This is a genomic window from Chitinophaga filiformis, assembly GCF_023100805.1.
Taxonomy (GTDB): Bacteria; Bacteroidota; Bacteroidia; order Chitinophagales; family Chitinophagaceae; genus Chitinophaga; species Chitinophaga filiformis_B.
In genome coordinates, this window is record NZ_CP095855.1 from 7,884,953 (window position 1) to 7,942,623 (window position 57,671).

47 protein-coding genes (2 of these 47 running past the window's edge) are annotated in these 57,671 nt (G+C 46.6%); 6 read left to right on the top strand and 41 right to left on the bottom strand.

Annotated features, from left to right (window positions below; all coding sequences use genetic code 11):
- The 17 genes from MYF79_RS30825 to MYF79_RS30905 all read right to left on the bottom strand — a co-directional run.
- Positions 1-427, bottom strand: partial view of a protein-disulfide reductase DsbD family protein gene (locus MYF79_RS30825; protein ID WP_247811662.1) — the start only. The gene continues 1,553 nt to the left of window position 1, outside the view; 427 of the gene's 1,980 nt are visible here — the first part of the coding sequence; it begins with the start codon at positions 425-427; its stop codon lies beyond the left edge, outside the window.
- Between the two features lie 113 nt (positions 428-540).
- Positions 541-870, bottom strand: a complete 330-nt coding sequence (locus tag MYF79_RS30830; protein WP_410688426.1) for a protein-disulfide reductase DsbD domain-containing protein — start codon at positions 868-870, stop codon at positions 541-543.
- A 190-nt stretch (positions 871-1,060) separates the two neighbouring features.
- Entirely contained in the window at positions 1,061-1,753 is a 693-nt protein-coding gene (gene purQ, locus MYF79_RS30835) for a phosphoribosylformylglycinamidine synthase subunit PurQ (protein ID WP_149693542.1), read from the bottom strand.
- Between the two features lie 167 nt (positions 1,754-1,920).
- A complete protein-coding gene (locus MYF79_RS30840; protein WP_247811663.1) occupies positions 1,921-2,904 on the bottom strand; it encodes a hypothetical protein in 984 nt (327 codons plus the stop codon).
- A gap of 335 nt (positions 2,905-3,239) precedes the next feature.
- Complete coding sequence (locus MYF79_RS30845; protein WP_247811664.1) at positions 3,240-3,869, bottom strand: hypothetical protein; 630 nt, start codon at positions 3,867-3,869, stop codon at positions 3,240-3,242.
- Positions 3,870-3,955: 86 nt separating this feature from the next.
- On the bottom strand, positions 3,956-5,125 hold the full coding sequence (locus MYF79_RS30850; RefSeq protein ID WP_247811665.1) for a tetratricopeptide repeat protein: 1,170 nt from the start codon (positions 5,123-5,125) through the stop codon (positions 3,956-3,958).
- 89 nt (positions 5,126-5,214) lie between these two features.
- On the bottom strand, positions 5,215-5,850 hold the full coding sequence (locus MYF79_RS30855) for a DNA-3-methyladenine glycosylase (RefSeq protein WP_247811666.1): 636 nt from the start codon (positions 5,848-5,850) through the stop codon (positions 5,215-5,217).
- Positions 5,851-5,872: 22 nt separating this feature from the next.
- Entirely contained in the window at positions 5,873-6,439 is a 567-nt protein-coding gene (locus MYF79_RS30860) for a hypothetical protein (RefSeq protein WP_247811667.1), read from the bottom strand.
- A gap of 88 nt (positions 6,440-6,527) precedes the next feature.
- A complete protein-coding gene (locus tag MYF79_RS30865; protein WP_247811668.1) occupies positions 6,528-9,302 on the bottom strand; it encodes a M14 metallopeptidase family protein in 2,775 nt (924 codons plus the stop codon).
- A 5-nt stretch (positions 9,303-9,307) separates the two neighbouring features.
- Positions 9,308-10,777: an amidohydrolase gene (locus tag MYF79_RS30870; protein WP_247811669.1), complete on the bottom strand. Its 1,470-nt coding sequence runs from the start codon at positions 10,775-10,777 to the stop codon at positions 9,308-9,310.
- A complete protein-coding gene (locus tag MYF79_RS30875) occupies positions 10,774-13,503 on the bottom strand; it encodes a M14 metallopeptidase family protein (RefSeq protein ID WP_247811670.1) in 2,730 nt (909 codons plus the stop codon). Before MYF79_RS30875 ends, MYF79_RS30870 begins: the two co-directional genes overlap by 4 nt.
- Positions 13,504-13,547: 44 nt before the next feature.
- Positions 13,548-14,168, bottom strand: a complete 621-nt coding sequence (locus MYF79_RS30880) for a hypothetical protein (protein ID WP_247811671.1) — start codon at positions 14,166-14,168, stop codon at positions 13,548-13,550.
- A gap of 21 nt (positions 14,169-14,189) precedes the next feature.
- Positions 14,190-15,800: a SusD/RagB family nutrient-binding outer membrane lipoprotein gene (locus MYF79_RS30885; RefSeq protein WP_247811672.1), complete on the bottom strand. Its 1,611-nt coding sequence runs from the start codon at positions 15,798-15,800 to the stop codon at positions 14,190-14,192.
- Between the two features lie 33 nt (positions 15,801-15,833).
- The gene (locus tag MYF79_RS30890) at positions 15,834-19,400 is read right to left on the bottom strand and encodes a SusC/RagA family TonB-linked outer membrane protein (protein WP_247811673.1); all 3,567 of its coding nucleotides are present in this window, start codon (positions 19,398-19,400) and stop codon (positions 15,834-15,836) included.
- Between the two features lie 206 nt (positions 19,401-19,606).
- Entirely contained in the window at positions 19,607-20,572 is a 966-nt protein-coding gene (locus tag MYF79_RS30895; protein ID WP_247811674.1) for a FecR family protein, read from the bottom strand.
- A 93-nt stretch (positions 20,573-20,665) separates the two neighbouring features.
- Positions 20,666-21,172 carry an RNA polymerase sigma-70 factor gene (locus MYF79_RS30900; protein WP_247811675.1) on the bottom strand — a complete coding sequence of 169 codons (507 nt, stop codon included), beginning with the start codon at positions 21,170-21,172 and terminating at the stop codon, positions 20,666-20,668.
- Positions 21,173-21,444: 272 nt separating this feature from the next.
- Positions 21,445-22,953, bottom strand: a complete 1,509-nt coding sequence (locus MYF79_RS30905; RefSeq protein ID WP_247811676.1) for a hypothetical protein — start codon at positions 22,951-22,953, stop codon at positions 21,445-21,447.
- Positions 22,954-23,218: 265 nt separating this feature from the next.
- Between MYF79_RS30905 and MYF79_RS30910 the strand changes: the two genes are divergently transcribed.
- On the top strand, positions 23,219-24,151 hold the full coding sequence (locus MYF79_RS30910) for a TIGR01777 family oxidoreductase (protein ID WP_247811677.1): 933 nt from the start codon (positions 23,219-23,221) through the stop codon (positions 24,149-24,151).
- A 7-nt stretch (positions 24,152-24,158) separates the two neighbouring features.
- Here MYF79_RS30910 and MYF79_RS30915 read toward each other — a convergent pair whose 3' ends face one another.
- The 7 genes from MYF79_RS30915 to MYF79_RS30945 all read right to left on the bottom strand — a co-directional run bounded on the left by MYF79_RS30915 (position 24,159) and on the right by MYF79_RS30945 (position 33,083).
- A complete protein-coding gene (locus MYF79_RS30915) occupies positions 24,159-25,358 on the bottom strand; it encodes an anthranilate synthase component I family protein (protein WP_247811678.1) in 1,200 nt (399 codons plus the stop codon).
- 111 nt (positions 25,359-25,469) lie between these two features.
- Positions 25,470-25,931: a hypothetical protein gene (locus MYF79_RS30920; RefSeq protein ID WP_247811679.1), complete on the bottom strand. Its 462-nt coding sequence runs from the start codon at positions 25,929-25,931 to the stop codon at positions 25,470-25,472.
- A 100-nt stretch (positions 25,932-26,031) separates the two neighbouring features.
- The gene (locus tag MYF79_RS30925) at positions 26,032-27,330 is read right to left on the bottom strand and encodes an adenylosuccinate synthase (protein ID WP_199653343.1); all 1,299 of its coding nucleotides are present in this window, start codon (positions 27,328-27,330) and stop codon (positions 26,032-26,034) included.
- Positions 27,331-27,505: 175 nt separating this feature from the next.
- Positions 27,506-29,758 (bottom strand): RelA/SpoT family protein, encoded by a 2,253-nt coding sequence (locus MYF79_RS30930; protein ID WP_199653344.1) that lies wholly within the window; start codon positions 29,756-29,758, stop codon positions 27,506-27,508.
- Positions 29,759-29,811: 53 nt separating this feature from the next.
- Positions 29,812-30,537: a 2'-5' RNA ligase family protein gene (locus MYF79_RS30935; RefSeq protein WP_247811680.1), complete on the bottom strand. Its 726-nt coding sequence runs from the start codon at positions 30,535-30,537 to the stop codon at positions 29,812-29,814.
- Positions 30,538-30,575: 38 nt separating this feature from the next.
- On the bottom strand, positions 30,576-31,331 hold the full coding sequence (locus tag MYF79_RS30940; protein WP_247811681.1) for a response regulator transcription factor: 756 nt from the start codon (positions 31,329-31,331) through the stop codon (positions 30,576-30,578).
- A 291-nt stretch (positions 31,332-31,622) separates the two neighbouring features.
- A complete protein-coding gene (locus MYF79_RS30945) occupies positions 31,623-33,083 on the bottom strand; it encodes an alpha-L-fucosidase (RefSeq protein ID WP_247811682.1) in 1,461 nt (486 codons plus the stop codon).
- A gap of 267 nt (positions 33,084-33,350) precedes the next feature.
- On the opposite strand from MYF79_RS30945, the gene MYF79_RS30950 reads away from it, so the two are divergent.
- Positions 33,351-33,524 (top strand): DUF6728 family protein, encoded by a 174-nt coding sequence (locus MYF79_RS30950; RefSeq protein WP_199653348.1) that lies wholly within the window; start codon positions 33,351-33,353, stop codon positions 33,522-33,524.
- Between the two features lie 43 nt (positions 33,525-33,567).
- Here MYF79_RS30950 and lpxB read toward each other — a convergent pair whose 3' ends face one another.
- The 7 genes from lpxB to MYF79_RS30985 form a co-directional block, all read right to left on the bottom strand.
- Positions 33,568-34,671, bottom strand: a complete 1,104-nt coding sequence (lpxB, locus tag MYF79_RS30955; protein WP_247811683.1) for a lipid-A-disaccharide synthase — start codon at positions 34,669-34,671, stop codon at positions 33,568-33,570.
- A gap of 88 nt (positions 34,672-34,759) precedes the next feature.
- Positions 34,760-35,062: a hypothetical protein gene (locus MYF79_RS30960; protein WP_247811684.1), complete on the bottom strand. Its 303-nt coding sequence runs from the start codon at positions 35,060-35,062 to the stop codon at positions 34,760-34,762.
- A gap of 31 nt (positions 35,063-35,093) precedes the next feature.
- Positions 35,094-35,873, bottom strand: a complete 780-nt coding sequence (gene surE, locus MYF79_RS30965; protein WP_247811685.1) for a 5'/3'-nucleotidase SurE — start codon at positions 35,871-35,873, stop codon at positions 35,094-35,096.
- Between the two features lie 163 nt (positions 35,874-36,036).
- Positions 36,037-36,819, bottom strand: a complete 783-nt coding sequence (locus tag MYF79_RS30970; protein ID WP_247811686.1) for an ABC transporter permease — start codon at positions 36,817-36,819, stop codon at positions 36,037-36,039.
- 17 nt (positions 36,820-36,836) lie between these two features.
- On the bottom strand, positions 36,837-37,730 hold the full coding sequence (locus MYF79_RS30975; RefSeq protein ID WP_247811687.1) for an ABC transporter ATP-binding protein: 894 nt from the start codon (positions 37,728-37,730) through the stop codon (positions 36,837-36,839).
- Between the two features lie 8 nt (positions 37,731-37,738).
- On the bottom strand, positions 37,739-40,138 hold the full coding sequence (locus tag MYF79_RS30980; protein ID WP_247811688.1) for a 3-hydroxyacyl-CoA dehydrogenase/enoyl-CoA hydratase family protein: 2,400 nt from the start codon (positions 40,136-40,138) through the stop codon (positions 37,739-37,741).
- Between the two features lie 171 nt (positions 40,139-40,309).
- Positions 40,310-41,536 (bottom strand): PepSY-associated TM helix domain-containing protein, encoded by a 1,227-nt coding sequence (locus tag MYF79_RS30985; RefSeq protein WP_247811689.1) that lies wholly within the window; start codon positions 41,534-41,536, stop codon positions 40,310-40,312.
- 266 nt (positions 41,537-41,802) lie between these two features.
- Here MYF79_RS30985 and MYF79_RS30990 point away from each other — a divergent pair, with 266 nt between their 5' ends.
- Complete coding sequence (locus tag MYF79_RS30990; RefSeq protein WP_247811690.1) at positions 41,803-42,075, top strand: hypothetical protein; 273 nt, start codon at positions 41,803-41,805, stop codon at positions 42,073-42,075.
- Between the two features lie 400 nt (positions 42,076-42,475).
- Here MYF79_RS30990 and metG read toward each other — a convergent pair whose 3' ends face one another.
- Entirely contained in the window at positions 42,476-44,542 is a 2,067-nt protein-coding gene (gene metG / locus MYF79_RS30995) for a methionine--tRNA ligase (RefSeq protein ID WP_247811691.1), read from the bottom strand.
- A 138-nt stretch (positions 44,543-44,680) separates the two neighbouring features.
- Here metG and MYF79_RS31000 point away from each other — a divergent pair, with 138 nt between their 5' ends.
- Positions 44,681-45,592, top strand: a complete 912-nt coding sequence (locus MYF79_RS31000) for an LD-carboxypeptidase (protein WP_247811692.1) — start codon at positions 44,681-44,683, stop codon at positions 45,590-45,592.
- On the opposite strand, the gene MYF79_RS31005 is transcribed toward MYF79_RS31000, so the two are convergent.
- Genes MYF79_RS31005 through MYF79_RS31015 form a run of 3 tightly spaced genes read right to left on the bottom strand, consistent with a single transcriptional unit; the run spans position 45,572 to position 48,581 of the window.
- Positions 45,572-46,375 carry an alpha/beta hydrolase gene (locus MYF79_RS31005; RefSeq protein WP_247811693.1) on the bottom strand — a complete coding sequence of 268 codons (804 nt, stop codon included), beginning with the start codon at positions 46,373-46,375 and terminating at the stop codon, positions 45,572-45,574. The genes MYF79_RS31000 and MYF79_RS31005 overlap by 21 nt on opposite strands.
- A gap of 9 nt (positions 46,376-46,384) precedes the next feature.
- Complete coding sequence (locus MYF79_RS31010; RefSeq protein ID WP_247811694.1) at positions 46,385-47,197, bottom strand: HesA/MoeB/ThiF family protein; 813 nt, start codon at positions 47,195-47,197, stop codon at positions 46,385-46,387.
- A gap of 16 nt (positions 47,198-47,213) precedes the next feature.
- On the bottom strand, positions 47,214-48,581 hold the full coding sequence (locus tag MYF79_RS31015) for a sensor histidine kinase (protein ID WP_199653361.1): 1,368 nt from the start codon (positions 48,579-48,581) through the stop codon (positions 47,214-47,216).
- A 534-nt stretch (positions 48,582-49,115) separates the two neighbouring features.
- Between MYF79_RS31015 and MYF79_RS31020 the strand changes: the two genes are divergently transcribed.
- Positions 49,116-49,670: a YqgE/AlgH family protein gene (locus tag MYF79_RS31020; RefSeq protein ID WP_247811695.1), complete on the top strand. Its 555-nt coding sequence runs from the start codon at positions 49,116-49,118 to the stop codon at positions 49,668-49,670.
- Between the two features lie 695 nt (positions 49,671-50,365).
- On the opposite strand, the gene atpC is transcribed toward MYF79_RS31020, so the two are convergent.
- Entirely contained in the window at positions 50,366-50,617 is a 252-nt protein-coding gene (atpC, locus tag MYF79_RS31025) for an ATP synthase F1 subunit epsilon (RefSeq protein ID WP_110056069.1), read from the bottom strand.
- A 24-nt stretch (positions 50,618-50,641) separates the two neighbouring features.
- On the bottom strand, positions 50,642-52,144 hold the full coding sequence (gene atpD, locus MYF79_RS31030; RefSeq protein WP_247811696.1) for a F0F1 ATP synthase subunit beta: 1,503 nt from the start codon (positions 52,142-52,144) through the stop codon (positions 50,642-50,644).
- 628 nt (positions 52,145-52,772) lie between these two features.
- Between atpD and MYF79_RS31035 the strand changes: the two genes are divergently transcribed.
- Entirely contained in the window at positions 52,773-54,152 is a 1,380-nt protein-coding gene (locus MYF79_RS31035; protein ID WP_247811697.1) for a DUF6600 domain-containing protein, read from the top strand.
- Between the two features lie 4 nt (positions 54,153-54,156).
- On the opposite strand, the gene MYF79_RS31040 is transcribed toward MYF79_RS31035, so the two are convergent.
- The 4 genes from MYF79_RS31040 to MYF79_RS31055 all read right to left on the bottom strand — a co-directional run.
- Positions 54,157-54,663, bottom strand: coding sequence for a GNAT family N-acetyltransferase (locus tag MYF79_RS31040; RefSeq protein ID WP_247811698.1), 507 nt, complete (start codon positions 54,661-54,663; stop codon positions 54,157-54,159).
- An 819-nt stretch (positions 54,664-55,482) separates the two neighbouring features.
- Positions 55,483-56,085 carry a hypothetical protein gene (locus MYF79_RS31045; protein WP_247811699.1) on the bottom strand — a complete coding sequence of 201 codons (603 nt, stop codon included), beginning with the start codon at positions 56,083-56,085 and terminating at the stop codon, positions 55,483-55,485.
- Between the two features lie 35 nt (positions 56,086-56,120).
- A complete protein-coding gene (locus tag MYF79_RS31050; protein ID WP_247811700.1) occupies positions 56,121-57,596 on the bottom strand; it encodes a TolC family protein in 1,476 nt (491 codons plus the stop codon).
- Positions 57,589-57,671: the 3' portion of an ABC transporter permease gene (locus MYF79_RS31055; protein ID WP_247811701.1), read on the bottom strand. The gene runs 1,267 nt beyond the window's last position; 83 of the gene's 1,350 nt are visible here — the last part of the coding sequence; its start codon lies off the right edge, out of view — the gene reads right to left on this strand; it ends in the stop codon at positions 57,589-57,591. The genes MYF79_RS31050 and MYF79_RS31055 overlap by 8 nt, the downstream gene beginning before the upstream one ends.

The window sequence follows — 57,671 nt, forward strand, 5'->3', positions numbered from 1 at the left end:
CTTCTTCCGGTCCTACCACCTCGTCACCTTTCAGTGCCATATAGTTAACAGCACCTTCCAGCTTTGTAACAGGGCCGTTCAGCTTTACAGCTACCAGGAGAGACACCTGGTTTTCGAAGTATTTGATCTCTGTATTATCGAATAGCGGTTCGGGCGCTTTTTTCAGTTCTCCTTCTTCGCTGATGCCAGTAACAGTAGCGGCACTGTCAACCACCACGCGGGTGTTAGGTTCATCATCTTTCATGGTAGTGGAAAACAATTTCCAATCTTTCTCAACAGTACCTTTCAGATGTAATATATATTCATGTTCACCCTTTTTCTCCGCTGTGTACTCCCATTTTGCGACAGCTGCCGGAGCAGGATTTTCCTGTGCCCTGACAGCAAATACCGCGGTGATAAGGATAATGAACGTAAGCAAATGCTTCATATAAATAATAGGCTTTAAAGACTTGTTACCATTCCAAATAATAAACGAGTTCCGGGGGAACTCGTTTATATTGTTGTTTACCTGGCGGATGATCGCTCACCCGTAGTCATGACTTATTTTCCTCCTACGCTGATAGCGAATTCCACTTCTTTCGGCGGCAGGCACTGGTGATCATCACACACCATAAACTCTACGCTACCTTTTACTTTAGTAGCAGCCTTTCCTTTAACGGTTACCTTCTGCACGAAATTCACCTGGTTTTCGTAGTATTTCAGCTCGGAATCGAAGTTCTTATCAAATGCCTTATGCAGCTTGCCTACTTCACGGATCTTGCCTACTGGTACCACCAACGGATTTTTCGTCAGTTTGAAAGTAGTAGGTACCGGACCTTCACCTGCCTCCTGTGCGTACAGGTGCCATTTGCTCTCTATGGTAGCCGTCATGTGCAATTCATAGGTAGTAGCGTCGATCTTCTTGGCGGTAAAATCCCATTTCACCGGGTTTTCTATCTGCGCACTTGCCAGAACCGGCAACGCAAATAGCAAGACTGCTGTCAGTAATTTTTTCATACTAGATTTTTTAACTGGTTGGTTGGCTTGATTTTTAAATATTAGTGGTTATGCTACCACGGTATCAATTATTGTTAATAAGGCTCTGGAAAATAAGCTGGCCATCGGTATTGCCTAATACTGAACTGGTAGCCCTTTCAGGGTGCGGCATCATACCGAATACGTTACGCTCTTTATTACAGATACCGGCGATATTACGCAGCGCTCCATTAGGATTGGCATTATCTACCACATTACCGAATTCATCGCAGTAACGGAAAAGTACCTGGTTGTTGGCAAACAGGCCTTCCAGTGTTGCATCATCTGCATAATAGCGGCCTTCACCATGTGCTACCGGGATCTTCAATGCGCGTCCGGTCACATCTTTGGTCAGGGATGCGGATGTATTTTCACTTTTCAGGTATACATTCTTACATACAAACTGCTGATGGCTGTTCTGCAGCAGGGCGCCCGGTAACAGACCCGCTTCACACAGGATCTGGAAACCATTACATACCCCGATCACACGACCACCTTTATTGGCAAACTCTATCACGCTCTGCATCATGGGACTAAAACGGGCAATAGCACCGCAACGCAGGTAATCGCCGTAGGAAAAGCCGCCTGGCAGTACAATACAATCTTCTTTAGTGAACTTGCTCAGGTCAGAGTCTTTATGCCACAGCTCTATTACCTCCTGTCCAAGATCGTTACGCAGTGAATCGATCATGTCATGATCGCAATTAGAGCCTGGAAAGGTGACAACGCCAAATTTCATGTTTAATTTGTTGAATGTTACGGTCTAAAATATTATTCATGCTTTATCCGGCAGATAACAGCTGTTGGACCATTAATCGAAATTACCGGAAAAGGCACAAAATTACTACGCCGTCCGCACATTTCCATAGCCGTTCGTCCGGTTTTAACAATTAGCCCTGAAACAGGCTAATTTTTGCTGAAATACTGCATGATAATGACATATGCCAATGTCAGGATGTGGATAACGTTCGCTACCGTGTTGTTAACAATAGACCAATATGCGTTGGCTACAAACAGGGAAAGTGGTAAAATAGCGAGTACCCAGTATGCCGGGGAAAAATGTACATTGAAAAAAGGCACCATCATGGCTATAAACACGTATACGATCAATACATTCCAGATCTTACGGCCCTGTATCAGCATCTTTTTAAGGGTACGCTGCAGTAATAACCAGCCCAGTACAAAGAAGAACAGGCTGATGGCCATGGCTCCCCATACCTTGTAATGGCTGATAAAAGGTATTTCAAGCCCTATTCTTGGAATTTTGGCAAACAGGATCCACTGGTCGGTCAGGAAGAGGTAGGTGCCTAACAGGTATATCGGACAGATCAGGCCCAGCAGTGCTATGATCCATTCCGCGAGCCGGAAGGGACGCATGATCAGCAGGCTTAACCATAACAGCAGACAGAATATTGTAGCCGGGAAATAGAACAATCCACATACTCCCAGTGCAAAACCGATGTTAAATACCACATCCCTCGCGGAGGTACGGGTATATAACAGGGTGATACTGGAAAATACCCACAACATCACCAGGTTCACCAGCAGCGCAGGGGAAAATATGTTCCAGCCCTCGTAAAGGGAGGTAAAGAGCATATAGCTCATGGCGGGCAGGTAGGTAGGCTTGGCGAATAAACGCTGGTGGTTGACGATCTTTGTTACCAGCAGCGCCTGCAATAATAATAACAGTACCGCCAGCGAGGTGAACAGGAAAGGGCTCTTTCCAAATGCCATTTCCATCCATTTCACAAACAGACCATATAATAAACCTTCGTTGCCGTCTACCAGGAAGGAAGACGGATGGATCAGGTAATAGAATTTTACCAGGAGCGTATATATCAACAGCAACAGTACCGTTAGCGGGTTGCCTGAGCGGAAAAACTTTACCACAATATGATTTCTCTTTTCAACTTTTGAAAGCGTTCCAAAGGTATTTTAAAGCGGGAGAAAATCAAAATATTATGAAAACCATGAATAATTAATGTGTTTTTACAGTTGTGCCTGTCCAATTGGGGGTGTGAAATCCGTTTTTGTTCCCCCGGGGTTGAAACCCCGGCTACAAACACAGAGACCCCTGCCGGGGTCTAATGCAGCGGATGACCGGCATTGGTTGTGCCTGTCCGATTCGGGTTCCCGGCGGTTGCTCCCCGGCTACAAACACAAAGACCCCTGCCGGGGTCTAATGCAGCGAATGATCGGCATTGGTTGCCCTTTTGAACCGGCTTTTATATTCCCTCTTCCATCTGTCCTTCCGGCGTCACCACATCGATCTTGTCTATCAATAGGCGGTCTCCCTGGATCACAAAATCGATCCGTAGCGTATAGACGATGGTCACATCTATGGATGCCCCATTCTCGGTTTCGGTATAATTCGAGAATGTAGCCTGGCTGAAATTGGAGATATCCTCCTCATATTCCTGGCTCAGCAGGATAAGATCGGCATCAAACCCGTAAGGGGTGGCCGTTCGCACACTATCCTTACGGATCCTGGCTGCACAAAGCTGGAAATAAGCATTTTTATCCTCTATATAATCGTGGGTAAATATGCCCGCATTGGCTAAAATTTGGAGATAAGCCGCCGTGCTGTCAAAATTGACGGCATACCGGCCAGTGTCTTCCACTCCGGAATTGTCCACCAACTGGATGTCCACCAGGGAATCCACCCGGGTAGTGTACCAGTCGAAGAACCCGCGCACCTTTTCTTCCAGAACCTGCTGACTAAGCGCCGGACTCACCGTACCATTGAAGTATGCACTGGCTAAAGGGGTATCCTGATCTCTGTGAAAACCGAAAAGACCACATGCGCTGATGGTCATGGCAATCCCAAGCAGGAAGAGGTTTCGTTCTCTTTTCATTATCAGATATGGTATAAATAGCTATTATGTTCCTGCTATCCCTCCTGATGCAACTTAACAATAACCGTCGGATAACTACGGTACGGCTATTTTTCCGACTTCTTTATTGCATCCTGCAGGATCATCCGTGTGCGTACGAAAGCATTCGCCCCTGTAATGTTGATCCTGTTCTCTTTGAACCATTTCATAAAATCGGTCCATTCCTGTCTATGTTCACTCCTCCATTCTTCAAATACCTTTTCGTCACCCCAGCCCAGTATCCAGTAGTTATAAGCCCCCAGGTAACCTGCCTCTTTCACCTTCCGCTGGAAATCGAAAAGGACCACCGGGTAACTCGTATCACGTCCATCCTGCGCATATATGTCCAGGAATCTGGTCCTGATACGGTTCAGGGATTCCAGGTTGATCATCTTCTCTCCTATGATCGACTTTACCAAAGTCATTTCGTATGCTCCGTTCGCAAAGGAATTTCCCATTGATGCCATTACCTGTTCGGCCAGGGCACTGGCCAGGGAACTCACCTGCTTCTTTTTACTCTGGCTGGCATCCAGATAGATTGTATTGTTCTGTTTAGCGAAACTTACAGCCGCACTGGTATCGGTCCCAAATTTAATCTCTCCTTTGTAAGTATAATACAAAAGTTTGCTGATTTCTTCCGTACGTTTAGATCCACGTTCAATATTCATAAAGATCTCTCCATAGATCATTCCCCATACTTCCTGGTCAGAATCAAAAAAGATCTTCGCTGCCCTGTAATAGTTGGACGGATACATCGGCGCTGCCTGTATACCCTTTTCAAAAAATCCCAGGGCTGCATTATGATCGTTCCTCCTTATCTCCATCACGCCCCGCTCCAGATACAGATTACCTTCTTCCGGGAATTTTTTAATGCCTTCATCATAAATGTCGATGGCTTTTTCCGGTTTCCCCATTTCATCGAACGTATTTCCCATCATGGCATATACTCTGCCTGTTGCCTGTTTCTTCTTCACCAGTTCTTTTAACAGCTTCATAGCTCCCTCAAAGTTCTTTTGCTGGTATTGGGCTAACGCCATTTCATACACTATTTCGGGTTCAGCCGGGTCAAGCTTACGGGCTTCTTCAAGTAATGCAATGGACTCAGCCAGTTTACCATCGTCCATCAGCTGAATGGCTTCATTCTTTTTGGCGAGGGCCTTTTCCTTGTCGGTGGTCTGGGCATTTGCTACAGAAACAGTAAAGCAACTTATTACCATCAGGGGTAGTAGTATTCGCATAAATAGGTATTGAGATTGTCCCTTATAATGTAATAAAGATAAATATTTATTATTTGAAGAGACGCAGCGCTTAAAGGATTAAGAATACTTTAACGAGGGGTATTTTGTGATAGCTTTCCGCTAACATATTTATTGCCGCGGATAATAAAACGATAGGGCAACAATGCATCTGCTCCCGCATAGTCCACACCTATCCGGGGAGTAGCAATGATATCAGCCCTGGACGGTGTAAAACCATCTGAGGCAAGATAAAATTCATCCCCCAACAGGGATTCACCTGTGTGGTTTAAAGTGATCCCCAATGCTTTTGATACATTTCCCGGCCCCCTGGTTAAAGTGAAATCTGCCACTTGCTTTCCGGTACGGCGCAGCATAAGGGGTACACCTGCTATAGGTTCCGCCCCCCTGATCAGAATGGCATGCGGGATGTCCGCTTTATTGGTGACAATATTGAATAACTGATGGATACCATAGATCAGGTAAACATATGCTACACCGGCTTCACCGAACATGACCTCCGTCCGGGCAGTACGCCTGCCACCATAAGCATGGGAAGCCCTGTCTATGACACCGGCATAGGCCTCCGTTTCTACGATGCGCGCAGACGTAAGTTCACCGTTGAACTTTGTTACGATGATCTTCCCCAGTAATTCACGTGCAATCTTTAGAACGTCAGGACGGTTATAGAAACCGGATGATAATTTCTGATAAGCGATGGTATCCAAATTATTAGTATAACGGCCTCCGTTAAACAATCTTTAAACGGGGTTCCAGCAATGTATAGATCTTGTTCAACACAGGCACCAGGCTTTCAAAATCAAAATCTTCCCTGAAGGAATCAGTATCTGACGACCACAGGAAAAGATCGGCGCATATCTCTATGTATTCCTTTACAATGTCGCTGTCAAGAAGCGCCAGTAGTTCGTCTGCATGTTCCTGCAGTGCGTAGTCCTTCACTACTCCCAGCGCGCCATAGATCTCGTACAATAACGGATCATCATCGGCCTCCAATTCTTCCGCCTTCAGGGAGGAAAAATCAAAGCCCGTATATGCGGTATCAGTTTCATTGATCTCTTTCCCCCATGCCTGCAGATTAGGGGTATCGAATGTAACAATACCTTCTTCAATACCTTTCCTTAAAGAAGGAAGGTCAGCATATAAACAGATCCTGCCATCTTTATCTGTCAGCAATCTGACAGCGTCATTGCCTGACGCATCGGCGCCAGAAACGGTGTAATAAGTTTCGTCGTTATAAGTTACCTGCAATAAATACTTCTTGTATTTCTCGGAGGCTGCATCATAAAATTCTTCCATATTAACTTTGTTATTCTTCTAAGGTACTAAAATAAAAAAACCGCCCCACATAACATGAGGCGGTCTTTTTCATCGAGCCACTTATCCCCTACCTAATTCCGTATAATCCATTGAACAATAGCTTAAAAGTGCCGTGCGACTGTGCTCTGAAAGTAATTTCCGGACCAAAGGCATATAATTTCCCCTTGCCCACCGGCGCCTCAAATGCGGCCACCCCATCCTTAAGATAGGATTGCCCCCAGGCCCAGCCACTGCGTAAAGGCCTATCTGTAGCAAACCAGGCCACGGGGCGTACACCTTTTGCTTCGGCATCGCTGTCCAGCTTAAATACAGGGCTGTTATCGAAATTGACATCTCCTACCGAAGGCATTCCCCAGGCCGCCATGCGGGTGCTGTCAAAAGCCACCTGCAGGATGCTTCCGGGCACAAAATATTTAGTACCAGGCAGCGACTGCTCCTTACCGTCTTTCCCCTTTTCCACCAGGGCATTGTGTACAGGGAGGCCCAGGTGATAAGCCAGATTGGTACTTGTACCAATGGTGATAATGGTACCACCTGCCTCCAGGAATTCCTTCAGTTTTGGAACCGAGGTATCCTTTGTGATCCACCCTAATGTATGACGGTACTGCTCCGGGATCTCTTCCGGAGCAGGCGGCGTCTGTCTGAAACCATAACGGTTGCCTTCCTCTCCTGAAACGGGAGGAATAGCCCTGGTCACAAACACGATCACATCGTATTGTTTCTTCAGGTCACCCGCATCAATATCTTTCGGGTATACCAGTTTGAAAGGGAAATGATATTGTTCCATCATCCAGCGGATCCAGCCGGAAGGCATGGAACCGCCATAGGTATCCCACAGTGCAATGCGCAGGGGCCTTGTTTCTACCGCCCCTTTAGGACGTTTGCTCACAGGTTTTGTGACCACACCCAGTTGAGTGGCTGCTGTCTTTAATATGCCATTGGCCTGTGCCCCTGCCGGCACAAAGAAAGTGCCTGGCGCTACACCTGCTGCAGCCTCCGGCAGCCGGTACACCTTCACACCTGCATTCATCAGGTCATTCACCGCAATGAAGGCGTTATTCACATAAGGGCTCAGCAGGTAACCGCCGCTTGCTGCAGGTGTAAATGGCGCCATCACCGGCGACTGCAGTTCGCCATAAGGCAGTTGCTGGAAGGGACCGCTGAAATTGTCCAGGATGCGGTCAAACTTTACGCCCATCTGGAAAGCCAGCGTCCATCCTGCCGCATCATAAGGACGGACAGGAGGACCACCGGGATATTGGAAGTCATTAGGATGATCCTGTGGTTCGAACATGTCCAGCACATGCGGTCGGAAAGCCTGATTAGTACGTACAATATAGGAGTTGGCCGGATACTGCTTTCCTCCTACAGTAAATGGCGCGGTGGCCTTCTGTACGGAAATACCGGCCTTGATCAGTGCATTGATAAATTTCACCGCTGTGGCAAAATCCGGCTGGTCCGCCGGCACAATATAACCACGGGGATCCCTTTCTGCCGGATTCTTATACACCGCATCGTAGTACTGCATAGAGATATTACTCCCTCTTTTCGTCCATCCATAGGGGTCACTGCCATCATCCTTAGTAGTATCATTCTTATCTTTCTTATAGGCTGCAGTAATCGCTTCTGCCCGTTTGGGAGATAAGGTCCAGGAATCAGTATTCCCCTTGTCTATCGCATTCTTACCCATCTTGTAAATATTGTACAGGACCTCATCCCGCTGGCGGGCTGCATAGTCGAGCACTGCATAGTTCAGCGATACAGAATAATCAATGGACGTTCTGAAGCGCCAGTCTGCTGTTGGCTTTACAGGATTGGGTGTGGCGCCGTTCGGGATCAGGCGCTGTGGCACCACAGGTATCTTTTCGGGAGTAGGATTTCCAATGATCTCCGTGAGCAATCCTATCATATTGTGATACTGTGTTGTAGTACGCAAACCGCCGTTATACCAGGTTGAAAAACTGGATCCGTTCAGACGTGTATAGCCGGGTTTATCTTCTGCATTCAACCTGTTGTACATTGCTGCACCCAGTGCGTCGATACCGGTGATCATCAGCGGATCAAAAAAATAGTTGAATGGGTCGCGGTACGGAGGCCCTGCCAACACAGAACCTTCCGGGCCACGTTGGTGATGATTGTACATGATCTGCGGCATCCATTCCAGGAACAGTTGCTTCCCCATATTGACGCTTTCTTTCATGTTCATGATATAGAAATCACGATTGTTGTCGTGCCCTATATATTTCTGGTACAGCACCGGCAGTTGTTCTGTTGAACGTTTCAGGGTGTCTGCATTACGCATGTACCAGTTACTGGTAAGTTCCTGTCCGTCGGGATTAGCATGTGTCAGCAGTACGATCACATTATCCAGTATCCGCCTCGTCTCTGCATCATTACGGCTGATGAGCTGCCAGGCTGTTTCTATGAGCTGATGTGCGCCCACTACTTCTGTGGCGTGCAGCCCGCCATCTATCCATACTACCGCTTTCCCTTCGTCGGCCATATCATGCGCCTGCTGCGGCGTAATGCCTTCCGCCCTTGCCAGCCGCCGGGAGATCTGTTTGTAATGGTCCAGCTGTTTGAGGTTGGCAGGTGAAGAGATGATCAGCATGTACTGATGGCGCCCTTCTTCTGTCAGGCCGATATCCACCAGTTTTGCCCTGTCGGAGGTGGCAGCCAGCTTTTCGAAATAGGCAGCTGTTTGCGTATAGGTGGCCAGTTTATAATCATCTCCGATATTAAATCCGAAGTGTTCTTTAGGTGATGGCACAGTCTGGGCCTGTAACTGTGATGTGCAGCAGATGCCTGCCACCAACAGCCAGCCCGGTAAGGTAAGTCTCATAAGCATTATTTTTTGCGATAGTCCAATGCCGGGGCACGGTTACCCAGCATGGCCTCATATTTGAAAGAAGGTCCCTGCCGTTTTTTGAGTTCCGCTTTTGCAGTTGCTAAAGCAGCAGGATCGTTGAACAGGTCATAGGCGGTGAATGCAATTGTCTTTGCTGCCACCATCATTCCCTTGGCGCCGATACTGCTGCCTGCGGCAGCTACATTCTGCCAGCTATGGCCCGAAGAACCAGGTACAAAGGTAGCGGTAGAAATACCAGCTGTTGGCGTTACCCAGCTGACATCTGCTACATCGGAAGAACCGATGGCATCATGTTTATCTGATATAAAGGGCCGTATGGTAGCACTTGCCGTATCGAGGTCGGGCAACTTTGATCTATCGATCAGTGTTGACTGGATCCTCTTTGCAAATTCTCTTTCTTCGGATGTATAGGTAAAACCTCCCACCTGCCGCAGATTGCTATCCATAATCTTTGACAGCGTTTCATTAGGCAGCATATTATATACGCCTCCTATCACTTCATAATCCATCCTGGTACCTGTTCCCATCGCTGCGCCTTCGGCCGCTTTTACCAGTCTCTCCCATACATCTTTTACTACCTGCATGTCCGGATGGCGTACATAGTAATATACTTCTGCAAAAGCAGGTACTACATTGGGCGCATCGCCTCCTTTCGTGATCACGTAGTGAATACGTGTTTCCTGGGGAATATGCTCGCGCATCATGTTCACCATATAGTCCATCGCCTCTACTCCGTCCAGTGCAGAACGTCCTTTTTCAGGTGCGCCCGCCGCATGTGCCGCGACTCCATAAAAGCGGAACTTTGCATTCTTGTTGGACAACCAGGGAAAGATCGTGGCAGAGTTGTCATTGCCCGGATGCCAGTGTAATACCGCATCCACATCATTAAACATCCCTTCCCTTACCATATATACTTTACCGGAGCCGCCTTCTTCTGCAGGACATCCATATACGCGAATGGTACCTTTGCCGTTATGTTCTTTCAACCAGTTCTTCACACTGACAGCTGCTGCTACCGAAGCAGTCCCGAACAGGTTGTGTCCACAGCCATGCCCGGCGCCTCCTTCCTGTATTGCTTTCTGCCGGGGCTCTGCCACCTGCGACAACCCCGGTAATGCGTCATACTCGGCCAGAATGCCGATCACAGGTTGCCCGCTGCCATAAGTGGCAACAAAGGCTGTCGGGATACCCGCTATCCCCGCTTTCACGGTAAATCCTTCCTGCTGCAATGTTGATTGCAGCAAGGCGGAACTTTTTTCCTCCTGGTATCCAACTTCTGCATATCCCCATATCTTCTTTGCAATATCTGCATATGCAGGCGCCTGTTGGTCCAGGTACGCCTCAATGGCCTTCTTATCCTTATTCGGTGAAAGCGTCTTCTTATCCTTGCTCTGTGCAATGGTCAATGCCGGCAGGCAACAAAGGATTGGTATGATCAGTCTTCTCATTTGTACAATTGGTTGAATAGTAATTTAAAAGTGCTGTGTGACTGACCGCGGAATGTGATCTCCGGTCCGAAGGCATATAACCTGCCTGCCCCCACCGGCGCTACGAATGCGGCTACGCCGTCTTTCAGGTATTGCTGTCCCCAGGCCCAGCCACTATGCAATGGTGTTGCCGTAGAGAACCAGATCAGCTTCTTCATGCCTGCGCCTTCAGCACCGGCAGAGAATCTGAACACCGGGCTTCTATCGAAATATACATCATTCTTCGCAGGCATTCCCCAGTTCTCTTCCGCTGTCGTATCCAGATCGGCGGTCAGCAAACTGCCAGGGATATAATACTTTGTACCTGGTATTGGTTTCCATTCCCCCTTCGCATTCTTTTCCACCAGTGCATTTTCCACCGGTAAATGCAGGTGATATGCCAGGTTGGTACTTGTTCCGATAGTGACAATTTTACCACCGGCTTCCAGAAACTTCTTCAGCTGCGGAACAGAGGTATCTTTGGTAATGCGCCCCAGCCAGGGCTTAAATTCATCCGGTAGTTCTTCCGGTTTAGGTGGTTTGCTATAACTGTTCTCACTCCTTTTGGGTTTACCGGTATCAGGAATGGCTCCTGATACAAAGATGAGCATATCATATTTCTTTCGCAGATCGCCAGCATCCACTTCCTGTGAATAAAGCATCTTATAATCATAATGATATTGCTCCATTAGCCAGCTTATCCATCCGGCAGGAATAGAACCACCATAGGTATTCCAGATACCTATACGTAAAGGAGCAATTGCTTTCAGTGTTGCGGGGGTATAATCTGCAGCTGTAACACGAATGCCCAGTTCTGCCGTTGCCTTTTTGAGTAAGCCTTGTGCCCTCGTTCCTGCAGGTACATAAAATGTACCATTAGCGGTACGTGAGACCTTCACACCCGCTTTCAGCAGATCATTCGCAGCAATAAATGCATTATTGGATGCAGCATCTATCAGGTAGCCTTTTTTAACGGCAGGTAGCGTAGTGGCCAACGGCAATTCGATCTGACCATAGGGCAACTGTGTAAAAGGCCCGTCAAAGCCGTCCATGATGCGATCGAATTGTACGCCTATCTGGTAGGCCAGTGTCCATCCCGCTGCATCGTAAGGACGAATAGGCGGTCCTCCCGCATATTGGAAATCATTCGGATGATCCTGCGGTTCGAACATATCAATAACATGCGGACGAAAGGCCTGCGCTGTTTTCACAATATAGGAGCCGGCAGGGTATTGCTTACCAGCAACGGTAAAAGCCGCTGTTGCCTTATGAATGGCAATGCCTGAACGGCTCAAGGCATTGATGAATTTTACCGCCGTAGGAAAATCGGCCTGGTCTGCAGGAATGATATAACCACGCGCATCCCTGTAGTCAGGGTTCTTTAATACACCTGCGTAATATTTTGAAGCGATCGTATCTTCCCTGCCGAAAGCGAATTCACCGCCTGTTTCACCTTCAGTGGTGGAATCTCTCTTCCTTTCCACTTTATAAGCTACGCGGATGGAATCTATGTATCTTGGATAGAATGTCCAGTGGTCACTGCTGCCACGGTCTATCGCGTTTTTGCCCATCTTGTAAATGTTGAACAGCAGTTCACTCCTGTAACGGGCAGCATAATCCAGCACGGCGTAATTCAGCGAAACGGAATAGTCTATAGACTGGCGGAAATGCCATTCCTGTGGCGTTATTGGATTCGGTGTTGCACCATTGGGCACCAACCTGTCAGGTACCAGCGGCACTGTTTCCGGTGTTGGTCCCCCGATGATCTCTGTCAGTAATCCCACCATATTGTGGAAGTAAGGGGTAGTGCGTAGTCCGCCGTTCCACCAGGTGGAAAACGTTGAACCATTCCTTTGTGTATAACCAGGTTTGTTTTCAACATTCAGCCTGTTGTTCATCGCTGCTCCCACCGCATCAATACTGGTCACGATCAGTGGGTCATAAATATGATTAAAAGGATCACGGTAGGGAGGACCGGCCAGCACAGAGCCTGCCGGCCCGCGCTGATGGTGATTGTACATAATCTGCGGGATCCATTCTACAAACAGCTGACGACTGATGTTCTGACTCTCCTTCATATTCATCATATAGAAATCCCGGTTATTATCGTGCCCCACATACTTTTCATACAAACGGGGAATATTCAATGCACGCTTCTTCGGATCAGCCATGCGCATATACCAGTCAGATACCAGCTCCTGTCCGTCAGGATTTGCATGTGTCAGCAGAATGATATCATGCTGTAAGATGTTCATTGTTTCAGCGTCGGTGCGTGTCACCAGCTGATACATTGTTTCAATGAGCTGATGCGCGCCCACTGTTTCAGTGGCATGCAGTCCGCCGTCTATCCATACTACTGCCTTACCTTCTGCAGCCAGCTTACGCGCAGCTTCGTCTGTCAGCCCCGCTGCGTGTCCCAGCTGCTGTGATATTGCCTTATAGCGGTTCAATGCCTTCAGATTTTCGGGAGAAGATACGATCAGCATATACTGGTGTCTTCCCTCTTCAGTCATGCCAATATCGACCAGCTTTGCGCGATCTGATTCCGTCAGCTTTTTGAAATAGGCTTCTGTCTGGGTGTAGGTGGCCAGCTGATAATCGTCGCCCATATTAAAACCAAAATGTTCTTTTGGAGAGGGAACTGTTTGCCCCCAGGCCGTTGCTGCGCATAAGAGCAGCAACAGCATACTGTAGAATTTTCCTGCCATAAGTGGGTTTATTTTGCTATGCCGGCTTGCACCGACCATATATACTACTGTTTCTTAAATCTCACGCCTACTCTGCAGTCGCCGGGTTCACCGCGTGACTCATCACAAATATTATTGAAGAATGTTACAATCCTGCGGCCGTCGCCAAGGTTCAGTATAAACTTGAAGAGAAAATAATCATTTACCGCTACAGATCCAAGCGATACATTATTAATGGCAGCTAATTGAGTAGCAGTGAACGAATATGTCTTAGGAAAGGTTGACACCGTTTCATACAACTTATCGCGCGAGCCGATAATACTCGGCAACGGGAACTGTGCAATATTTGTGTACTGGTTACCCGGAGAAGAGATCACCAATGGATAAGCAGGCACACTCGATTCTGCTTTGTTATAACTCGCATACACTTCTATGGAGGTTACGGTCACCTTATCAAAACCCTCCCAGTCCAGGGTAAAAGCAAACTCCTGGTTGGCCACGTTGGGGTCGTTCAGGTTAAAGAATGCCACCTTACCCGCCTGCCTGGTTGGCAATGCGGTCTTTGTCGTATCGATGGTCACAATGGGTACCGCGGTGTATTGATATTGTTCCCATTCATAGTCAGCTTTTTTACAGGAAAGAAATCCTGCGAAAATGATCAGTATAGCTATTATCAGGTATCTCATGCGTTCTTTTTTTTGTGGTGATTATTTGTCCCAGAATACAGGCGTTGTTTGCTGTGCTACCTGCAGCGCACTGGTATTCTCGCCAAGGCTGGTGTTGGCAGATAATTCTGTCTGGGAATAATAAAGCCTTAAAGGGAATGCGTTCAATGGCGACAAGGGCGCACGTAATACAGGTAATGCAGTTCTCCTGTAATCATTATACGCTTCCATACCATTACCATAACAGGCTATGTATTTCTGCGTCATCACCATATTCATTTTACCAGCAGCATCTGCAGCGTCATAGGCTGTCAGCAGCTTATTCACAAAACCGCTGATAGCAGCGGGTGATAACGCCACTCCGCCATTTGCGGCGCCATAAGCACTTACGCTGTTCAGGTGTGCAGTAACACCATCAGCGAAGTTCTGCCTTGCGTCATCACCGGTGTTCAGCGCTAATGCAGCTTCTGCGCGGATCAGCTTTACCATGGCATTTGTGAGCAGCGGAATAACACCGGCGCCGGTGCCGTCGGAAGTAGCCACCACTTTCAGACTGGAAGTAGCGCCTGCATTCGTGAGATAGCTATATGTGTCCGGGATGTTATTGATAGGTGCATTGTCGTACAGCCCTCCGGCCGGGTACACGCCAAAAGTGGAACGCCTGTTCAGGTCAGCCGGTGCGGCGGTGCCATCACCGGGATTACGGCCATAATAACCATTGCTGTTGGTAGAATTATTCAGCCCTGCAGTCGCGTTCTGGCGATAGATAAAATACCTTAAGCGGGGATCGTCATTGTTGAACAACAGATCAATAAAAGACTGGCACATGTAAAAATTCTTGCTGGACTGGTATTCGGAACGATGCCAGGGATGCCGGTTATTCGGGTTCTGTGCAGATCCGAACCTGAAGGTATAGTCCGTTGCATTGGTATTGGTCGTTCCGCCTATCAGTGTAGCCGGATTACTGATCAATGCCTGTATCGCCGTTGTTGAACGGGCAGGATCTACCAGCCGGATACCATTATAGAGTTTCAGCTTCAGGGAATTGGCCAGCGCGATCCAGGCGTTTTTTGAACCACCGTAGATCATATCTGCGCTGGAAGGCACCAGCCCGGAAGCGCTCACCTTCCCCGCATCCTGCAGTGCTTCTTCAATGAGGTTGAGTACACTTTCGTAGATCTCCTGACCTTTTTCCAAGGGAGGACTAACTGTTTGCTGCCCTTTCTCTGCCTGGGAATATGGAATATCTCCCCACATGTCCACCATCAGGCTAACAAGATAGGCCTTCTCAATCTTTGCAACAGCTACGTATCCCCACTCCTGCTGCGCAGTACCACTGCTGATGATAGATTCCAGGTCGTTCAGCGTCTGGCTGTAGAAACCATCCCAGGGCTCATCAAAACTGGTACCTTGTTGCTGATACCGGCTAAGATCACCAGACGATACCATGTGTTGCATAAAAGTGGAAGCGCCGCTGTTCAGTTCATACATGTTAGCTGCCATAGACACTTCTGTAGAAGGCAGTAGTAGTGATAACTGTGCAGTGGTCGGATTATTTGGATCCGTATTGATATCGACAAACTTATTGCAGGCGCCGGCCATGAAAGCAACACCGGCTACCAGGAACGTATATGTACTATATTTCAATTTCATAATTCATGACAGGTTGAGTGATCAATATCCATATCAGAAGGAACATCTTAAATTGACACCAAATCTTTTTGTAGTAGGGACTGACAGATTATCGTATCCCTGTGAATTCCCTACACCCAGCGAGCTTACTTCCGGATCGAAGTTGGTATACTTCGGGAAGTTAGGCGCATTGTACCAGAGGTTCCTACCCGACAGAGAGATGGTGGCAGTACCGAACGGCGAATTGCCCAGTAAACTCTTCGGAAGATCATATGCCAGAGAGATCTCGCGCAGTCTGAACACGGTAGCATCGAATATGGAGCCTTCATTCACACCGCCAGGCCCCATACCGCTGTTGAAGAAATGATCTTCATAAGACATCGCCACATTGTTCGGGATCTTCCTGCCACGTTCATCCAGCAGCGCTTTCAAGGTATTGATATCGCCCAGTACACCTGGCGAAACGATCTGGAATTCACGCTTTTCCGTATCCCTGGTCACACCGCGGGACATCATCTGGCCAACGGTATTGGAGTACATCTGTCCGCCCTGTTTCCAGTCAAAGAGCACATTCAATGTGACGCCCCTATACCGGAAGGTATTGGTGATGCCCAGTATAAAATCAGGGTTAGGATTACCGATCGCTTTCAGTGAGCCGGATACCAATGGCTTACCGGAAGCGGGATCTATCAGGATATTACCTTCTTCATCGCGTGCATAGGCTGTACCCTGGATCAAGCCATAAGGCTGCCCAACAATATGCACACTGCTGGTTCCGTTTGTACCGCCATAGCTGAAACTTTCATAGCCGCCAAGGTTTTTGATCATGTTCCTGTTGCGGGTAAAATTGGCATTGACATCCCAGTTAAAACCATTCGCGGTCCGGATGGGCGTAGCTGTAAAACCGATCTCAATACCTTTGTTGGTGGCCTCACCCAGGTTAAGGATCTGTGTGGTGTAACCGGAAGATGGCGCCGCTGTTACCTCAAAGATCTGTGAGGTACTGCGTTTATTGTAGTAAGTCAGATCTATACCGATGCGGTTGTCCAGGAACTGTAATTCCGTTCCCAGTTCCAGTTCTGTAATGAACTCGGGTTTCAGGTTAGCATTTGTGAGCAGGTTGGATTGCGTGACGATATTATACACCGCTCCATTTTGCGGCGTGAAGGGCAGGCCCACATTTGAGGGACTTGCACTACCACCAAGGATGGCATTGATCTGGTAAAAATTGGCTGTCTGATAAGGAGAGGCTTCATTGCCCACCCTTGTATAACCAGCTCTTACCTTACCAAAATTCAACACTTCCTTTGGCAGATGAAAAGCTTCTGTAAACACTAATGAACCATTCACACCACCATAGAAATAACTCCTGTTATTGGCGGGCAGCGTAGAAGATACATCGTTACGTCCTACGAAGTTCAATGAAGCAAAGTTCTTATAGTCAAAAGTGATATCAGTAAAGAATGCATAATAACGTTGCTTCAGCAGGTTCCTGTTGTTGGTAAGCTGTACACCGGTTACTGAGCTGGTATTATTCATATCATGCAGATCAGCGACGATGATGTTATCGCCATAAAATGCTTTCCTGTCTGTAAAACGCTGGTTCACGTTATTGCCTAAAATGGCGCGGACGGAGATATTTGGCGTAACAGCATGTGTTGCCGTCAGTAACAAGGTATTATCCAGTTCCTGGCGGTAGATGTTATCGCTTGTAATACTACCGTTTGCATAAGAAGATGATCCTTTCCCTCTAACACTCAATCGCCTGTCTGTGTATGCGTTAAAACCGATCGTATTCTGAACATTCAGCCATGAGAAAGGATCAAAACCTACAATGAGGTTGCCATAGTAACGGTCCACATCACTTTTGTTCGGACTATGTTTCACTGACCAATATGGGTTGTCCACACCGGTGTAGTCATATACATTGCTGCCATCTACCGGATTCTCAAAAGGGTAATGTGTGAGGTCGTAGCTGGTGGGCACATACATCAGCGTTGACATGATGGAGCCTGTCAATCCGCCTACAGGAGGTGTTTTCTGGCGGGTGGTCACATAGTTGATAGCGCCGCTGGCATAGAACTTATTCTCCAGGCGGATATTGCCACCTATGTTCACGGAAGTGCGTTTGATCTCATTACCCGGTACTACCCCTCTGTTATCTGTATTGGAAAAGCCTGCATTAAAATTTCCCTTCTCGCTGCCGGATGAAATAGTGATCGCATTTTCATATACACTCCCTGTTCTGAAAAAATTTTTAGCATTCTCTTTTGCATACGATCTGTAGGGAACCTGTATTGGCGTCACACCATCTGCTTCATAAAATTCGGGAAACACGGCAGCACTGAACTGACGTGTTAACTGATGAGGAATGGTAGCACGGGTAGGCAGCATACTGGGAACGCCCTGGAAAGGCTGGCCCCAGGAAGCATACACACCCTGCCGGTAATCATTGTTGGTGCCTTGTCCGTAACGTGTCTGGTATTCAGGCAGTCCGGCCACTTCTTCAATAGCGTAGGAAGTGTTGTAAGTGATCTCTGTTCCTTTCCGGCTTTTCTTTTTGCCAGCTTTCGTGGTGATGATAATAGCACCATTGGCCGCTCTTGATCCATACAATGCAGCCGCTGCCGCACCTTTGAGTACTGTCATACTCTGTATGTTGTTCGGGTCAAGATCGAAAGCGCGGTTGGTCACACCCACGCCGCCTACAGAAGAGGAGCCCACATTGGCAAAGCTGGAGTTATCGAAAGGAACACCATCTACTACAAACAGCGGCTGGTTGTTACCATTCAGGGAAGAGTTACCACGGATGGTGATATTGGTGCCACCACCGGCCACACCACCGGCAGATTGTATATTCACACCGGCCACTTTACCTGTCAGTGCACGCACAGGATCTGGTTCTGACTTCTGGGCAAGTTTCTCTGAGCCTATTGTGCTGACAGAATAACCGAGGCTGTTCTTCTGCCGCGCGATACCTGCTGCTGTCACAACAATATCGTGCAGTTGTTTTACGGCGGCCTGCAGCTTAATTGTACCTGCCTGCGCAGCACCGATCTCCGTTACGTGATAACCAATGGCGGTGATCGCAAGTGTAGCGCCTTGCTTTACTTTTAGGGTAAAAGCGCCATCGCCTCCTGAGGTAACCCCGTTGCTGGTGCCTTTTTCTACAATTGTTGCACCCGGGAAGGGGTCTCCGCTTTCACTGAGCACCTTCCCCCTGATCACCGTATCGGCTGCGGGAGCAGGCGCCTGAATATTATGTTGTTCACTCTTTTCTTTCAGGATAATGAAGCCATCATTTACTACGAAGTTGATGTCGAGTTTTCCCAATACTTTGTCCAGCACTTTGCCGAGTTCTTCTTCATTCGCATTTGCCGTGACTTTTTTGTCCATCGCAATACGATCGGAACTATATACAAACTTCACGTCTGTCTTTGACCTGATCTGGTTGAGTACCATTTTTAGGCTCATATCATCTGCCTGCAGAGATATCTTCCTGCTCAGGATATTCTGTGCATACAGCGCTCGGGGACTGACTGCGCACAACATCATCATACTTAATGCTGTGATAATGACGGATTTGGTTATAAAAGCATTTGTCTTTACATTTATGGACATAGGCCTGTTTCTTTGTTAGATTTCTGGTTGAATAAGACAAAGGAATTCCCTTACTGCGCTGTCACGCAGTATTTTCAGGGCTAGATCAATCTCAGCAGGGGGCTGTCACCTCCTGCTTTTATTTTTGCTGTTTACTTTCCTCATAGGCGACTCTTTTTAGTGTGATAGTGATACATCCTGATTTTGGTCGAATTACAGTTCATAGTTTATTTTTTTGGTCGTATTAGCACCGTCTTGTCATTGATCGTTATATCCAGGTTGAGGGCCTGGCTGATCATCTCCATCGTATGTTCTAAAGATTGGTCTGTCATGTCTGCAGTAAAGAGCTGCTTTTGAATGGCGGTATCTTCCAGGTTGATCTTTACTTCGAATTTCTTTTCTATTTTCTGTATTACGTCAATCATGCGGGCGTCATTGAACGCCATATCGTATTCAGTTCCCCTGATAAATCCGTGTATGTCCGTACGGGACGGATGTACGTTCACAACGGATGCATGTACTTCTGAATAAACGATACTTTCATTTGTTTTGATGATCTGCTCTTTTGTTGATTTTGATGCTACTACAACCGACCCTGTCAATACAGATATGGCTACTTCTCCTTTTTCATTCTTCCGGATATTAAAGCTGGTGCCTAATACACCTGTTGTCAGCGAGCCGCAGCGTACAACAAAAGGGCGTTTTGCATCTTTTGCTACTTCAAACAGGGCTTCTCCTTCCAGAGTAACAGGGCGTTCTTTTTGATTGAACACCGCAGGGAAAGTCAGTTTGCTTTTTCCTTTCAGCCATACGATACTTCCGTCAGACAGGATCTGCTTACGGATATGTCCTTTGTCGCTGTAAGCGTAAGTGGTTCTATGCGGCGCTACGATGTCCAGTACGCTCTTCCGCCAAAAATAACCTGCAACAATGATCACTGCAATTGTTGCGGCCACTGCTATCTTTTGCGAAGGGCGGAGCATGCGGACAGTTTTAGCCGGCTGCCCGATACGTTGCTGCAAACGGCTGAACATATCCTCCCTGGCAGTTGACAGTTCTTCCTGTGAAAGATTATCAAATGCTGTTTTATCCTCCATCGTGTCAAGCCACTTTTCCAGGTGTTCCATTTCCTGTTTATCGAGGAGACCTTTGGTATATCTGTCCAGTAGCTGTTTAAATTCCTTATTGTCCATCAGTAACTAAGGCTTGTTTTAGTATATGGCAGCGGCACGTCTATAATTATGTAAACTGAAAAAGGAGATACACCTATCCGGCGGAGAAAAAAATTATAAAAACCAGAAATATTCCCTGAAAGCCAGGCGTAAATGCTTCAGGGCTTTGGTGAGATGGTTTTCCACGGTTTTATGGGAGATATTCAATGCATTGGCGATGTCATGAATGGAGCGGTGCTCGTTGCGGCTCATTCTGAATACCTGCTGGCATTTTTCAGGCAGGCGGGACACTTCCTTTTCGACGGCCTTGGCCAGGTCAGAAAAGGCAACATAATCCTCATTTGAATTGTCCCGTAAAGTTTCATTATAGCGGGCAAATGAGCTGGTGTAGGTTTTCCGTACCTTATCAGCTTTGATATAGTTGAAGATCTGGTATTTAGCTGCTGTGTACAGATAAGCTGACAGGGTTTGCTGTAACCGGAGCTCGGTCCGCCTGTTCCAGAGAGAGAAAAATACTTCCTGGAGCAGTTCTTCCGTCACTTCTTTCGATTTCAGGCGATTGTAGACATATGCATATAAAAGGGGCCAAAACCTGTTATAAATACATTCGTACGCAGCCATATCACCTGTTTGCAATAAAGCGATAAGATCTGAATCACTGTATGTATTTAAATTATCGATAATATTTGTTTTTAGCGTGCTGAAGTTGATTGATAGTATAAATTAACAAAAAAAAGTAAAGAAATCATAGTCAAACATCAAAAAAGTCGGCATTTTCATTTAGAAACTACTTCTTTTAAGGATACAAAAAACCGCCTCATGTATCATGAGACGGCTTCTTTCTTGAATATGCTATATACAGGCAACAGGTCAATGATGTGATCCTTGTCGCTTTAAAAATCAATTTTCGCGAAACAGATATAATTCCTGTAGATGCATGGCACCAGTACAGAGCGGCCGCTTATCTGTTTACCATAACGGGGCATCCAGGTAAACCCTTTGTCAAGATTACGTAAGGTGGGCTTACGGCTGGCTTTACCATCAGGCTGTACACTGTTGTCGGTCAGGATATAACTGCGTCTGTCCAGTTCATTGTACAGGAAACGCAGCTCACTGCCGATATTGACCATCATGTAGGACAAATACAGATCAGAACCATCGTCATACTGGCTTTTGTGTACAAAATTACTCCAGAGAAGGTTGCCCTCATTATCCAGTGAGAGCACAGCTATGTTGTCGTAATGATAGCGGTCCTGGGAATTATAGTTATTATACCACGGATTGTAGTAAAACGGCGAATACGGTGAATAGTAGTAAGGTGTATACATACCGTAAGGGCCATACATATAATTCCAGCGGTTCCAGGGCTGTGAACGGGAAGTGGTGTAATAAGATTCAGCCGTGATAATGAAACCTCCGTTGCTGGTATTAATGATCTTACGGATAAAATAGTCGTTGAAAGCTGCGTTGGTGGAAGATTCCCCTTTGGCGTTATTTTTCAGATCAGGGGTGAACGGTACTTCCTTTTCATATAGCAGTTGTTTCTGTGCATAGTCGTATTTACTTACGTACAGGCCTTCCACGTTCCCTCGCTTCTGCTTATAGTAAAAGGCGGTGACCAGCACTTTTTTATTGTTGTTGTCCACCTTCATCTTCACCTCGTCCAGCAACTGGGTCTTGAGCTGCATGGGTACGTTCTCAAACGAATCCACTACAGCCCGTTTAATGATCAGGTTACCGGCGATGATGTAGTCCCTGTTGCTGGTACGTTCCAGCTTGTTGAATACCAGGTCACCCTCATTGGTGAGATTAAAATTGCTGAGGAAGGACTTTTTGCTTTCCATCGGCAGCGATACCCTGCTGTTGTTGATCAGTTTAAAGGCGCTGTCGTACAGGAAAGTGTAGAACACGTTGTCGTTCTCCTTGTCCTGGTTGATCTTGTACACCATGATCTTATTCTTGTCTTCGGAATACTCTACGGAGTACACTTTATTCTCTTTGGAGTAAAATCCTATCCTGGTAGAATCCACCATTACCGGCGCATCGGCAAAGCGGGCATTACCGTCCATGGTAGCACAGAAACTGTAAACAGCATCTTTACGCTGGAACTGGTATAACATGAATACTTTATCAGCGTAGGACACAAAATCGACGCTGATCAGCTTTTTGGGCAGAAAATCCAGCTTTACCCGGCTTTTCAGGGCCATCGTATTATCGTATATAGAAATGACATAATCACCTCTATCGCTCTTGTATACCAGTATATTTCCTGATACCCTGCCGATAATTTCGAATTCCGTGCTTTTGTAATCGTCCCTTTCCGGTTCCGTATAGGAGATCTTCTGAGCCATTACAGCTCCGCTCCATAAGACCAGTAAAGCATAGAGATATAGAATGCGCATTGCTTATATTTTAAAAGGTTGCAAGTTTAGGATACAGATTTAACGGTAAATCGCTATGATTCATTGTGAAACACGGGCAGGAAAACGTGGAGCATCTCCGGCCGCCAACACTAAAATACGCAATTACGAATTATCATAAGCGAATTACAATTATCTTCCCTACCGGGCTATTTTAACCCTATCGTTCAGGAGAAACGGGGACACTGCAGTTATTCATCATTTTCAATTCGTAATTTCTAATGCTGAATTATGTATTTTTACGATTATGGATACGGTGTTAATTACCGGCGGCACGGGTCTCGTGGGCCGGGCGCTTACAAAGTTGCTTACAGAAATTGGTTATAAAGTCATTATTCTGAGCCGGCGTAACAGCGGCGGCGATACGGAAAATGAGCTTGTCAGCTATGCCCATTGGGATGTTGCCCGTCAGACAATTGATGAAGCAGCTATACGACAGGCAGATTACATCGTCCATCTTGCAGGCGCCAATGTAGGGGACAAACGCTGGACAGCCGCCCGTAAAAAAGAGATCGTAAACAGCCGGGTACAAAGTGCAGGCTTGTTGTTCGATGCGCTCAGCAAGTATCCTAATAAGGTAAAGAAGGTGATCAGCGCCTCTGCCATCGGCTACTACGGCGAGAATAAAAGCGGCCCGGCCTTCACGGAAAGTGATCCGCCGGCTACCGACTTCCTCGGGAATACCTGTGTTGCATGGGAAAACGGTATTCTGAAAATGCGGGAGCTGCAGAAAAAAGTGGTCATCTTACGCACCGGCATCGCACTCAACCTTACCGGCGGCGCTATGAGGGAATTCTATAAGCCTTTACAGTTCGGATTTGCGACCATCCTGGGCAACGGGGAACAATATGTTAGCTGGATACATCTGCACGACCTGGCCCGTATCTATCTGAGCGCTATCGTCAATCATGAGCTGGAAGGTATTTATAATGCAGCGGCGCCGCATCCGGTACAGAATAAAGAGCTGGTAATGACCATGGCACAGGAGGCAAAGGGAAAGAGCTTCCTTCCTGTTTATGTGCCCGCATTTGCCTTAAAACTGGCCTTGGGTGAGATGAGTATTGAAGTATTGAAAAGCTGCCGGGTGTCTTCCCTGAAGATCCAGGAAACAGGCTTTGTATTTTCATACCCCGATATCCGTAGTGCGATGGAAAACATCTTCCAGGAAAAAGATAAATAGCCTGGCCTTAGCCTTCGAGGATATTTTTCATAGCTTCTGCCTTCAGCAGGCATTCCTCCCATTCCTTTACCGGATCGGCATAATAGGTAATGGCAGAACCAGTCTGGAAAGAAAGATATTTCCTGCCGGCATTATACAGTATGCTGCGTATAACCACGTTGAAATCAAAATCGCCTTCCGGCGTAATATACCCCAGGGCGCCGGAAAACAGTCCCCTGCGGGATTGCTCATACTGCTCTATCAGTTGCATCACGCTCAGTTTAGGTGCGCCCGTCATGGAGCCCATAGGAAATGCCTGGCTGATGGCATCTGTAAAAGACACGCCTTCTTCAAGGGTAGCCGTTACCGTAGAGATCATGTGATGCACCTGTGCAAATGAATAGATACCGAATAACTCTGCCACATGTACGCTACCGCGCGTAGCAGTATGAGAAAGATCGTTGCGTACCAGGTCCACCACCATTACATTCTCTGCCCTTTCCTTGCTGTTCTGCTGCAATTCGCGGCGGCGCTCATCATCGGCAGCCGGCGTATCAGCGCGCCTGATCGTTCCCTTTATAGGCTGTGAAATAACAACAGGTCCTTTCTTCTGCAGGAAACGTTCAGGACTGGAGCAGACCAGGTAATGGTCATTTGTACGGTAGTAGGCTGCAAAGGGAGAAGGGGAAACGCTGTTCAGGCGTTTAAAGAGAGAGAGGGGATGTACGATGGTATCTTCAATGAAATTTTCCCTGCAGAAATTCACCTCATAACAGTCGCCCCGGTGTATATGTTGCTGTAAGCTGTTAACGGCGCTGAGGTATTGCTGCCTGTCAAGGTGGGCCCGGACTTTACCGGCGGGTATTGCCTGTATTTTCTCTTCTTTTGCTGCAAGGCATTGAGCATAAATGACACGGGCAGCTGCTTCGTCCATTTCCCAGCCGCCGATCTGCACCTCGTTATTACGCAATAGCATGACAATACGGGGCCGGAAAAAGAAAAGGTCTGCCCAGCCTATTCCGTCCCTGTTATCCGAATATAAGCCCGGAAAGACCTCATTTTTGAGATCGTAGGCAAGATGACCGAACAGCCAGTCACGGTGAGTGTTGTGATATTGTAGTAGTGAGGGGAATGCATTGCCGGCATTGCATGCAAGCGTATCCAGCGCATCTGCGGCCAGTATAGCCTCGTTTTGGTGATAGATGGAAGCGTAGTTGTTATTATCCAAAAAACAGCAAATGTTGAACTGATTACTCCAATTCAACATTTGCTGTTTAAATAAGTTTGGATCATTAACCGGGAAACCGTAAAATATCCTGATAATGCGTGCTTTTAATGCTTAAAAATCGTCGTCATCGTCGTCAAAGCCACCCCTGTCGTTGAACAGGCCCATGTCCTTGAACTCGTCGTCGATGCCCAGATCGTCGTCGTCGTCTGCGCTCTTCTTACCAGGGCGGCCACGTTTGCTCTTTGGTTTAGGCATGTCAAACTCTTCGAAATCAGGATCATAGTCCTCATCATCACCTTTACCCCAATTATCATCATCGTCGTCCAGGTCCATATCATCATCCTCATCATCCAGATCATCCTCATCATCGTCATTTTTCTTCTTTGACTTTGAAGGCGACTTATCTGATTTTTTAGAAGCAGCAGACTTACGGGGAGTTTCCTCCTCATCCAGATCATCATCATCGTCCTCCTCTTCCTTCTTTGGCTTACTTGCAGCTTTAGGCGTGGCTTTCGTAGTTTTTGGAGAACTCGTCTTTTTGGTCTCTTTTTCGTTATCAGATTTTGATTTCATAATAGGTTCACTTAAGTCTTTAGCGTATTACTTTTGCGTAAAGTTTTAACAGTTTTTTGTATTAGCCAAATTTTTTTTGCCGATTTTTTTCCGTACTTTTTTAAGCTTTTTCCTGCTCCAGAATCTGGTCCCTGCCTGGTCCATTAGAGACAAATTTCACAGGTACATCCAGGTAACTTTCAACTGCTTTTACGAAAGATTTCATTTCGGCCGGCAACTCATCAAAGTGCCTGCTTTTGGCTGCTGTTTCATCACTCCAGCCTTTATGCTTTTCCCATACAGGTTTTACTTCTGCATCATTCAGCTGGTATGGCATTGCCTTCGTCTGCTGTCCGTTGATCTCATAGGCTGTACATGCGTACACCTCATCAAAGGCATCCAGCACGTCGCTTTTTGTCATTACCAACTGGGTAACACCACTCAGCATACAGGTATAATTCAGGGCTACCAGGTCAATCCAGCCGCAACGGCGCGGACGCCCTGTAGTGGCGCCGAACTCATTACCTTCTGCACGGAGCTTCTCGCCGGTAGCATCATGCAGTTCGGTAGGGAATGGTCCGCTACCTACACGGGTACAATATGCCTTTGTTACGCCGATCACTTCTTTTATCCATTTAGGCGCTACACCCAACCCGGAACATACGCCGGCAGAGATAGTACTTGAAGAAGTAACGAAAGGATAAGTACCGAAATCCACATCCAGCATACTGCCCTGTGCACCTTCGGCCAATATCTTCTTGCCTGCTTTCAGCCGCTCGTTGATAAAATATTCTCCGTTTACAATATTCATCTGCTTCAGGTAGCTCACGGCGTCAAAGAACTCCGCTTCCCAGTCAGCAATATCTTTTGCTATTTCAGCCTTTACTTCTGCAGTAAAGTCATATCCTGCCAGCAGGTGCTGGTGTTTCTCTTTTAGTTTGTTGTAACGTTCATCAAAATCGCTGCGCAGCACATCGCCTACCCTCAGACCATTACGACCGGTTTTGTCCATATACGCAGGTCCGATACCTTTCAGCGTAGAACCGATCTTTTCACTGCCTTTTGATATTTCTGAGGCTTTATCAAGCGCACGATGAGAAGGTACGATAATATGCGTTCTTTCCGCAATAAAAAGATTCTTTTTCAGATCAACACCCAAAGAAGAGATCTTATCACATTCTTTCTTAAATGTCACAGGGTCCAGTACTACACCATTACCTATCAGGTTAATGGTATTCTTGTGAAATACACCGGAAGGGATAGTATGTAACACTACCTTCTGGCCATCCACATATAAAGTATGCCCTGCGTTGGGCCCACCCTGAAAGCGGGCTATGACATCGTATTTACCTGCAAAGTAATCCACAATCTTTCCTTTGCCTTCATCGCCCCATTGTAGGCCCAGCAAAACATCTACCATAAGAGTTGATATTGATTTTTAAAAACGAAGTGGCAAAATTAAGGAAAAATAGCACGAATCCGAATTAGGAAATAATAATCAGAAGCCGGGAGCCCCACCCGCAAAAAAGACGGGCCACAGGAATAAACGCCCTGCAGCCCGTCTTATTATTATAAGATCTTAATTTCTTCTGGACCTATTCGTCCTCCAGGCGGCTTACCGATTGAATACCATCCAGTTTCTTCAACCTTTCGAACAGCTCATCCAGCTCCTCTTTATCGTGTACAAATACCTTGATCAGCCCTTCAAACAAGCCTTCGCTGGATTCAATGGTCAAACCGGCAATGTTCACCCGCAGCTCACCCGAAATGACATTGGTGATCTTGTGGATAACCCCTACATCGTCCATACCAACGATCCTCAGGCCGGTCAGGAAGGAAATCTCCCTGTTCTTCACCCACTTGGTCTTTACAACACGGTGTCCATAATTAGCCAGCAACTGGGCGGCATTCGGACAGTTCGTTCTATGGATCTTCAGGCCTTCACTGGCCGTGATGAACCCAAATACGTCATCTCCCGGAATCGGGCGACAGCAATTAGCCAGTTTGTAGGCTATTTTGTCTGAACTTTCCCCGAAGATGATCAGTTCCGCATCTTTCTTGGAAGGGAGCTGGTGTTTCAGGTGATCTTCCGAGATATGTTCCGGCTGTTTCACCGGTGGCGGTTTAGGCGCTTCCAGCTTATCACCCAGAACGGTGAACTGCTTCAGCTCCTTCAGGTCGATATTCTTGACGGCGATCTGGTAATACAGGTCCAGCGGCGATGGCTGCTTATAGAACTGTACCAGCTCGTTGATGTTATGCTGACTGTTGGAGATCTTCAGATGGTCCAGCTTACGTTCCAGCACGTCTTTCCCATCCATGGCCACCTTTCTCTTTTCCTCCTTCAGGGCGTCCTTGATCTTGGATTTAGCCTTAGCGGTGAGAACATAGTTCAGCCAGTCTTCCGTTGGCTTCTGCTTGTTGGAGGTAATGATCTCCACCTGGTCGCCGCTGCGCAGTTTATGGCTGATAGGTACCAGCTTATAGTTCACTTTGGCGCCGATACACTTGTTTCCTACCGCACTATGGATCGCATAGGCGAAATCAAGCGCAGTGGAATTGACAGGCAAGATCTTCAGGTCACCTTTCGGTGTATATACATAGATCTCTTCTGTGAAGAGGTTACTTTTAAAGTCTGCCAGGAAATCCAGCGTATTGGAGTCCGGATTGTTCAGTATCTCCCTGATCTGGGTGAACCACTGATCGAATTTAGCCTCTGTACTGGCACTCTGGGCACTACCCTCCTTATAACGCCAGTGGGCGGCGAGCCCTTTTTCCGCATAATCGTTCATCCTCTTGGTACGGATCTGCACTTCCACCCATTTACCCTGCGGGCCCATCACCGTCACATGCAATGCCTCATATCCGTTGGATTTCGGATTACTGAGCCAGTCGCGGGTCCTTTCCGGGCTGGGGTGATAAAAGTCTGTTATAATAGAATAGACCTTCCAGCAATCTGATTTTTCCTTTTCCAAGGGAGAATCCAATATAATACGGATCGCGAAGAGGTCGTACACTTCTTCGAAGGTGACTCCTTTCTTCTTGATCTTATTCCAGATAGAGTGTATGGATTTCGGCCGTCCGTAGATCTCGAACATGAAACCTTCTTCCTGCAATACCTCCTTGATAGGCTTTATGAATTCGTTGATATAACGGGTACGCTCACGCTTGGTTTCTTTCAGGCGTTTGGCGATGTCCCGGTAGGTCTGCTGCTCGGTGTACTTCATGGACAAGTCCTCCATCTCGGACTTGATATTGTACAGGCCGAGGCGGTGGGCCAGGGGGGCATAGATAAATACGGTTTCCGAGGCTATTTTGAGCTGTTTTTCACGGCTCATACTATCCAGGGTACGCATATTATGCATCCTGTCCGCCAGTTTTATGAGTATCACCCTGGGGTCGTCTGCCAGTGTGAGCAGGATCTTTTTGAAATTTTCCGCCTGGGCGGTGCTGGTGTTCGAGTCAATTACTGTAGAGATCTTGGTCAGACCATCCACTATATGGCATATTTCGGCCCCGAAGGCTCTGTCCACGTCTTCCAGGGTGACTTCAGTATCTTCCACGGTATCGTGAAGCAGGGCGCAGATAGCGGAGCGTACGCCCAAGCCGATCTCGTCAACGCAGATCTGCGCTACAGCGAGAGGATGTAAGATATAAGGCTCACCGGATTTCCGGCGCATTTCCTTGTGCGCGTCTGCCGCCATTTCGAAGGCAGTACGTACCAGTTCCCGGTCACCTTTCTTCAAACGGGGTTTAAGCGACCTCAGTAAAGCGCGGTAATGACGAACGATTTCTTTCTTTTCCTGTTCCTCGTCGAGGTTATATTGTTTTACTACCACTGTTTCCATCTGCTATAAAGTTACGATTTTATTGCATAGGAAGCATGGCAGAAAAGTGCTAGTTAAGCTCCTCCCAGCTTGCATTTATGGAGTACCTCCCAGGAGGTACCATTATGCCGGAGCAGGTACAGGTTGCGCACCTGGAAGGCAGCATCGAAGGGGCGGTGCCGGTATTCTTCCATAGCCAGCTCAAATTCAAGGTCGGACAGGTCACGGAATGCCAGGGACACATGCGGATTAAATCCATGGCGGGCCAGCATATGGCTGAACCCGAATTCCTTCCTGAGAAATTCCATCATCTGCTGGTGCAGATGTACGATTCCCTCATTCTTTTCAACGTTGATATACAATACTTTCCGTTTGGTAAACGAGAAGCCTCCAAAACCGCTTAGTTTTATTTCAAAAGGCTGCATGGAAGCGGCAAAAGTCGTCAAGCCCGGACATAAAGCCTTTTCCAGTGAGGGACTGGCTGTAAAAGGCACCTGCATAGTAATATGCGGCAGCACCCTGAGTGCCCTGCGGGCATCATATTTTTCTGCAAACTCCTGTTTCAGCCGAATGATCTCCCTGCCAATTTCAGCATTAGGGAGCAGCGCTATAAAATAGATCTTGCTTTCTTCCTTTGGCGGTTTAATACGAGGGGGGAAGCGGGATCCGTTTTGGGGGCGGGAAGCACGGTACTGATTCCCGTTGTGTCTTTGTGTGCGGTGATTACGCTCATCACTCTCATGACGACTGCCATTGCCCTGTTGCCGGTAGCGTGGCTGGTCATTTCTGCCGTAAGTCATTGTTTTGGTGGTTATGGGGTTTGGATATTTGCTTGTCGTCACCCTTGATTATCTGTATCTGCTGACGTAGACCCGTCTTTTTTGTCTTTGCTGCTTTCGAGGATGTTTAACCGGATACCCACATTATGTAATGTTTCGAGGGCTATCCCGGGCTGCATTTTAAAGTGCTTGCGTAAGCGGGTAATGAATACGTCCATACTTCTGCTGGAAAAGAAACTACTGTTTCCCCAGACTTTCAGCAGGATCTCATCCCGCTTTACCAGTTTATTGCTGTTCTCGACCAGGTACCGCAGTACTTTTGCCTCTTTCTTGGTGAGGGTGGCAAAAGCCTCTCCCCCGGTCTTTCGGAGTTCTTTTTCTTCATAGTTAAACCTCACATCATCGCCCAGTTTATAGATACCATCTCCCGGCACATCTTTGGGCAGCGTCCTGCGCAGGAATACCCTTATCCTCATGATCAACTCGCGCATGCTGAAGGGCTTCACCAGAAAATCGTCCCCGCCTATGCGGAAACCATGGAGCCGGTCTTCATCGGCCGATTTTGCAGAAACAAAGAGGATCGGTATCATACCGTTCTTTTTACGGATATCCTGCGCCAGCGTAAAACCGTCTTTTTTGGGCATCATCACGTCCAGTATGCAAAGGTCGAAATCGTCTCTTTGGAACTTCTTCCAGGCTACTTCACCGTCGAAACAGAGTACCACCTGGTATCCTGAGGCTTCCAGCTGCTTTTTAATGATATTACCGTATTGATAATCATCTTCTGCAAGGAGAATTTGTACATTACCTACCATGCGTTAAGTTTTATACCCGGTTCAATTGTTGTTAACACACAATGTCATTCCATGACTCTGCTACAATATTGACGAATAAACTTCTCATTTTAGTTAATGATTAGTTATTGAAGAAAATTTTCTTGATTTGCCATGCTTAGGATCAAATTGAAATTGAACGGATTGGGTTATTCATAGATCTGTTTACACATTTAAATAGACAACAAAAAAAATGGCCGCCTGTTCAAAGGCAGCCATTTTTTTTGTTCACAGCTTATGCAGACTGTTATAATTTCATTTACAGGTCATTGTTTATGATGCTACCGCAGAGAGCTGTATAGCAACCGCATGCTGCCAGGCTTTCTGCTGTACAGCAGCAGGGATCGTGATCTGAGTACCTGTGGCAGTAGCCTTCCAGGAGATCTTTTCCTTTGCACCCAGCACAGTCACCTTTGCGCCTTTTGCTGGTTTCAGACCTTCAAATGTTACCAGGGCCGGCAGCTTTTCACCTTCATCCAGCAGGTAAATGGCATATACATTACCATTCCTTTTGCGGGTAAAACATACTTTCCCATCCTTATAAGGCGCTATCGAACGGGTGCCATAGATGGCATCTCCATTGATCTTCATCCACTCTCCTATGGCTGCCATGGTGGTATAAGCCTCGTCATGCAACTGGCCATCAGGGCCCGGACCTACATTCAGCAGGTAGTTACCGCCTTTGGCTACGATGTCCACCAGATTATGAATGATCTTATTTACCGGTTTATACTTGTCATCCGGTACATATGACCATGAGTTGGCCATCGTCATACAGGTTTCCCATGGATAGGACAATGGTTTTTCCGGGATCTGCTGTTCCGGTGTGCGGTAGTTTTCAAACGGGCCATGTACTGAACGGTCCACCACGATCAGACCAGGCTGATGGCTGCGGGCCATTTTAGTGATACCTGCCATATCGATATCCTCATTTTGTTTTGTCGGCCTGGTATCAATTTCTGCTGCAGTGATATCATTTTCTTTTTTAGTTCCCTGCTTGCGGGCACGTACCCATCCGCCATCCAGCCAGAGTATCTCTATCTTACCCATAGTGGTCATCAGCTCCTCGATCTGTTTGTAGGTATAGTCTTTAAAATTCTTCCAGCGGTCAGGGTACCTTGTCACGTCATAGTTCACATGCCTGTCTTTCGGCGGGAAATAAGGCCACCAGTAATATTCGCTATGCCAGTCAGGTTTGGAGAAATAAGCGCCTGTATGCAATCCTTCCTTCTGGAAAGCCGTAAATACCTCTTTAGCCACGTTCTTTCTCGGATCATTCCTGAAAGGGCTCTTTGAACCCGCTATGCCATAATCAGTCTGTTTTGTATCCCACATACAGAAACCATCATGGTGTTTTGTTGTGAAAACAACATATTCCATACCGGCGCCTTTAGCCGCTTTTGCCCATTTGGAAGGATCAAATTTGGTAGGGTTAAAAGTGGTGGACAGTGCTTCATATTTCTTTACATAATCATAGTAGGGAATGCCATAGGGCTGACGCTGTGTCCATCCCTCATCTTCCGGGCAGATACTCCAGGACTCTACAATACCCCATTGTGAATAAGCGCCCCAGTGGATCAGCATACCAAATTTCCAATCCTGCCATTGATCCAGCTTTTGTAATACAGCCTGATCGGTTTCCGGGATATAGGGCTGTTCCAGACCGTGGTCCTGCGCACTGGCCGCGGAAAATGCCAATAGTGCGCTACTAAATAATAGAAATAGTTTTCGCATGATTAATTTTTAAATGTATCTGAGAACTTAGAAACTTCCTGCTCCGTTGGGTTGCAGTGACAACCACGTGCCGTTTCCGGCAAAACTTTCATAATGCTGATCCTGACAAAGTAATATACATTCCCGCTTAATAGCTCATCGTCCTTTACCACTTTCCTATAGAATATTACCCTCCGGCAATACTATCCGGAAGTATAACTATATATCCGGCTCTTATGAGTCAGGCCCCTGGTGAATCAGTTGTATAAAAACTATCTTTGTATTATTATGAAAAGCATCTGGCAACAAATACTACGCTACCTCTACATAGGTAAAAAAGATCCCGCTGCACCTAAGAACCGTTATGTATATATGATGCATGGCATGAACCGGATATCTATCATCGTATTCCTGATCGCATTGATCATAATGCTGGTAAAACTATTTAGCCGCCATCATTAAGCCGGCATTACCGGACAAGCAGCTTCTTTCCTTTCATAACATGTCAGCTAATTGCTTCTGTATAGATGACTTCCGCTGCCCGGCGACTGGCATCCTTTTCTCCCAGTTTTGACCAGAGAGCGGCATAATCGGTCTTTATACGGTTACGTACCGTGGTATCTTTCAGCAATAATGTCAGTTCCTTCAACAGATTATCTTCGTTCAGCTCATGCTGTATCAGCTCTTTTACAACAGGTTTATCCATTACTAGGTTGACCAGCGCAATATATTTTACCTTGATCAGTCTCTTGGCAAAGAAATATGAGATAGCGCTGCCTTTATAACAAACCACTTCCGGCACTCCAAACAGAGCGGTTTCCAATGTGGCGGTTCCTGAAGTGACCAGTGCGGCTTCTGCCTGGCGTAAGAGGTTGTATGTTTGTCCTTTGACGGTGGACACATTGGGATGCGCTCCTGTCAGTCCTGCTATAAAGGCATCATCCAGGCTGGGAGCCTGGGCAACAATGAACTGGTAATCGGGAAAATGTTCCGCCATGGTAAGCATGATCGGCAATTTTACACTCACCTCCTGCTTACGGCTGCCAGGTAGAATGGCAATAATAGGTTTATCTGATAATGGCTTGTCCACCGGTTTCTCCTTCGCTTCTTTTATCACCTGGATAAGCGGATGGCCGATATATTCCACCTCATAATCCCATTTCTTATAAAATTCCTGCTCAAAGGGCAGGATGCAAAGCATCTTATCAACACTTGTTCTGATCTTCTTCACACGGTTCTCTTTCCAGGCCCATACCTGCGGGGAGATATAAAATACCACTTTATATCCAAGCGGTTTGGCCCATTCCGCGATGCGCAGGTTGAAACCTGCATAGTCGATCAGCACCAGTACATCCGGCTGATACTGCTGGATATCCTTTTTACAGAATTCCATATTCTTCAGTACCGTACGGATGTTCATCACCACCTCAATGAATCCCATGAAAGCAAGGTCTTTATAATGCTTTACCAGCGTTCCTCCCGCCTGTTGCATCATATCGCCACCCCAGCAACGGATATCCGCTGCGGTGTCCTGTTGTTTCAATTGTTTGATCAGATTGCTGCCATGGAGATCACCGGAAGCTTCACCGGCGATGATGTAATACTTCATAGGGCAAATATAACTTAGGAATAAGGAATTTACCAGGAATTGGTCAACCAGGTATTATTCCCCATTCTTCATTCCTGCCTTCATAGGTTTATCCGTGTAATATCTTCAGAAAGATGATAGTGATGGCATAAAGCATAGTTACCAGGAAGATCCCTTTTGCAGTGATGTCTTTCCGGCTGCTGGTATAAAAATAGAACACCAGTCCATTAAGCAGCAAACAGATACTGATCAGTTTCGGCAGCATCTGGCGATTGCTCATAATGAGGTTAATGAATTCACTCAGGGATTTCTCTCTGGGCATAAATGCCAACAGATAGTACAGGAAGAAGGCGACCACCGGGGTAAATATACCCAGCACGATGCCCAATGGGAGATTATCTCGTTTTAACATAGTAGGTTTTGATAATGTGCATCAATACACATCAGAGTTTCCAGTCGTTCTCAATCTTTTTCTTCAGCTTATAATCCGTCAGGTCAAACTGCACTGGCACCAGTGAGGCATAGTTATTAGCCAATGCATATACGTCCGTATCCTCTCCGTTATCGCGGTTGATGAACTCACCCGTAAGCCAATAGTATTTTTTACCACGTGGATCACGGCGCTCATCAAAGGCCTCTACCCATTTCGCATCTGCCTGACGGCATATCTTTATTCCTTTATAATCTTCTTTTTTAACAACCGGTATGTTCACATTGAACAAGGTACCTTCCGGCAGTTCAGATTCCAGCATCTTTTTAGCTACCGTATGAGCTACCTCTTTACACAAAGAGAAATCTGCATTGAAACTATAATCCAAATAAGAGAACCCAACTGAGGGTACACCTTCTATCGCGGCTTCCATGGCGGCAGACATTGTACCGGAATAGATCACGTTGATGGAATGGTTGGCGCCATGGTTGATCCCGCTTACGCAGATATCCGGCAGGCGGTGCAGGATCTTGTCGCGGGCCAGCTTCACACAATCCACCGGCGTACCAGAGCATTGCCAGGCTTCAATTCCTTCAAAGATGTCCACCTGGTCCAGCCGCAGGGGCACCCCGATAGTGATTGCATGCCCTTTACCCGATTGCGGGCTATCAGGGGCTACCACTACTACTTTGCCCAGCGGGCTTACCGCTTCAATCAGGGCCCTGATACCAGGGGCCGTTACTCCGTCATCATTCGTAACAAGTATGATCTTTTCCTGCTCTTTTCCCTTCACAAACGTTGCTGTTTACTTTTCGAAACAAATTTAATACTCTTAACTGATAGTCCATAACGCACGGTCGTGTGATAATGCGTAATAAACTAAACGCAAAAGATAGGAGAAACATTACGGGTATGTCCCCTATCTTTTACAAATAACATATAATTAACATACTAATCTACAGGTCACTGCGCAGCATTCTCCGGAACACCAGCCATAGTATCAGGACAATATAACCGGCCAATACAGACAGGTATACAATGCTATCATAGGGACCGGAAAATTTCACAAGTTTTTCCACAACAGGAAAAGGTAATAATTCATCTCCTGCCTGCAGCGGCAATAAGCCCCCGATATTACCAAAGTAGTGCTTAATAACAGAAACTATCAGCTGTTCCAGGAACATGATATACCCCAGGAACAATATTATTGCCAGTCCTGTACGTTTTACCAATACAGCCAACAGTAATGCAAGACATAGCGATACAATTACCTGTAGCAGATAATAGAACAAATAACGGCTATTTTCCAGGCTGAAAGCAGTTTTCCCATAAATACAGCCAAAAACAAGTACAGCGATCAGCGAAACCAGGAAGGCCAGTAGGGATAGGCCCACAACCCAAAACAGTTTTGATAGCACAAAATCGCTCCGTTCCCAGCCATCAATGATGTTCTGTCGATGTGTCTTATAGGTGAACTCATTGGTTACCAGCGTGATCAGTAACAGGCTGAAAATGCCGGAAGTATAGGAACTGACACTTGCCACCGTCTGCCATACCAGCGGAAAATCATATATGGACTGCCCCAGCAGCTTTTGGGCTTCCTGGGGAATCTTTTCAACAAAAATGTTGTGAATAATAAAGTTAGGCGCCAGAATAGCCAGCAATCCAAGGGCTATGAAGACCCAGAAAGTACGGTAGTTCTTTACCTTCAGCCATTCTATTTTAATGATTTGCAGCATATGCAGGTATAAGAGGATTAGTTGTTGGTTAATTCCAGGAATGCAGTTTCCAGGCTCTTCCTGCTCATCTGCAGGTGGCTAAGCCAGACGCCCTGCTGAGCGCACCAGTTATTGAGCGCTGCGGGATCAACCGCATCTTTGAACGTCACCTGCAGTACACCGTTGCCGGCAGGCAGCAACTCCACGAAAGCAGGGTGTTGCCGTATCAGCTGCGCCAGTGCATGGCTGTCTGCGCTGCCAATCTCTATAAAATTATCTCTTGCCAGTACGGCATTGACCGGTCCGGAGCCCAGTAACTGCCCTTTACGCAGGATGGCTACATGCGTACACACCTTTTCCACTTCATCCAGCAGATGGCTGGCCATAATAATGGTCTTACCTGACAGCGCCAGCTGGCGGATCAGGTTCCTGACCTCTGCTATTCCTACAGGGTCCAGTCCATTGGCCGGTTCATCCAGTATCAGTACCTGCGGATCGCCAAGCATCGCCGCAGCTATAGCGAGACGCTGCTTCATGCCCAGGGAATAGGTCTTGAAGGCCGAATGCTGACGGGCCGTTAATCCGGCCAGTTCCAGCACCCTGGGAATATCTGCTTCGCTTTGTTGTTTGATATTAGCCACTATCTGCAGGTTCCGGTAGCCGGAGAGATAATGATAAAAGTTGGGGGTCTCCAGCAGGGTACCGATCTTCCGCCGTTCCCGGGCAGAAGGTGGCGCGCCCATCAGGGTGAAGGAACCGGCGTCCGCTTTCAGCACATCGGTAACAATGCCCAACAGGGTTGTTTTTCCACTCCCGTTGGGACCCAATACGCCAAAAACAGAGCTGGTAGGAATATCAAACGATACTCCTGACAATGCCTGCACGGCACCATATCTTTTTGAAATGTTCTGTAGGGAAAGAATAGTTGACATCAGGCGGATTAGTTTCTAATTGGTTTCCCTGTTTTGATCACGCTTTGCAGCCTTTCCAGTGTTTTACGCTCTCCTGCCAGGCTGAGGAAGGCTTCCCTTTCCAGGTCCAGCAAGTATTGTTCGCTTACCAGAGACGCTTCTGACAGATCGCCTCCGCTCATCACATACGCAAGCTTACCGGCAATCTTTGCATCATGATCTGAAATATAATTGGAGAACCGCATGCTATGAATACCTGTCAGCATCATACCGAGGGCGGTGCGGCCCAATACTTTTACGTCTTTTCTTTCCACCGGACGGGTATACCCTTCTTCCGCCATTTGCAGGATGCTGCGTTTGGCGTCGGCTATCAGGCGGCTTTGGTTCAGGGTGATCTCGTCATGCCCTTTCCGCAATATGCCCAGGTCGAATGCCTCATGCGCAGAGGTACTTACTTTTGCCATAGCGATGGTCATAAACCTGTCTTTCAGCGGCTCTTCTTCTATGCGGCCCTCTTTGAACTCATCGCTGGCGCGCAATGCCATTTCTTTGGTGCCGCCACCGCCGGGTATCAGACCAACACCCAGTTCTACCAGTCCGATATAGGACTCTGCAGCGGCCTGCACTTTGTCGGCATGTAAACACATCTCGCATCCGCCGCCCAATGTCAGCGCGTGAGGAGCCACTATTACCGGGATGGAAGAATAACGGAGGCGCATGGTCGTCTTCTGGAACATCCGCACTGCCATGTCCAGTTCATCATATTCCTGTTCTGCAGCAAACATGAAGATCATGCCCACATTGGCCCCTGCAGAAAAGTTTGCACCTTCATTGGCGAGGATCAGTCCGCGGAAATCTTTCTCTGCCCTGTCAATCGCTTTATTCACACCCTCCAGCACCTCACCACCGATGGTATTCATTTTTGTTTTCCAGTCGAGCGTCACCACTCCATCGCCAATATCATACAGGTTGCAGGCACTGTTCTTCCAGACAACATTACCGGAAAGATTTTCCAGGATAATGAATGTATCTGCTCCCGGCAGCAGTTTAAAGACATGCGTCTTAACGTCATAATAATACCGTTTGCCATTCTCTACTTTGTAGAAACTTTTAACGCCCTTTTCCAGCATCTCCTTCACCCATGGCGCCACGGTCAATCCCTTAGCCTCAATGGCTTTGATCCCCTTCTCCACACCCAGTACGTCCCATGATTCAAAAGGTCCTATTTCCCAGCCAAAACCCGCCTTCATAGCATCATCCACTTTGTAGATATCATCTGCTATTTCCGGTATACGGTGGGAGATATAAGAGAAAAGATGTGCATGGAACTGCTGATAGAACTCCCCTGCTTTATCGGTGGCATTGTACAGGGCTTTCAACCGCTGCTTCAGATCTTCCACCTGTTTGGCGGCTTCGACACTGGCAAATTTGGATTTCTGCCGCGGCCCATATTCCATGGTTTCCAGGTTCAGCGTCAGGATCTCCTTCCCGCCTTCTCCCTTTGTCTTTTTATAGAAACCCTGGCCGGTTTTATCGCCCAGCCATTTATTTTCCACCACTTTCTGGAGGAATGGAGGGATCACGAAAATATCTCTGGCTTCGTCCTGCGGACAATTATCAGCTACGCCTTTTGCCACTTTTACCAGCGTATCAATACCCACTACATCGGCCGTACGGAAAGTGGCCGACTTAGGTCTACCTATTACCGGCCCTGTCAGCGTGTCTATCTCATCGATATTCAGCTTCATTTCCTGCATGATGTGGAAGATGGCCATAATGGAATACACCCCTACCCTGTTGGCAATAAATGCCGGGGTATCCTTACAAAGCACTGTTGTTTTACCCAGGTAGAGATCCCCATAGTTCATCAGGAAGTCCACTATTTCCGGGTCGGTATATGGCGTTGGAATTATTTCCAGTAAACGCAGATAACGGGGTGGGTTAAAGAAGTGCGTGCCACAGAAATGTTTCTTAAAGTCATCACTACGCCCTTCTGCCATCAGATGGATGGGAATACCTGATGTATTGGAGGTGATCAGCGTACCGGGTTTACGGTATTTTTCTACCTCTGTGAAGACTGATTTCTTGATATCCAGGTTTTCCACAACTACTTCAATGATCCAGTCATAGTTGGCAACCTCTTTCATATCATCCGTAAAGTTCCCCGTACGGATCAGCTTTACAACATCCTTCTGATATACGGGAGAAGGATTTGCTTTCAGGGCAGACTGCAATGCTTCGTTTACGATACGGTTCTTTACCGCTTTACTGTCCAGCGACAGTCCTTTAGCTTTTTCTGCATCAGTTAACTCTTTAGGGGCAATATCCAGTAACAACACCTGTACTCCTACTCCTGCAAAATGAGCTGCTATACGTGAACCCATTACTCCTGAACCTAAAACGGCCACCTTATTGATGTGTCTTTTCATAGAACGCGTTTTATAAGCTACAAGCGCTGAGGCATTGTAGTGAGTCTTTTCGTTAATATCGATAAATGAATATATGATTTTTTAGGAGACTTGAGGCAAAAGGAAGAAAAAAACGAACAGGCCGTCCCCATACCGGAGACGGCCTGTGAAACAATATACCGGTGTACTTACTTAAACTGCCTGAAATGCCTTCGCTGTCTGCTGGTGTTTGCCAACACTTTTCTTCCCTTTCTTTTTACGTCCCAGCCATACGAGGAACCCGGTAACAGGCAGGCTGGCACCGATCAGGGCGCCAAAGAAGGCCAGGATCCTGCCGGGTAAGCCCAGTATGGAACCCACGTGAATGTCATAGTTCATTTTACGCAGCTTAGTTCCAAAACCAGCCTCCTGGAAACTGATCCCGAATACTTTATCGCCCTGCAGCTGCTGTCCTGTATGCTGGTCAAACGCGTAACTCCTGTTGTTATAGAACTTTCCGGCTGTCGGATAGATCGTAATATTAATAGCAGATGCCGGTTTTGATGTATCCGCAAAAGTGTAATAAAATCCTTCTGCTTCCGGATGTTTACTGAGTACTTTTCCCCATACAAGGTCCATTGCCTGTTCAGGTGTATACAACTTCCCTATCTGCAGGGAGTCTGACTGTGGCCGTTTGAAATCCGGCAGTGTTTGTCCGCCGGAAGTAACCCAATACAAACCTTTACTGTACCATTTGATACCATATACCATTCCGGTCAGCGCCATGGCCAGTACAACCAGCAAAGAATAAAAGCCCAGCACATTATGCAGGTCATAATTTACCCTTTTGAAAGAGGCCTTCCACTTGATCTTAAAGCTCTGGTCGCGCATGGCTTTCGTCCATTTCTGCGGCCACCACAATACCATTCCTGTAATGAGGATGATCACAAAAGTGAAGGTGCTGTAATTCACAACCGGACGGCCTATTTCTGCAGGCATCCACAGAAAGCGGTGGCCATTCAGTATAAAACGGAAGAAATCTGTCTCTCCGGGTTTATGCTCTTTTATGCTGATCACCTCGCCTGTGTAGGGATTCAGTCGCATTACGGTATTGCCTTTACGACCTTCTCCCAGGCTCAGATAAATGGCGCTGCCCTGCTGATAGGTAACATAAGCCGCTCTTTTACCCGGATAGTTTGCAGCGGCTATTTCCTTCACCTGTGAAGGTGTAATCACCGGCTTATCCTGACGGGTAACGATTGTTTCCGGTTCTGTTAACATCGTGATCTCATCATGAAACACCCATATGCAGGCTGTTACACATACAATGAGCATTACGATACCAGTGATCAGCCCCAGCCACAGGTGCAGCCAGGCAGATATGCGGTAGAAAAGGCTGCGTTTCTTTTTCACAGCAGGTTTTCGGGAGAAGAAATTCATGTTGACGGTATTGAATATCTGGTCCAATAGATGGACCGGCGCGCTGATAGTTGATAGAACAGGGCAAAAATACCTGCTTGTTGTACAAAAGGTTTACGCAATCGGGAAATAATAATGGAAGAAAAAAGATCGGATTTGAGCAGGAGAAATACAGAAGGAGATTTGTTCATTTTCTGAATGCAATCAGATATTATTCAGTTCATTCATTTACGTCGTAATTTTTATTAGCAGATCGATTTCTGATAATTTCACATAAAACATATTTTATGAATACTTTAATAGAAAACGAAAAGCAAATTATTTTAGATTATTTCGAGGCATCATCCAATGACTATTGGAAAACTTTACGGGAAATATCTGCTGCCACAAATGTCAGGCTTGAAGATGTGATAGAAATTGTATTTACCACAAAAGATTTTGTGGAATCGTATTACAGACACAAGAATGGAGAGCCTGTATTCACGCCCCGCAAAGTGTATGAAAAAAGAACTTCCTTTTGGTTAAAATTATTAGCAGCTTTTTGCGATAGAATAATTTAAGGTAATCCTCATATGGCCTTTTTACAATCTCCAATTTATTGCTGTATGTTGGGGGCAATTGCAGTACAACTGCTTAAAATTATAGAATCTTCAAAATCACCAACATATCGCAAGCTAAACTATAAATCACTTGAACTTTATTCATCAGCAATTGCATCTATCGTTATAGCTATAATTGTTGGATATATTTATTTTGATGACGTACATACTTATAATCGCATAGTGTACTTTCATACAGGAGCATCATCACCAATGCTGGTTAGAACTATATCAAGGAGGCTACCAACTGTAGTAAATGATAAGACTAAAAGGATGAAAGTATCATAGTATATCCTGATACCTAAATTAAAAGCCCTCCAGCGTATACGCGCTGAAGGGCTTTTATATCTCTAAAAACTAACTATCTCACTTCACTACCTGCGTCCACTGCAGCATCCGGATTCACGAACACCAGCTTTCCCGCAGCATTCTCCGCCATCAGGATCATTCCCTGGCTTTCAATACCACGCATTTTCCTCGGCGCCAGGTTAGCCACCAGCGTCACTTGTTTACCCACCACTTCTTCCGGTGCGAAATGCGCTGCAATGCCCGATACAACAGTACGTTTCTCAGTACCAATATCCACCAGCAGTTTTAACAGCTTATCTGCCTTAGGTACTTTCTCTGCTTCCAGGATCGTACCTACACGCAGGTCCAGCTTAGCGAAATCTTCAAACTGGATCTCTTCCTTCACTTCTTTCGCCGCAGGCGCTGCTTCAGCAGCGGGAGCTGCAGGCTTGATCAAACCGGCATGCAGTTTTTCAATCTGCGCCTGTATTTTGGCGTCGTCAATTTTAGAAAACAGGTATTCCGGCGGACGCAGGGAATAACCCACGCTTACCAGTTTCAGGCTGCCTGCATTCTCCCACTCCAGCATACGGTCCACCACTTTCAGCATATGGCAGATCTTTTTCGCGGTGAAAGGCAGGAACGGGTTCACCAGGATGGCCAGGTTAGCTGTTAACTGCAGGCAGAGATGCAGACAGTTGTCTATCAGTTTCTGATTTTCTTCCGCATTCTTTGCCAGTATCCATGGCTCTTTCTCCTGCAGATACCTGTTACCCTGGCGGGATACTTCAATCACTTCTGCCAGTGCTTCACGGAGACGGAAGTTTTCAATAGAATCTTCTATCTTTTGTTTTGAAGCCAGTAAGTTGGTCAATACTGCATCGTCTTTTTCGTCCTTTACTTCGGGATGGAAAGCAGGTACCTTACCGCCACACAGTTTATGCATCAATACCATGGTACGGTGCACAAAATTGCTGAAGATATCCACCAGCTCACTGTTATTACGCTGCTGGAAGTCTTTCCAGGTAAAGTCATTATCCTTGGTTTCGGGAGCGGTGCTGGTCAGCACATAACGCAGTACATCCTGCTGATCAGGGAAATCCTTTACGTAATCGTGTACCCATACTGCCCAGTTACGGGAAGTGGACACCTTCTCACCCTCAATGTTCAGGAACTCATTGGCCGGTACATTGTCTGGCAGTACGAAGCCGCCATGTGCCTTGAGCATTGCCGGGAAAATGATACAGTGGAACACGATATTATCTTTACCGATAAAGTGTACCAGCTTGGTATCTTCTTTACACCAGTAATCGGCCCAGTTGTCGGTCAGCTCCTTTGTGGCCGAGATGTACCCTATAGGCGCATCGAACCAAACATATAATACTTTCCCTTCCGCGTCCGGCAATGGCACTTTAATGCCCCAGTTGCTGTCGCGGGTCATCGCCCTGCTTTGCAGGCCACTATCCAGCCAGCTTTTACACTGACCGTATACGTTATTTTTCCACTCTTTATGACCTTCCAGGATCCACTCCTTCAGGAATGGCTCATAGTTCTGTAAAGGCATATACCAGTGCTTTGTCTGTTTCTTGACAGGTACAGCATTACTGAGGGTGGAACGCGGGTTGATCAGCTCATCGGGGCTGAGGGAAGACCCGCATTTCTCACACTGGTCGCCATATGCATTCGGGTTGCCACATTTAGGGCAGGTACCGGTAATGTAACGGTCCGCCAGGAATACACCGGCAGTTTCATCGAAAAACTGCTCAGTCACTTTTTCTTCAAACAGTCCTTTGTCGTACATGGTTTTGAAGAAAGCCGCTGAGGTTTCATGATGAATCTGTTTAGTGGTACGGGAAAAAACATCGAAAGAGATACCCATGTCTGTAAAGCTGTCATAGATGATCTTATGATATTTATCCACAATATCCTGAGGAGTCACCCCTTCCTTCATCGCTTTGATGGTAATAGGCACTCCATGTTCGTCTGTTCCTCCTACAAACTTTACATCCGCCTTTTTAGCGCGCAGGTAGCGCACGTAAATGTCGGCGGGAATATAACAGCCTGCCAGGTGGCCGATGTGGACCGGTCCATTGGCATAAGGCAATGCCGCTGTTATTAGATATCTGTTAAATTTTCCCATGTTCGCTTAAAGAATGCTTAAATAATCGAAATTCTGTTTTTGCTTTTGGAAGAGCGAAAAGTATTTATCAACTTAGCCCTGTCAGGGTTGGGATATTCGCCCCCAAATAGTCAGCAAAGGTAATTAAAGCATAGAACAATGAGAATTCCGCCGTACCTCAAAAAAGGTGATCTTATAGGCATCACCTGCAGTAGTAGCAAAATGGACCAGCAGGCAGCAGAATATGCCGCTGGAGTGATCAGTTCCTGGGGTTACCAGGTACACCTGGGCATTACGGTAGGCACCAGTTTCCATAATTTTTCCGCTCCGGATGAGCTGCGGCTGGAAGAGCTGCAGGACATGCTGGATGATCCTGATATTAAGGCCATCATTTTTGGCCGTGGTGGTTATGGCATGGTGTGCATACTGGACGACCTGGATTTTAAGAAGTTCCGCAAGCATCCGAAATGGATATGCGGCTACAGCGATATTACCGTACTTCATACGCACATTCATCAGCAATACGGTATTCCGACCATTCACTCCATGATGTGCAGCGGTATCAGGCCTGACACAGCAGAAAATGAGTATGTGGAGAGCCTTCGCCTGGCACTCAAGGGCACACCTTACCGCTATGCCTGCGCACCGCACGACCTGAACCGGACCGGTAAAGCTACCGGTCAGCTCATTGGCGGAAACCTGTCCCTCCTGGCCAACCTTTCAGGTACAGAGTCACAACCCGGCACCAAAGGAAAGATCCTTTTCCTGGAAGATATCAGCGAGTACCGGTATAACATTGACCGGATGATGTACAACCTGAAAAGGGCGGGCTGGCTGGATGATCTGGCCGGACTGATAGTTGGCTCATTTACAGACAGTAAGGAGACTGAAACGCCTTTTGGCCAGACCGAATATGAGATTATCAGGAATATTGTGCAGGATTACGATTATCCCGTTTGCTTCGGCTTCCCTGTGGGTCATACCAATGAGAACTATGCACTGAAAATAGGGTTAACGCACGAACTGCAGGTTACTGCCAGACAAAGCAGGTTACTGCAGCGCGATATCTAAAGCTTTCGTGTATGCCGGATAATTATCCAGGTTACGATGATCGGCGCCCGGAACAGGAATGAACCTGTCTCCAGGCTTCAGCAGCTTTGCCAGTTTCTCGCCAGATGCCAGCGGTACAGTATGATCGTCCGTTCCATGTACGATCACAACCGGCGCTGCCACTTTGGGCAGATATTCGTCCGTAGGGAACTTATAATCCAGCATATACTGGTATGGATAGACGGGCGCCATCCGTGTTGCCAGATCGGCAATGTTGTAGTAAGGCGCTTCCAGCACCAGCCGCTTACAGTCCCTGATGGCGGCCAGCTGGGCAGCCACGCCTGTTCCCAAAGATCTTCCGAAGATGATGATACTATCCGGCGGAAAGAATTTCCTGGCCACTTCATACATGTGTAAAGCGTTGGCATAAATGGTATTCTCTGTTAACGGACCTGTAGACTTACCGTAGCCGGGATAATCCATCATCAGTACACTGTAACCACGCCTGATACACTGCTGTGCCTTACCTGCATATTTGGAGACGTTCCGGGCATTACCATGAAAATAGATCACCATGCCTTTGGGCGACGCAGCTTTGAACAATATAGCGCTCAGGGTTTCTTTCTCATTGATACGGATACGCATTTCCTCGAATGGTATATCGTATTTGAAAGCATAATCTGCCGTCAGTGGTTCCGGATGGAAGATCAGCTTCTTTTGCAGAAAATACAATGCCACACCACCCAGCAGATAGATGGCCAGTATCCATGAAAGTATGGGACGTAGCTTTAATTTACGGAGCATGCACCAGGTTTAATCTTCAATATCAGGTACGATTTCCAGGCCATAATCCTCTGCAGACAGCACACCATTCGCCCTTGTATCTGCCAGTATTGCGGCATTGGGTGTAAGCGTGCTTACTTCGTAGGTATTATGCAGGAAGTTCATACTATAGAACTTATTTGCCAGGCCATCGGGTACGCCGGCAATGAATTTCAGCACTTCATTCACTATCATCATCCCCGTAGCGCCATGTGTTACGCCAATAGCGCCGGCATCGAAATTACGATGATCATCAATCAGCTCCAGTGCGCAACGATAGGATGCTGCGGCATCTCCGCTGACAGGGGCAATATTAAAACCAGCCCACCAGGATACCCAGTTATGCACTTCACCGATTACAAAAGGCTTCCCTTCCGAAATACATGCATCATTGATCACAAGATGTGTGGCAGCATGCTGTGAACAATCAATGACAAGATCCATGCCCTGCAGCAATTGCTTTATATTGTCCGGTTTTACCTGTAACAGTAAGGGATAGTGTTTTGTAAAAGGATTGCTGGCCCACAGGCGGCTGGCCGCCATCTTCGCTTTATGTTTTCGTATATCCTGCATCAGGTAGAGTGGCTGCCTGTGCATATCTTCATCATTGATCACTCCATAATCGGCAATACCGATCACCCCAACACCACTGGCGCTGAGATACTGGATCACCGGCGATCCCAGTCCTCCGGCCCCCACTACCAATATACGTGTCTCTTTCAACTTCTCCTGCATTGCCACTCCCATACCGGGAACAGCAATAGGATGCTTGAAATGCGCTAATTCTTTTTCAAGTAATGCCATAGCTACATCAGTTATTTTATTCCTGCGGAAATTCCATTGTAAACTTGCTACCCTTGCCTACAGCACTTTCTACTTTGATCTTACCCTTGTGGGCATCTACGATAGCTTTCACATAACTTAGTCCTAATCCGAACCCTTTCACATTATGCACATTACCTGTATGTGCACGATAGAATTTTTCAAAGATACGGGAAATCGTATCACGGCTCATACCGATACCATTGTCCGCAATAGTGATAACGAGGCTTTTGCGCGTGTTATATGTAGAGATCACCACTTCCAGGTGTTCTTTGGAATATTTGATAGCGTTATCGAGCAGGTTGAATATCACATTGGAGAAATGTACATCATCAGCCATGATAATTGGATTTATGGCATCGAGACGAAGCTCTACCTGTCCCTGTTTAGAAGCCAGCTGCAGCTGCAGGTTTTCAACAGTATGAGAAATCACTTCATGCACATCAGTGACCTGCAATTTTAAAGCGATCTCATTCTTCTCCAGCAGTGCAGATTGCAGAATGCTTTCCACCTGCTTATTCATGCGCTTGTTCTCTTCCTTGATGATGCCGGAGAAGTAACGGATCTTCTCTTTATTGTCCATGACCTTCTCGTTGCCGATCGCATCGATAGCAAGGGAAATAGTTGCCAAAGGTGTTTTCAGCTCATGCGTCATGTTATTGATGAAGTCAGATTTGATCTCGGAGATCTTTTTCTGGTTCAGCATTGTACGTATGGTGAGGATGAATGCCGTGATGATAACCGCGGTGAACAACAGGCCTCCGGCCATCATTCTGCCAAGAGACAATAACAGGAGCAGGTTATTTTTAGGCTGTACTACCAGCAATGTCTCAGTTTCACCGGTAGCGTACTCAAAACTATTCAGCAGGGGAATATACTGGAACAGGTAATCCATACTATCCCTTCCGGCGCTCTCCACCATTTGGGTGAAGCCGGGCGACTGCATTTTTACGCCGTTGCTGTTGCCAAAATGGCCTTTGCCAAGAATAGCGAATTCAAAAGTAGTATCCAGGTGTTCATTGCGAAGCCCGTTAGCTATCAGCTTCTGCACTTCGTCGATAGTAAAGCGGTCGCTGACATTGACATTCAGGTCGATAGTAGTGGTAATTTCGTACTTGTCAATAGCCAGACCTTTGTCGGCCGGCCTGACATTTGCCCCGTCCACTTTAAAGCGCATAGGAGGCGCTTTACGGGCAAGCATTTGTTCACGCACATTGTTCATTACGCCTACAGCTTTCTGTTCCATCTGCTCCCGGCGCACAATAGATGCGTTATATATCCAATTCACCTGTATCCAGATGATTCCCAATAATGACAGGGTAATTAACACCACAATAATGGGAAATACTTTCTTCAATGGTACCATGCTACTTCGATAGTAAGGCGCACAAGATACTCACAAACACTGAGGGTACCAGCACCGGAATTGTTAAAAATCATTATTTGCTATAGCAACGTTAATACAAAATTAATCCGTCTAAACCTTTAACAGTATTCACTTTAGCAATAAAACATCACTTTAACGTAATTTTAACTGGGAAATAATACTTGTTATTCCCTAATCTTCTGTACATTTGCTTTATCAAACTGGTACTAAATTTGATGTACTGGTTATACAAACTAGCAAATTTTAAATTTCTACATACATCGACATGGATTCGTTTCCATAAGCGATTTAGATTTTGGTTGATAAAATGGTAAGGAGGCTTTCTAGCCTCCTTTTACTTTTTTACCTGGGTTGTATGTTCAAATCCCTCTCTCATCACAAACTTTAAAGCCTGCTCCTTAATTTCCCCTATCCCTGAAATAATACATGATTCTGGCAAGTAAATCTGGAATAAATACTATTATACTTGCTTTCAATTAGTTAAATTTGGTTAGTGATAAAATTGTTTGTGTTATGGTTTCTTTATCGCCTGGAATGCTGCTGATAGCTGACCCTTTCCTGAAAGATCAGAACTTTGCGCGCACAGTAGTATTACTGTGTGAACATCAGGAGAACAAAGGAAGTTTTGGCTTTGTGATCAACAAGTTGTTTGACCAGCACTTAAGTGACCTTGTACCTGAAGTACTTGTAAATGATATCAAGATCTACTACGGAGGTCCGGTACAGATAGATACCATTCATTTCATACATCAACAGCCGGAGCTGATCAGGGGAGGCTTTGAGATCCGGCAGGGGGTATATTGGGGAGGAGAGTTCGATCAGGTAGTATCATTGATCAATAGTGGTCGTTTAGACCTCAACAAAATCAAATTCTTTATTGGTTATTCGGGTTGGAGCGGCGGACAGCTTGAAAATGAGCTCAATGAGAAATCATGGATACTGTCAGAGAGCAATGTGCCGCTTGTATTTGAGGAAAAAGAGCAGAATATATGGCCGCAGGCATTAAAGAACCTGGGCAGCAACTTTGCCATCATGGCCAATTTCCCGATAGATCCCCTGTTAAACTAACGTATATGCCATTCCGTATACCGGTAAGCCGGTTGTAATGCCACTTGTGGAAAAAAATTTCAAAAAATTATTATATGCCTACACTTTGAAGCCCAATGATTAACGTCGTTGGGAACATTACCATTGTACCCAGGCCCCGTTTCACACGAGGATATTTAAAAAAAATCAAATATCTTGCTTAGGCAAAAAAGTAATGTAGTCAGAGCATTCTATTGTTTGTAAACCTGCTATAGGACACCGAAGGGAAGGGAACTAATATATACCGAAACGAATATAATACCTATGAAGGACAAACCAGATCACGTTTACACCTTCCTGGATTTATAATAAAAAACTGAACAATTGACATAAGTAATTGCAACCCTTTTTTTAATGGGTTACAAACTTTGTTTTAAACGGTTTAAGCCATAAAATCATTCAAGAGACATAAGATATTCATTTTCATAGGAACAGGCCCTAGTGCCGCTGCAGGACTCGTTTTCTGCGCAGCCTGGACCTGATTTGTGCAACGCCCTGGCCAGTAGTCTTACTGCGCTTTTTAACAGGGTTATTTATTAATTAGATTGGAATAGTTAGGACAAAAAGAAAGGCCGGGTAATCCTACCCGGCCTATTTCTTTCTGATCAGTGATCAGGAATTATCGTCAAAATGCTTGCGTTAATTCCTGATCTTTTGATGTCTGACCATTCAACTATTTACTTCACTTCTGCACCTTCTACAAGCACAGTAGCTTTATTTCTGTATACTTCTACAAAACCTCCTTCTATGTTATAGAATTCGCTCTGTGACTTATCTTTCAGCACCTTCATCCTGCCTTTGCCCAGGGCAGCGATCAACGGAGCGTGCCTGTCCAGCACTTCGAAGAGACCGTCAATGCCTGGCAGCTGTACACCATACACTTCGCCGGAATACAGTTTTCTTTCAGGTGTTAATACTTCTAATAACATATTAAAAGTTAAGGGTGAAAAATATTAGTTCTTAGCTGCTTCCAGCAGTTTCTTACCTTTCTCGATAGCTGCGTCGATGTTACCTACCAGGTTGAATGCTGCTTCAGGATACTCATCTACTTCACCATCCATGATCATGTTGAAACCACGGATTGTTTCTTCGATCGGTACCAGTACACCCTTCAGACCAGTGAACTGTTCCGCTACGTGGAAAGGCTGAGACAGGAAACGCTGTACACGACGTGCACGGGATACTGTCAGTTTATCTTCATCGCTCAATTCATCCATACCGAGGATGGCGATAATGTCCTGCAGTTCTTTATATCGCTGAAGGATCATTTTCACTCTCTGTGCACAGTTATAGTGAGCTTCTCCAACGATAGCCGGGCTAAGGATACGGGAAGTTGAATCCAGCGGGCTCACGGCAGGATAGATACCTAAGTCGGAAATCTTACGATCCAATACGGTGGTAGCATCCAGGTGGGCGAATGTAGTAGCCGGAGCAGGGTCAGTCAAGTCATCCGCAGGTACATAAACAGCCTGTACGGAAGTGATGGAACCATTCTTGGTAGAAGTGATACGCTCCTGCATCAGACCCATTTCAGTTGCCAGCGTAGGCTGGTAACCCACCGCAGAAGGCATACGACCTAACAGCGCGGATACTTCAGAACCTGCCTGAGTAAAACGGAAGATGTTATCAACGAAGAAGAGGATATCTTTACCGCCACCTGCAGTACCATCTCCATCACGGAAATATTCTGCCATGGTCAGACCAGATAATGCCACACGTGCACGTGCTCCCGGTGGTTCGTTCATCTGACCGAAGATGAAGGTAGCCTGTGATTTCTTCAGTTCTTCCTTGTCTACTGCAGCGAGATCCCATCCGCCATGTTCCATGGACTCCAGGAATTTCCCGCCATATTTTACGATACCTGCTTCAATCATTTCACGCATCAGGTCATTACCTTCACGTGTACGCTCTCCTACGCCTGCGAATACGGACAGACCTTCGTAACCTTTCGCGATATTGTTGATCAGTTCCTGGATCAGTACGGTTTTACCCACACCTGCACCACCAAACAGACCAATTTTACCACCCTTTGCATAAGGCTCGATCAGGTCGATCACTTTAATACCGGTGAACAGTACTTCAGTATCTGTTGCCAGATCTTCGAATTTAGGCGGCTTACGGTGAATAGGATAACCATTGCTGCTGTCAACATCACCCAAGCCATCAATAGCCTCACCTACCACGTTGAACAAGCGACCTTTGATGCCATCGCCCACTGGCATTTTAATGGGAGTACCCTTGTCGATAACAGCCATACCCCTCACAAAACCGTCTGTAGAGTCCATTGCCACGCAACGAACGCTGTCTTCACCAAGATGCTGCTGTACTTCCAGCACTACCTTCTGACCATTTTCGCGGGTAATTTCCAGTGCGTTGTAGATTTCGGGCAACTTTCCATCAAAGTGGACGTCAACCACGGGACCGATAATTTGCTTGATCTTACCTGTGTTAGGCATATTTTTAAGAGGTTTATAAATGCTTAAAATGAGCGGTTTATTAAATTTGGCGCAAAGGTAATTGTTAATAGGGGAAATTCAAAAAATAGTAAAGCATCCCATGGACGATTGCCCATCGAACTTAATTATCAATTGTAAGTCAATTAGTTCTTAATGTATCAGGCGAAGAATGTGAAACGCAAGATAGCGTTTTTACCTTATACAAGTTGCCTCCTTCTGAATAGATAATCTTTTTTTATTATAAGCAATTCCTGATATTAGAAATAGTCATCAATCGTTAGTACTCCGCGCTTTCAGCACTTTCGCTGTCTAACATTTTTTTAACGCTTTTTGTGAATATTTTGCTAAAAAGCTGCGCTACCAAACTGAGCAAACCCGCTATGGCAGACAGTTTAAAGAATCAGGCATAGATATTGATTTATTTGAGTCAAGCTAATATCTGACACCGTTCCATCAACTTAAAGAGATGCTCAGGCCAGCTTTCAGCTGTAACAATTGATCAACTGTTAATATACCACGCATTCGTTCACAATTAAAATTTATAGCCTTCGTGTAGAACTAAATCGCTATACAGATCTTGTTTTGGAACAAATTATAAGTTGCCACACCCTTTTTAAAACAATCAGATATGAAAAACATAAAACAATATATAACGCTCTCTGTAATTGCTGTTTCGATGGCTGTGACTGGTGTTTCCTGCGCCACCACCATGCCGCCACAGCAGGCACAGGTTTCTATATCAGGCTTCTATGATGCCTTAAGTCCTTACGGTCGCTGGACTACCTATGGTAGTTACGGACAGGTATGGATACCTAACGCCGGACCCGACTTCATGCCCTACTCCACCGCTGGTCACTGGGTGTATACCGACTATGGATGGACATGGATGTCGGACTATGACTGGGGATGGGCTCCTTTCCATTATGGACGCTGGACATTCGATGATGCTTATGGCTGGATGTGGATACCGGGTACCGAATGGGGACCGGCATGGGTAAGCTGGAGGAACAGCCCTGATTATTACGGATGGGCACCTTTAGGCCCGGGTATGACCATAGGCGTAAGTTTTAATATCCCTGTGGGATATTGGTCTTTCGTGCCTTGTCAGTACATCACCAGTCCTTATGTAAACAGGTACTATGTGGATAGAGGCAGACGCGTGAATATTTATAATAATACTACCATCATCAACAATACTACTATCATTAACAATCGCACATATTATCGTGGTCCTGCCACCCGTGATGTTGAACGTTATACCCGTAACGAGATCCGTCCGGTACGTGTGGTTAGCGACAACCGTCCCGGCCGTGCTACTGTAGATCGTGGTGAAGTAAGGATGTACCGCCCGCAGCCGGCTGCGTTGCGTCAGCCAAGCCGTTCAGGTGCATTTACCAATGGCCGCGACAACAATGACCGGAGTGGTTTTGACAGGCCTTCAACTCCTGGCAGAACAGTACGTGTGGACCGGAACAATGATGGTCGTCCGGATAACATTCCAGACAGGAACAACGATGGCCGTCCTGATTATAATCAGCCCGGCAGAACGATAGACAGGAATAATATTAATCGTCCGGATGTACCCAACAACAATGCTCCCGGCAGAACAATTGAAAGTCGCCCGATGCGGCCGGAGTTTGACAGGCACGACGACAATCGTCCGTCTGCACCGGTTAACAGGCCTACGCCTGCTCCATCTGCCAATCCGGCCAACAATTACAGTCCGAGGCCTGATCGTTTCAACAGGCCAGAGTCCCGTCCAATGACGCCGACTCCGGCTCCCGGCCCAGCTGTAAGACCGGCCCAGCCGCAAATGCAGCGTCCGCAGCCGCAGGAACAGCCACGTCAGCCGATGCCACAACCTCGTCAGGAAATGCAGCCGCAGCCTCGTCCGCAAATGCAGGCGCAACCAAGGCCGCAGATGCAAGCACAACCAAGGCCACAGGCTCCTGAGCGTTCAGCAATGCCTTCACGTGGTGGTGAGCGGGCTAACAGGGGCGGCAACTGATCAATCACAGGCAGCCATAAACCTCAAGATAGATTTCACTATTGATTTTTGTAAAGGTATGCTCCTCCGGGGGCATACCTTTCTGCATCAGGAGCATCGGGAGAGGTGTTCCTCCCGCCTGGTACGGCGGCTGCAGATAGGGGAATGCATATGTTTTGAACCCAAGCCCTTCATAAAACCGGATACGCCTGATGGCATCATCAGAATGCGGTGGTTCTACTTCCAGCACCATATGGGGATGTTCCTGTTCCAGGAGCCGTATTACACCGCTGCCTATTCCACTGCCACGTTGTTCGGGTGAGATGGCGAAATGTTCAATAAACACAAAGTCTGTCAGCTCCCAGTAGAATACAAAACCTGCGAATACATCGTTATTTTCCAATATTGCCAGCCGTAAAGCGCCGTTGTTCAGTAACTCCTGCTGCGCGGTTAAATTCCGTCTTTCTTCAGGTGGGAATGCCTGTTCGTACAATGCTGCAACATACCCGGGAATGGTTACCGGTGATTTCAAATTCTGAATTGTTAACATCAGGGCAAAGATAATTTAAGTAATCCGCTAGCAGGCTGACGCAGATCAGTGCGGTTGCCTGTTTTATATCAGGTGCTATGCATGTCCTGTAGTGATCTTAAGCGGACATACCTGCAGGCCTTGCTATTGCCCAAAAGCAACTTGTCCGGCATAACAGCAGGCTGTTGTTTCGTCTTTTTGCTTACTACAACTCATTTTCAATCCATATAGAAGCCATATATAACCCATATATAACCCATACTTCTTAGATATGGGTTAAATATGGGTTATATATGGGTTATATATGGCTTATATATGGGTTATATATGGGTTATCTCCGAAAACACGCTATAGCACGAGCTTTACAAGAATTATTTGAAATAACTACTTTGTAAGTGTCTGATAACAAATATGATTCGGTTTAATTACAATTCATATGGGAGGTTTTCGGTAGGATAAAACGTGCATTTCGGGACAAATACAATCTGGAACAAGATCGCCCAAACGGGAAGGAAACATGATCAACAAACCTGAACAATAAAGACAATTATCATTAAAAGAGCAGTAGGAGCAAACACAGTCAGGCAGGTAGCCGCCAGAAAGCAGCTGCGAGCCAGATGGAGCCAGCGGGCATTAGCCCTTGGAGAGCCCTTATACGATTGATGGGAGTTAAATAGAAATTACAAAGCCCACACGATTGATAATGCTTAATATTTAGTGCTCGTAAAGGGGTACAGCCCGCTGGCCCATACTGGCATCGCAGCAGTATCAACAGCCCTGGAAAAAGGTGGCTTACAAAGCAACTGATTCGTCTAACAGCCATCACTGTGGCGTACACAAGTAAGGATCAGGATCGCCAGGAGGCGCCGGCTTGTTCGCAGCCCAACAGAAGTTCATCGGCTGACTGGTAATACTGAGCAACTTTAACCCGACCTTCTGCCCTTTCCGACTGGAAGACGCCTGTACGGATTTTGTACCTTTTGCAGGTACGTCATTGATGGTATACTCCTCCGTTTTGAAGATATCACCATTCCCCTTCATGTATTGCACCGCTACCACTACATTATCCAGCGAATACTCAGACTGATTCCGCACAATAATCTGCAGATCCTTGATACCTCCAAGGAAACCCGTACGGTAGTCACTTGTAGTGACAGCTATGAACTGCTTCCAGTTCCGCCGGTAATAAGTCCGCCGTTCAACAAACTGGCCCTCAGAACGCACACGTATCTCACTCCTGGCAGCAATCTGCCGCGCAGTCTGACCATTAACGTCCAGCGAATGTCTCAGATCGCGGTTCTCATTTATCAGCCGCTCATTTTCTGATAGCACCTGCTTCACACGTTTCTGCTGCCTGGAATAACTCAATACAAGAAAAATTATCAGGAAGATAATTACAACGGTATAACCTGCATGTCGCTTCATATCAAGCGAGTAGAAAAAATAATGCCAAGTCGGCCTCATCTTTCAGCGAACTCATATTTTATCTTCTGCGACTTTTCAAAGTCATACAGCGTGAGCAACCGCACAGTGTAATAAGACGTCCAGAAAGAACGCAGTGCATTTATGTAGTTCTGATTCGCCAGGTCTTTTTCCTGTTGTGCGAGATTAAGGTCGGTGATGGATATTTTACCGATATAGTAGCGCTGCTTGGTGATCTCATAACGCTGTCGTGCAATCGTATCAGCTTTGGCAGCACTTTGAAGCAACTTCTGCTGAATGTTGAATTGCTGTGTTTGCAGGTAGATCTCCTGCTCGAAATTGCGCTCCTGCTGCTGGATGTCGACCTCTATCAGTTCCTGGTTCGCTTTAGCCTGTCTGACCCTGTTACGGGCCTTTCCCCAGTCGATAATCGGTATGGAGATGCCGACACTCAATAACTGGTTCTGTTGCAAATTACCGCCGCCATATGCGTTTTTAATGCTGGTTCCCTGCCGGGCCTGCCCGAAGTTGGCGGAAAGGTTCAGCTGATAGCTGTTGTTGCCCCTGGCCTCTGCCACCTCCTGTTCTGCCTGCAGGCGTTGCCGCCGGAAGGCCAGCACTGCCTGACGGTTATCCTGTGCTTCGCGTTGGGCAACGTCGAGCGGTATCTGTAATGAAGGCACCGTATCGGGTAGTGCCACCTGCACAGTGCTGCCCTTAGGCAGCGAAAGGAATTGCGTCAGCTGGCGGTAGGCAATCTCTTTGCTCAGGGTAGCCTGTTCCAGGTTATTGCGGGCATTGAGCAAGTTCAGTTCTATCTGCAGCAATTCATTCTCTGCAATCTTTCCCAGCTCAAAACGTCCTTTGGAGATCCGGTATAAGGTATCTGTATTGGCTACATTCTGCTGCAGGATCAGCTCCTGTTGTTGTGCCATCAATGCATCAAAAAAATACCCGGATGCTTCCAGACCTGTTTTCTCCAGTGCCTCTACGTATTGCTTTTTCGACTCTTCATATAGCAATGGCTGTATGCGGGCGTCCCAACGATATGGGTTATACAGCAGCATCGGCTGTGAATAGTTGACGGAAAAAGGCGTAGACAGGTAGCTGATACCTGAAGTGGGGTCAAATACGTCATTGCGTTGCAGGTTGGTGGCAACGGATAGTAATCCGCCGGTAAAGGGGACCACCTGTTCCGCTATCAGGCTGGTGAACGTAAATGAATAGGAGCTGCGGCTGAAGGCATAGGTACCATCCGGCTGACGGATACTCTCTATGTTTCCCAGAAAGCTGCTACTATTGGTGGCCTGCAATCTCAGTTGCGGGCGACGCCCCGCTACATAATACCGGAAAGCATAAAGGCTGTTCAGCGCACTGCTGCGGGCTTTATAGTAAGAGGGCGATTGTTGCTGCGCCTGTTGTACAACACCCTGTAAGGACAGTGTTTGCTGGGCGCAGGTAACAGTACAGGTGAATAGTCCGCAAAAGGTAAACAGAATAGGTATTTTAATCATGTCGCAAACATTCAATCGGGTTCTTATGTGCAGCCTTACGGGCAGGTGAAATACCAAAGATGAGACCTACGGCAG

Bases quoted from the DNA above. Each gene is read 5' to 3' on its own strand.
- MYF79_RS30830 (WP_410688426.1), bottom strand. From the start codon at position 870: ATGACGGCTACCATAGAGAGCAAATGGCACCTGTACGCACAGGAGGCA.
- purQ (WP_149693542.1), bottom strand. From the start codon at position 1,753: ATGAAATTTGGCGTTGTCACCTTTCCAGGCTCTAATTGCGATCATGAC.
- MYF79_RS30845 (WP_247811664.1), bottom strand. From the start codon at position 3,869: ATGAAAAGAGAACGAAACCTCTTCCTGCTTGGGATTGCCATGACCATC.
- MYF79_RS30850 (WP_247811665.1), bottom strand. From the start codon at position 5,125: ATGCGAATACTACTACCCCTGATGGTAATAAGTTGCTTTACTGTTTCT.
- MYF79_RS30860 (WP_247811667.1), bottom strand. From the start codon at position 6,439: ATGGAAGAATTTTATGATGCAGCCTCCGAGAAATACAAGAAGTATTTA.
- MYF79_RS30865 (WP_247811668.1), bottom strand. From the start codon at position 9,302: ATGAGACTTACCTTACCGGGCTGGCTGTTGGTGGCAGGCATCTGCTGC.
- MYF79_RS30870 (WP_247811669.1), bottom strand. From the start codon at position 10,777: ATGAGAAGACTGATCATACCAATCCTTTGTTGCCTGCCGGCATTGACC.
- MYF79_RS30875 (WP_247811670.1), bottom strand. From the start codon at position 13,503: ATGGCAGGAAAATTCTACAGTATGCTGTTGCTGCTCTTATGCGCAGCA.
- MYF79_RS30880 (WP_247811671.1), bottom strand. From the start codon at position 14,168: ATGAGATACCTGATAATAGCTATACTGATCATTTTCGCAGGATTTCTT.
- MYF79_RS30885 (WP_247811672.1), bottom strand. From the start codon at position 15,800: ATGAAATTGAAATATAGTACATATACGTTCCTGGTAGCCGGTGTTGCT.
- MYF79_RS30890 (WP_247811673.1), bottom strand. From the start codon at position 19,400: ATGTCCATAAATGTAAAGACAAATGCTTTTATAACCAAATCCGTCATT.
- MYF79_RS30895 (WP_247811674.1), bottom strand. From the start codon at position 20,572: ATGGACAATAAGGAATTTAAACAGCTACTGGACAGATATACCAAAGGT.
- MYF79_RS30900 (WP_247811675.1), bottom strand. From the start codon at position 21,172: ATGGCTGCGTACGAATGTATTTATAACAGGTTTTGGCCCCTTTTATAT.
- MYF79_RS30905 (WP_247811676.1), bottom strand. From the start codon at position 22,953: ATGCGCATTCTATATCTCTATGCTTTACTGGTCTTATGGAGCGGAGCT.
- MYF79_RS30910 (WP_247811677.1), top strand. From the start codon at position 23,219: ATGGATACGGTGTTAATTACCGGCGGCACGGGTCTCGTGGGCCGGGCG.
- MYF79_RS30920 (WP_247811679.1), bottom strand. From the start codon at position 25,931: ATGAAATCAAAATCTGATAACGAAAAAGAGACCAAAAAGACGAGTTCT.
- MYF79_RS30925 (WP_199653343.1), bottom strand. From the start codon at position 27,330: ATGGTAGATGTTTTGCTGGGCCTACAATGGGGCGATGAAGGCAAAGGA.
- MYF79_RS30930 (WP_199653344.1), bottom strand. From the start codon at position 29,758: ATGGAAACAGTGGTAGTAAAACAATATAACCTCGACGAGGAACAGGAA.
- MYF79_RS30935 (WP_247811680.1), bottom strand. From the start codon at position 30,537: ATGACTTACGGCAGAAATGACCAGCCACGCTACCGGCAACAGGGCAAT.
- MYF79_RS30940 (WP_247811681.1), bottom strand. From the start codon at position 31,331: ATGGTAGGTAATGTACAAATTCTCCTTGCAGAAGATGATTATCAATAC.
- MYF79_RS30945 (WP_247811682.1), bottom strand. From the start codon at position 33,083: ATGCGAAAACTATTTCTATTATTTAGTAGCGCACTATTGGCATTTTCC.
- MYF79_RS30950 (WP_199653348.1), top strand. From the start codon at position 33,351: ATGAAAAGCATCTGGCAACAAATACTACGCTACCTCTACATAGGTAAA.
- lpxB (WP_247811683.1), bottom strand. From the start codon at position 34,671: ATGAAGTATTACATCATCGCCGGTGAAGCTTCCGGTGATCTCCATGGC.
- MYF79_RS30960 (WP_247811684.1), bottom strand. From the start codon at position 35,062: ATGTTAAAACGAGATAATCTCCCATTGGGCATCGTGCTGGGTATATTT.
- MYF79_RS30970 (WP_247811686.1), bottom strand. From the start codon at position 36,819: ATGCTGCAAATCATTAAAATAGAATGGCTGAAGGTAAAGAACTACCGT.
- MYF79_RS30975 (WP_247811687.1), bottom strand. From the start codon at position 37,730: ATGTCAACTATTCTTTCCCTACAGAACATTTCAAAAAGATATGGTGCC.
- MYF79_RS30980 (WP_247811688.1), bottom strand. From the start codon at position 40,138: ATGAAAAGACACATCAATAAGGTGGCCGTTTTAGGTTCAGGAGTAATG.
- MYF79_RS30985 (WP_247811689.1), bottom strand. From the start codon at position 41,536: ATGAATTTCTTCTCCCGAAAACCTGCTGTGAAAAAGAAACGCAGCCTT.
- MYF79_RS30990 (WP_247811690.1), top strand. From the start codon at position 41,803: ATGAATACTTTAATAGAAAACGAAAAGCAAATTATTTTAGATTATTTC.
- metG (WP_247811691.1), bottom strand. From the start codon at position 44,542: ATGGGAAAATTTAACAGATATCTAATAACAGCGGCATTGCCTTATGCC.
- MYF79_RS31000 (WP_247811692.1), top strand. From the start codon at position 44,681: ATGAGAATTCCGCCGTACCTCAAAAAAGGTGATCTTATAGGCATCACC.
- MYF79_RS31005 (WP_247811693.1), bottom strand. From the start codon at position 46,375: ATGCTCCGTAAATTAAAGCTACGTCCCATACTTTCATGGATACTGGCC.
- MYF79_RS31010 (WP_247811694.1), bottom strand. From the start codon at position 47,197: ATGGCATTACTTGAAAAAGAATTAGCGCATTTCAAGCATCCTATTGCT.
- MYF79_RS31015 (WP_199653361.1), bottom strand. From the start codon at position 48,581: ATGGTACCATTGAAGAAAGTATTTCCCATTATTGTGGTGTTAATTACC.
- MYF79_RS31020 (WP_247811695.1), top strand. From the start codon at position 49,116: ATGGTTTCTTTATCGCCTGGAATGCTGCTGATAGCTGACCCTTTCCTG.
- atpC (WP_110056069.1), bottom strand. From the start codon at position 50,617: ATGTTATTAGAAGTATTAACACCTGAAAGAAAACTGTATTCCGGCGAA.
- atpD (WP_247811696.1), bottom strand. From the start codon at position 52,144: ATGCCTAACACAGGTAAGATCAAGCAAATTATCGGTCCCGTGGTTGAC.
- MYF79_RS31035 (WP_247811697.1), top strand. From the start codon at position 52,773: ATGAAAAACATAAAACAATATATAACGCTCTCTGTAATTGCTGTTTCG.
- MYF79_RS31045 (WP_247811699.1), bottom strand. From the start codon at position 56,085: ATGAAGCGACATGCAGGTTATACCGTTGTAATTATCTTCCTGATAATT.
- MYF79_RS31050 (WP_247811700.1), bottom strand. From the start codon at position 57,596: ATGATTAAAATACCTATTCTGTTTACCTTTTGCGGACTATTCACCTGT.